The sequence below is a fragment of the Rummeliibacillus stabekisii genome (genome assembly GCF_007988965.1).
GTDB lineage: Bacteria > Bacillota > Bacilli > Bacillales_A > Planococcaceae > Rummeliibacillus > Rummeliibacillus stabekisii.
In genome coordinates this window covers 1-57671 of sequence record NZ_BJVD01000004.1, presented here as the reverse complement: position 1 = coordinate 57671, position 57671 = coordinate 1, and the positions used below count along the sequence as shown (strand labels likewise).

The window sequence follows — 57671 nt, the reverse complement described above, 5'->3', positions numbered from 1 at the left end:
TGAATAAAAGCTGTTCCCGATTTCTAGCATTCGATTACAATTTGCACTAAAAAGCCCCTAACAATAAAAAAATCGACAAAATCTACTAAATATAATATTCGCATTTAATCTATGTAATTCCTGCTAATTAATAGGATTTTTTTCCAAATTATATTCCTTTCATTGAAATTCTGACATTAAGGATATTAAAACACTACAATTATATCTATAAATACGATATAATCTGTATAAACGATATAAAAGGAGTGCATTTTATATGATTCAAGATATAAATAAATATTTTACTAATATTTATTTCTATTTACACCCTAACCAAGAGGAAGCTATTTCCCACCGAAGTGTTCGTATTTTGCAAATTGTAGAGAAAAAACAATTTGTTACAATCCGTGATATTGCAGATCATCTGACAATTTCACATAATACCGCTTCGGAGCATGTGAAAAAGTTAGTAGATAATGGATGGATCCATAAAGAAAGATCCATTGAGGATCAACGAAAAGTCTATCTCCATTTAACTGATAAAGGTAAAGCTATTTTGAAAAAAAACACGGAGCTAGACGAAGAAAAATTGCAAGAAGCACTAAATAAATTAACAAACGATGAGAGAAATAAGATAGTTGAAGCGTTTCAACTATTAAGTGAGGTATCCAAATAAATGTACTTACTTCTAAAAATTTTAAGTTCAGCAGTCATTATTGGCGTTGTTACAGAATTGGCAAGACGATTCCCTTTATACGGGGGTATAGTAGCTGCATTACCATTGATCAGTATATTAAGTATTATTTGGCTAACGATTCAAGGAGAAGCTACGCATACAATCAATAAATTTACACTCGGTGTTCTGGCAGGTTTTCCGGCAACTGCGATTATGCTGTTTGTCATATATATTTCCTTAAAACACTCTTTACATCTTGCATTGGCATTATCATTAGGCTTAGCTGTTTGGGGCGTATTTTTAATCGGGCAAAAATTTATCATAGGCGCTTTTATTTCATAGTGTGCATATGAAAAGGTTAACACTATGAAGACCTGATTCTTTTTTCTCTACCTAGCAGTCCAAAAAAATAACAATTTATTTTTCTAAAAACATGTTTTAATATAGTATATAAAGGAAATGAATATAATAATGAAAGGAGACTGAATACTATGAAAATCTCTAATTTCTTACTTGGCATGACTACTGGCCTATTAGGAGGAGCAGCAGCTATGCTATTCACAACACCTCAATCTGGGAAGGACTTTCGCAAATCTCTTTCAGATACAAAAGATTCAATGAATGCACAACTACAAGACCTAAAAACTCAGGTTCAAAATATGACAGACTCTATTAAAACAATTAAAGAAGAATCAAAATCAACTATTCCACACTTTGTGGATGATGTGAAATCTTCCGTTAATGAATGGAAACAAGAAACAACGCCTGTTCAAAACAAATTGCAAAGCGATATCAAATCGTTGCAAAGCTCTGTGGAAGAAATTCAACAACAAGTGGAAGAATTTAAAAATCGCAAAAAGAAATAATTTACTTGGGCAATATAGTATTACAAAAAAATTTCCTTCTTTAATATTTTCGAATTTCATTCTATACTACTTATGAAAATGCTATAATATGAAGAAATGACGAAAGTGGTGATCGCTATGTCTGAAGAAATGATCGCGGCTAAAGAAGCCATGCTTTATTCACAACGTATTGCCCAATTATCCAAGGCTCTTTGGAAAGCCGTGGAAAAGGATTGGCAAGCATGGATTAAGCCCTACCGGTTAAATATTAACGAGCATCATGTATTGCTTATTGCAAACAATCTAAAAGGCGCTTCTATCTCGGATATTGCTAAGTTCGGCGTTATGCATGTTTCGACAGCTTTTAATTTTTCAAAAAATTTAGAAGAGCGCGGCTTGCTGTCATTTTCAAAACGCGATAATGACAAACGAAATACATATGTTGAACTAACCGAGAAAGGCCACGAATTACTTTTAGAACTGTATGGAAATTTTAATCATTCGAGACATACTGTGATCGATGGTTCTATCCCTCTAAGAGAGTTGTATGGCGAATTTCCACAATTTTTCGAATTAATCGCCCTCATTCGTAATATCTACGGCGATGATTTCATGGAGATTTTTGAAGTTTCATTAAAGAAGATGGAAGATTGACTTTATATCCAATATCATGCCTTTTACTGGGATGATATTGGATTTATTTTTTTCGAATTACATGGTGGAATTTTGTAGATTTATGTACTTTTTCTAATGCCAAATTCCTGTGCATTGTAGACGATGTTGAGACGTAAAAAATTCATCTTGATTTTCTATATAAAAAGCTTTACTGTATGTATCTAAGCTTTTTATTCGTATAGAAAAGGAGATGCTAAGAGGTGCACTGCTGGAAACACATTAATGTCAAAAAACAATACGGCCATCATCGACTATTTCTTTTCTCAGCTATTTTTATGTTACTGGCCTTTTCTTTCTTTTATATTACGATGACTGCCTATCGGGACAGTCCAGTGACAGATCGATTATTCCCATTATTTTTGGCTGGTTTTTTAATGGTTTATCCGGCACATAAGTTACTGCACTTTTTACCATTGGCTCGTTGTCACAATCGGTTGCGTTTTAAGCTTGAAAAGCAATTTGGTGTTATTCCTTTGCTTTCCATTCGTATTACAGAACCAATTATTAAACTACGCTATATGATTGCTTTGACGATTCCTTTTGTCGTGCTCAATAGCATACTCATTATGGGTGGCTTGATTTATTCGACTTACCGTCATTATTTCGCCATTTTATTGGCCTATCACTGTGGTTTGTGCGTAATCGATTTGCTGTATGTAAAACATTTAATCCATTCACCTAAAAAAGCATTTATAGAAGAGACAGATAAAGGCTTTGAAATTTTGATTTCCTATGACAATGAGAGTGAAACTGTCCTAAGCAGAAACTTTACTCATCTCCCATGATTTTTGCTTGTTTCTTTTTTCTACTTTTTTGTGGGGCATAAAAAGAGAACTGGCTTGTCATATTTATCTCTCTTTTGTTATGCTTAAGGGGTATTAATAGAGGGGAGGAAAAGACTTGATCATCGCTATTGTCGTCCTATTCTCGGTATTCTATCTGTTCCAAATTAACCGCATGACTTTTACACTTTGCGCACAGAAAGAAATCCCCGAGGAGAAACAACCTAAAATTTATCGCACTATTAATGTACTGATCACAATCTTACTTGTATCATTTTACTTAGAAATGATGTTTACAGTTTAAAATAGACTATGCATGGTCATGAGTCTTTTCGTGCCTATAGTGTATAAGAAGAAAGCCGCTTACAAGTCAATGTAAGCGGCTTTTCCTTCTTCAATTAGTAGATGTAAGCTGCACCTACAATGATCAACAAAATGAAAAGAACTACCAATAAAGCGAAACCGGAACCGTAGTTACCGCCGTAGCCGCCGTGTCCTCCACCACTCATTCTTAGCACCTCCTTTGCTCATTTCTTTTATATCTTATTCAGTACTTTAAAACTTCTTTAGGCGATTTCCCCTGCAACCTTTTCCTTTTCTCATCGTTCTATGGTATAGTTACATGTGCATAAGTAGTAGGAACTCAAGTTGGGAGAGATTAGAAAGATGAAAAAAACTGTACTATCATTAACACTTGCAGCATCTGTACTCGCGTTATCAGCATGCGGAAATGCCGGAGATGAAAAAGTCGCAACTTCAAAAGTCGGCGATGTGACAAAAGATCAGCTTTACAGTGAAATGAAGGATTCCGTTGGTGAATCAGCATTGCAATTGATTGTCATTGAAAAAGTATTGAACGATAAATATAAAGTGTCTGATAAAGAAGTTAATAAAGAATACGAAAAACAAAAGAAAGAAATGGGCGAAAACTACGAACAAACGTTGGCAGCTCAAAATCTAAATGACAAATCATTCAAACGCAGCATTAAATTGAACCTTTTACAAGAAGCTGCTATGGCTGATGGCGTAAAAGTCTCAGAAGCAGATATGAAATCTTATTATGATGAGATGTCAAAAGAGTTGAAAGCAAGCCACATTCTTGTAGCTGATGAAAAAACAGCTAAAGACATCAAAGCAAAATTAGATAAAGGTGAAGAATTTGCTAAGCTTGCTAAGAAAAACTCTACAGATACTGGCTCAGCAGAAGCTGGCGGCGAACTTGGTTGGTTCGGTCCAGACAAAATGGTCCCTGAATTTACTAAAGCTGCCTATGCTCTTAAAAAAGGTGAAATCAGTGAACCTGTTAAAACATCATATGGCTATCACATCATTAAATTAGAAGATGAGCGCGATGCAAAAGTGAAAGGCTCTTATGAAGATAACAAAGCTGAAATCAAGAAAAAACTTCAACTTCAAAAAGCTGACCAATCACAACTGTTGTCAAAAGTATCTAAACTTGTAAAAGATGCAGACGTGAAAATTAAAGACAAAGACTTAAAAGACGCATTAGCTCAATTTAAAAGCTCAGCAGCTACAAAATAATGCATAAAAAGCCCTGGATCCATGATCCAGGGCTTTTTTTATTCTATTGTTGGTTTATAGAATGAACGATTATCCAATGGGAAAAGTCGTTCTGTGAATTCTCCAGGCTTCGTTTTACCAAGTGCACGTTTTAATGTATTCATCTTGGCATCAATATTATCGATGTAATGGAGGATTTCAGCTTCTTGAAGCATAGGCTTCTTCGGACTGCCCCACTCTTCTTTGCCATGATGGGATAGAACCATATGCTGCAATAGCATAACCTCTTCCCCATCCACATTTAATTCTTTGGCTGCAATCGCTATTTCAGTTACCATTATTGAAATATGGCCAAGCATATTACCTTCTACCGTATAGCTTGTTGAAATAGGTCCAGAAAGCTCTATTACCTTACCAATATCATGCAAGATAATGCCCGCATACAAAAGATCCCGGTTTAGCACTGGATATAAGTCTGCTATTGCTTTTCCAAGCTTCAGCATAGAAACAACATGATCGAGCAATCCAGATGCATAATCGTGATGATTTTTCGTAGCTGCTGGATATGTCATCAATGATTGTTGATTTTCCATGATTAAATATCTTGTAATACGAGATATCGTTGGATTTTGAATTTCAAAGAAGAATTCCATTAATTGATTGAATAGCTCTTCTTTCGGTATTTCTGCAGACTGGACTAAATCTGTAACAGATATGTTCTCATCCGCTTTTACCGGGCGTATAGCCTTTATCCTCAATTGAAGTTTTCCACGGTAATCATGAATTTCGCCACCGATGCGAACAATGCCGCCAGCTTGATACAACTTCTCTTGCTCTTCTCCTGTATCCCAAAGCTTGGCCTCGATACTCCCGCTTTTGTCCTGCAAAATGAGTGTCATAAAAGGCTTACCCACTGTGGTTACGCCTTTTGTCGCTTGTTTAATGAGCAAATATTGATCGACTGGTGCTCCTGCTTGTAATGTTGCAACCCCATTCATACCGAAGTCAATCCCCTTTCATTTTTTAATTCTTCTACATGGATAATTTTCGCATTACTCCACTTATCTAGCATTCTTTCATGGCAAGTAAAATAAAGTATTTGATGGCCATTCATCATGCGCTCAATTAATTGTACCATGTTCTGAATCCGCAAAGTATCAAAATGGACAAACGGGTCATCCATAACAAGCGGAAACGACGCAGAATTTTTCAAGGATTTTGCTAATGCAAAGCGAAGTGCAATATATGCTTGTTCCTTCGTTGCTTGCGATAGTTCAGACATTGAATAGTGCATGCCATCTGTAGCCCCTGTTTCAAAATAACCGTCGGAATTGATATAAAGTGAATCATAGCGTCCGTTCGTTAAAAGACCGAAAAATCGAGAGGCTTCCTCTAATACAGCAGGCAGCTTTTTATCTTTTAAACTCGTGACTGTTTGGACAATCGCATGAGAGATCAATTTTGATACAATCCAGTCTTTTGCCTCTTGGTTTAACTTTGCTTTTTGCTGCTCAAATAACTGTAGCTGATTTCTGTATTGATCGTCTTCTAACAGATGTTCTGTTTTAGCAATCAACTCTGCTCTTTCTTTTAACAGGGCATTTTTCTCTTCACGTATACTTTTTTCATGCTCCATCTCGTCATTTAAACGAGCCGTTGCTTCTTCATCTGACAAGTCTAGATCCAGAAGATCTGTGTCGTAGGAAGACAATTGATCATTAATCTGTGATAATTCAGTGGTTAGATTAGCATTCAAAACAGATTGTTCCCCAGCTTTATAGAATTCTTCTTTCGTGTCGACCCCTGCTTCAGCATATAACTTTTTCATTTCATCCATATAAGATTGCCGGAGAAGCGTTAATTCATCCCACTTAGAAAGAAGTTGTTGCTTTGTAGCGATCGCATTTTCATAGGTATTTTTTTGCTGCATTAATTGTTGGTGCGTGCTGTTCAATACAGCCGCAAAGTTTTCAGCTGTACAAGCGATGCCACAGATTTCATAGCCTTCCTGGAGCCTGTCAGCGCTAAGACGTTCAAGTGTTTGTAATTGCTCAAGATTCATTTCAAGCTGCTTATTTGCTTGTTGTAGTTGACGAATCAGACGGAAAAGTTCATTGTACAACTCATACTGGAATTGGCCGCCTATTCGATAAGCGTGCAGAAATTCAGTGAGCTTTCTTTTACTCTCATTCATTTTAATTGTTAGATCATTAAACTCTTGCAAAGCAGCTTTTTGATCCTTTTCTTTGTCTTCTAATTGCTGTTCAATGAATAGCACTCGCTGATCGTATTGAAGAATATGCCCCTCAATTTCTCTCATCTCAGCGTCATTAGCGGCATGTGGCCCATTCTGTCTCTGTGTTGTTTTCTTTCGATCAAACGCTATAAAGATAAAGATAGCAGCCACCAATCCAATAAAGCCAAGCTCAGTTCTGTTGAATACAAAAACTACAGCAAGTGAAACTACTGCTAATCCAAAGGCCAATAGTTTTGCCGGTTGCTGTTTGCCTCTTTTAATCGACTGCCTATTTTCTTGCTGTGATTGAGAGGAGCGTTCTTCTTGCCAACGTTTTAAACGTGTGTACTCTTGTTCTGTCGGTGCATTTTGATAGGCTTCATCAAGCTTGTAGCTTAGTGAGTGTATTTCTTTTTGAATTTGATCAAGAATATTTTGCTGCATGTCCAATTGGTCTTCATGGTGTTTCAACTCTTTCAAGTGATGATAGAATTGATTTTCCTGCTGTATGGAAACCTCCGCTTCCAACAATGAGCGCTGTTCATCTTTCTGAATGACACCTACTAATTGAAATTGCTCATCCATACTTTGTCTTTGTTTTTCTATCTCTCTATTCAATTGGCGAATTTGTGCTTGCCATTCCCGCCATTCACTATCTCTATTCAACAGTTTCTGCACTTTTAAGAAATGATCTTCATCCCATTCTTTTTGTAGCACATCTTCTAAACGATTAAGCTCTTTCCTTATACTTCCTAATGACGCTTCATTGGCTAAATGCCTTTCTTCCAATTGTTCTAACCGACTAAGACCTTTGACTGGAAAAGTAGTATAGCGAATAGATGAAAGCTCTTCTTGAGCTTTTTTTCTTCTTTTTAACAATGGATAAATCTGTTTGTATTTGGTTAACTCTTGTATCTTTTGTCGATGTCTTTCTTCATCATTTTCTAATTGAGCTAAATTATTTTCAAGGATATCAATTCTTTCGATGGCAGGTTCATATTCCTCTAATGTTCTTTTATATTCTTTCAAGGCTGCTTCTTGTGCGGCTATCTCATTTATTTGTTTGTTGATGATTGGAAGCTTCCCAGATTTTTTGAAAAGTTCGTTTTGTATTTTATCGTGTTTTTGCTCAAGGGCTGATAGCTGGTCAATACCAGTAGTCCCTGATGCTAAAAGCACACGGCTCAGTTCCTCCTCAGAGAGCTTTTCTATATGCTGGAGGGGATGCACCGAAAAAGCAAATATAGCTTCAAAGCTCTGTCTATTATAGTTATGCAGAATTTTTGATAATAGTTCATCACTACCCGATTCACCATTTTCAAGGTGGACAGTTACTTCGCCTCCAGCCTTTCCTCGGATTCGTTCTATTGTACAAACACCAAATTCCTCATCTTCCAGAACAATCAGCCCACCATATTTGCCTCCTTTTTTAGGCTCATAACGTGGGAGCTGTTGATTCTTTTGTGGAAAGCCAAACAGTATTTGAAGGATAAATTGTTGGATTGTTGTTTTCCCGGCTTCATTCATCCCATAAAACACGTTGATCCCTTCCTGAAGCTTTATATTGATTTCTTCATGTTGGCCAAAACCATAAATAGCCAGTCGACGAATACGCATATGATGCCCCCTATCCTTCTATTTATTGAAAGCCTAATTTAAACAGATGCTCAGCATCAAACCTAAGATTCTTTAAATCTTCAGAGGTCAGTTCATCTAAATAGCGCCCAGCCTTTGGATGTTGGTAAAGTTCTTTAAGAATTTCTCTCATCTCATCATCAGACCATTCATTGATCGCCTGCAAAACTGATTCTGATGCAAATGTAGGTTTATAGTGAGAAATGCTAGACAGGTCGACAGCAATAGCTTGTATCCAAACTAATGGCGTTTCATTCTCTTGTTCTTCTCGCATAATATCAACCCACTCTGCAAGCTGTGTATCTTCAAACAACGTGCGGGCTCGTTCATCGATATTTTTTAAATGGAGCCATACGAGGCCAGCACCGTATTCTTTACGAAATCCTTCGATTGCTTCAGCACAGACTTTCAGCAAATCATTTGCATGTAGAATCTTTTCACAGTCCACTTCTATTTCTTCAAAGACTACGGCGGAAGCAGGCCTGAAATTGTAGGTGGCTTGCCCCTTAGATAGTTCGATATCATAAAAACCCTTTACTCCTAGTTCCTTACGGTGCCTGCTTTGAATGTTACCAGGGTATACAATCATCGGATTCTCATGCAAAATCTGGCGTTTATGGATATGGCCAAGTGCCCAGTAGTCATATTGTTTTGATAATAAATCCTCTATTGTAAAAGGCGCATAGACATCATGCGTAGCATCCCCACGAATACTGCCATGCAGCATGCCGATATGTATTGCTTCTCGATCTGTTGCAACTGGATAACTCTGTACCATCGCTTGTGGAATATGTCTTTCGCGATAACTGAACCCCGTTATATTGACGTTCATTCCTCTTATATGAAGAGTGATGGTTTTGGTTTCTGCTGGCATAGCTTGGACATTGGACGGCAACGAGAAACGTGTCCACTTGCCGCTTAGATGATCATGGTTTCCGTAACTAATTATGACAGGGATATTATACAACGCCAGCTGCTCCATCCCTTTTTGAAAAATTTGTTGGGCTCTAAGACTTCTTTCCTCTCCATCATACAAGTCGCCTACTATTAAAATAAAATCTGGTCTTTCTTGTATGGCATCATTTATCAATTGTTGAAAAGCATCGAATGTGCTATTTCTAAGCCGTTTGAAAGCATGGGAAGGTAAATCAGACATTCCTTTAAAAGGGCTATCCAGATGCAAATCAGCACAGTGGAAAAATCGTATAGATGACATTGTATCCCTCATTCCTTATACGAATATTTGTTCTTACTTTATCATACTATTCTAACATTTTGTATCGATATATTGTACAGCTATTTCAATTTTTTTGTATAATGAATACATATTCATATAAGGGGTGATTAGAATGCAAACATACCGTTTTACAGCATTCGAGAAATCGGGAGAAATTTTAAAAGATGAAGCTTGGGATTTTCCAGATCAAGCAACAGCAAAATCACAAGGGGCAGAAAAAATTGAAGAATTAGGCTATAGCGAAAAAACTCATCGTCTTGTAGATCCTCAAGGCAAGCTAATTCTATTTCATGTATAGTTGAAGTTTTAGAAAGAATAAATGAAAAGAGAGACATTTCAAGTCGAAATGTCTCTTTTTACTTTCCTTCAAAATGTGGGTCACGCTTCTCTATAAATGCTTGTATACCTTCTAAATGGTCACTAGTTTGTCTCATTAGCTGTTGGCCTTTTGCTTCTAACGCTAATATTTCATCTAATTCTTTTTGTTTATGGCCATTTAAAATCCTTTTTGTTTCAATCATGGCTGCTAGAGGTGAATGTAGTAAGTTTTGTGCCAATTGTACAGCTTGTTCAACAGCTGTCCCTTTTTCCGCTACTTGATCAATCAGCCCCAGACTTTTTGCTGAAGGACCATCCAACGTCTTGCCTTCCCATATCAGCTGTTTCGCTTTTGGTACACCGACTCTTTCTTTCATAAAGAAATGGCCGCCTCCATCTGGAATCAAACCTATGCCGATAAAATTCATGGCAAGTTTGCTATTCTCTTCAGCGATAATAATATCACTTGCTAATGCAAGACTAAATCCAAGCCCAGCTGCAGCCCCATGGACAGCCGCGATTGTAATCATCGGAAGCGTATAATAAGCTCTAATCATGCGAGAGATTGTATCCATAGCTTGTAGCATATCAATTGAATCGTCTCCTGTTCCGAGCATCGTTTTAATATCGCCGCCAGCAGAGAATACTTTGCCACTCCCTTTTAGCATCAGCACTTGAATACTTCCATCATTTTTAAGCAATTCAAAGCACTCTGCCAATTCCTGGAGCATCGTATCATCCATAGCATTCATCGCATTGGGACGATTCAAGCTTATAATCGCTAATCTCCCATTCTTTTCAAACGTTATACTTTGAAATCTCATATTCTCCCCCCATTCTATGCTTAATGAATAAATTCGATTTTTTTATGTAAAAACCTCTTTATTTTGCTGTCATAATAAAATTAATTTTTAATATACAATTTCTACTATCTATCCTAATAGACTCATTATAAAAAAAAGACTGCGTTCCATCGATTTGATTCGATGGAAGCAGTCTTAACTTTTGCGATAATCAAAATTATTTTTGAATATCTACAGCTTTTAAATCAATTTCGCCGATTTTGTTAGGTGCCATGTTTTTCACATAATCTTTTGCTACGTAGTTGTTAACGTAGAAGTAGATTGGTGCAATTGGCATTTGTTCAGCTAGTAATGTGTTAGCTTGTTTTAACAAATCAAGACGTTTGTTTTCATCCGTTTCTTTTGTAGCAGAAACTAGTAAAGATTTGTACTTCGGATCTTCCCAGCCTGTATCGTTGTTACCATTTTTAGCTGTATCATAACGCTCTAAGAATGTGTAAGCATCGTTATAGTCAGCGATCCAGCCCATACGAGCAACGTCGAAGTCTAAAGCAGTTACTTTATCAAGATATACTTGCCATTCAGAGTTATCGATTTTAATTTCGATACCTAGGTTTTTGTGCCAGCCTTCTTGAATGTATTGTGCGATAGCAGCGTGTGCTTCACTTGTGTTGATAGAAATACCGATTTTGATATCGCTTGCTTTCTTAATGCCTAATTCTTTCATACCATCTGCAAGCGCTTTTTTCGCTGCTTCGATATCGTTGTCTTTGAATTTGTTGTTTTCTTCTTCAAAGCCTTCAATTGCAACTGGTACATTGCTCATTGCTGGTTTTTGTCCGCCTTTTAGTACATTATCAGCTAAGCCTTGACGATCGATTGCATAAGATAATGCTTTACGGATATTAGCATTTTTAGTGAATTTACCTTTTGTATTGAATTTGTATTCATAGATTGCTGCATATGGAACTGATTTTAAAGATTTGTCTTTTTTGTAAGCGTCCATTGCATCAAGTGGTACTGTTTGATATGGAGAACCTAAGTAATCGATATCGCCGCTTTTGAACATACGGTTAGCAGTTGTTTCAGATTCAACCATTTTGATGTTAACAGTAGATAAAGCTACGTTGTCTTTATCCCAGTAGTCAGCATACTTTTTAAGAGTGATTGAGTCGTTGTGTTTCCATTCGCTTAATGTGAAAGGACCGTTTGTTACATAAGTATCGCCAGCTTCAGCGAACCATTTTTTGTTGTCTTTTACTACTTTCTCATTAACAGGCATGTATGTATAGAATGCTGTTAATTCTAAGAAGTAAGGTGTTGGATTTTCAAGTGTTACTTCTAATGTTTTGTCATCTACTACTTTAATACCTAAATCATCAGCAGAACCTTTTCCGCTGTTGTATGCTTCTGCACCTTTAATTGGGTACAAAATTGAAGCGTATTCAGAAGCGTTCTTTGGATCTAATGCCCATTTCCAAGCGTAAGCGAAATCGCCAGCTACTACAGAATCGCCATTTGACCATTTTGTATCACGCAACTTGAATGTATACGTTAATTTATCGTCACTTACTTTTACATCTTCTGCTGCTGCATTTTGAACATTACCGTCTTTGTCTACACGAGTAAGACCTTCAAATGCTGCACGAATAACCGCACCAGAAGTACTGTCATTAGCAAGTTGTGGATTTAAACTTGGTGGCTCTGAAGTGATTGATAGATTCAATGTTTTGTCTCCGCCTTTAGAGCCTGAGCCAGATGATTCATCTTTGTCTTTAGAACCGCCAAAGTTACATGCCGCAAGCACTAGCATTAATGCTGATAATAGCACTAGCGATAAAAACTTTTTCTTCATAAATATCCCCCTCTATGGTGTACATTTTAGCTACTAGCAAAGAGTAACTATTATAACTATATCAGAGGAAACTATATAAAAAAAGAAAATTATTTAATTTTTCAGTGATAATTTAATTTTCTTATATTTTAATTATATAGCTTATTTACATACTTTTATTATAATTTTCTGTATTTTTAGTTATATAACTATAGCTTCTCTCTGATTTATATAGTAAATCTTTCATTATTAAATAAAAGACAAAACTATTTATACCATTTTGCAATTTGTTGATCTGTACCGTATACAAAATGTCCCGGAAATACTTCATGCATTGTTGCTTCAGCATCAGTGTCTTCGTGTTCATACGGTATTCTTACACGTGTACTTTCAGAAATAGGATCTGGCAATGGAATTGCTGAAAGCAATGACTTCGTGTAAGGGTGTATCGGATTCTGATAGATTTCCTCTGAAGTCCCAAGCTCCAAGATTTTTCCGCGTCTCATTACTGCAATACGGTCACTAATATATTTCACCATTGATAAATCGTGAGCGATGAACAGATAAGTAAGACCATGTTTTCTTTGCAGTTCTTTCAATAAGTTCACGACTTGCGCTTGAATGGATACGTCTAGTGCTGAAATCGGCTCATCCGCAATAATGAAACTTGGATTTAAGCTTAGCGCTCTAGCAATACCAATACGTTGGCGTTGTCCGCCTGAGAATTCATGCGCATAGCGGTTCGCATGTTCACGATTTAGACCTACTACTTCTAGTAAAGAACCTATTTTTTCTTTGCGTTCTTTCCTATTTTTATAGAGGCCATGTATTTCGAAGCCTTCTTCAATAATTTCACCCGCTGTCATACGAGGATTTAATGAAGCATAGGGATCTTGGAAAATCATCTGCATTTCACGATTAAATTCTTTTAAATCCCTTTTTGATTTTTTCCCATTAATATCTTCACCTTTGAATCTGATTTCACCGTCTGTCATATCATACAAACGGATAATGGAACGGCCTGTTGTCGATTTACCACAGCCTGATTCCCCTACAAGACCCAATGTTTCACCTTTATAAACATCAAAACTAATACCATCAACAGCCTTAATAGAACCAAATTGCTGCGTTAAGTTTTTGACTTCTAGAATTTTCTCAGACATGTTTAACACCGTCCTTTGCTAAGTAACCATCAATACGTTTTTGCACAGCCTCCGGTATTGGAACTTGCGGTGCATCAGGATGTAAGAGCCATGTTTTCGCAAAGTGTGTTTCACTAACTTGGAACATTGGCGGTTCTTCTTCATAATCAATTTGCATAGCAAACTCATTTCTTGGTGCAAATGCATCCCCTTTTGGAGGATTAGTTAAATCAGGCGGTGAACCTGGAATTGTGCGCAATAATTCATCTTCACTGTTTTCTAAATCCGGCATAGAGCCAAGCAATCCCCATGTATAAGGATGTCTTGGATTATAGAAGATTTCATTTACTGAACCATATTCGACTATTTGGCCAGCATACATAACAGCTACACGATCCGCGATATTCGCTACAACACCTAAATCATGGGTAATGAAAATGATGGATGTATTACTGTTCTTTTGAATTTTCTTCATTAGTTCTATAATTTGCGCTTGGATTGTTACATCAAGTGCTGTTGTCGGTTCATCGGCGATTAATAGTTTTGGCTCTGCTGCAAGCGCAATCGCAATAACTACACGTTGACGCATACCACCTGAAAATTCATGTGGATATTGTTTAAACCGTTTTTCAGGGAAAGGAATCCCTACTTCATCCAACAATTCAATCGCTCTCTTTTTAGCTGAGTCGCGAGTGGCTTTTTTATTATGCTTTAAAATCACTTCCATAATCTGCTTACCAACCTTCATTGTTGGGTTTAATGCAGTCATAGGATCTTGGAAGATCATCGCAATTTCATTACCACGGATTTTTGTCATTTCTTTTTCTGTCAAGGGGATCAAATCTCTTCCTTCGAAGAGAATTTGTCCCTGATCATATATGCCAGGTGGTTGTGGAATGAGTTTCATCAACGCATTGCTTGTAACGGATTTCCCGGAGCCTGACTCCCCAACGATGGCTAATGTCTCGCCTTGTTTCAAATCAAAGTTTACACCGCGTACCGCTTGGACAATCCCTGCATAAGTTTTAAAGTTTATTTTCAAATCTTTTACTTCTAATAATGTTTCACTCATACTCTCACCTACTTCTTTAAAAGATTATTATTTACGTAATTTTGGATCAAGCGCATCACGAAGACCGTCACCTACTGCGTTGAACGCAAAGATTGTTAATGAAATAAATACTGCTGGGAAGATTAGGCGCCATGGTGCCGTATCAAGCGCTTTGTTCCCTTCTGAGGCCATTGTTCCCCAACTTGCCATTGGTTCAGAAACACCCAATCCTAAGTAACTTAGGAATGACTCTGTGAAAATAGCACTTGGGATCGTTAATGTCATAGTAACTAAGATTGCACCTAGAGCATTAGGTACAAGGTGTTTTAGGATAATATGCTTCGTGCCAGCACCTAGAGTTCTTGCTGCAAGTACATACTCCTGATTTTTAATAGATAATACTTCACCACGTACAATACGAGCCATCTTTACCCAACCTGTGATAGATAAAGCAACAATTAAAGGAATTAAACCTGGTTTCATTACTACTAGCAAGATGATAACTACTAATAGATAAGGAACCGCTGTAAGAACGTCGGCAATACGCATCATAATATCATCTACACGTCCGCCCAATAAACCTGAAACTGCACCCCATGTCACGCCAATAATTAAGTCAATTATCGCTGCTGACAGACCAATAAATAAGGAGATACGAGCTCCAACCCAAACACGTACAAACACATCTCGTCCAAGGTCATCTGTACCAAACCAATGTTTTGAAGAAGGTGGTGCATTATAGAGACCTAGTTGTTCGCGATAGCTATATGGAGAAAGCAAAGGAACGAAAATAGCAAGCAATGCAACGATTACTAAAACGACTAAACCAAACACAGCTAGCTTATTATGAGAAAATCGCAGCCTTACTTCTTTCCAGAAGGATACGGATTTATCTGCTAATTTTTCTGTATCTTTATCATTTCGTCCGATAATTTTAAACTTATCTTTTGAAATTTTCGGAATTTCTTTAAATGATTGCGTCATTATTTTTTCGCTCCTTTCAACTTAATACGTGGATCGATAATTACATATAGAATATCTACGAGTAATACCGCAAATAAAAGAATAATTGAATAGAATACTGTTGTACCCATGATTACAGTGTAATCACGATTCGAAATACTTGTAACGAAGTATTTACCTAAACCAGGAATCGCAAAGATTTGTTCGACAATGAAACTACCTGTAATAACACCAGCAGCTAGTGGTCCTAAATAAGTTACAACCGGCATTAAAGCATTACGCAATGAATGCTTGAAAAGAGTTGTCCACTTGCCAATCCCTTTGGCACGGGCCATTTTTACATATTCACTATGATTCTGTTCAAGCATACTTGAACGCGTTAGTTTTGCGATAAAGCCCATATCCATAATGGCAATAGATATAGCTGGTAAAACGCTATACATGAAGCCATTCCAGCCGGCTATCGGCAGTAACTCCCACTTTAAGCCGACAAAATACTGCAATAAACCTGCTAAGATAAAGGACGGGACAGATATGCCTAAGACGGCAAACGTGGTTCCGAGATAATCGGGCCATTTATTATGATAAAGCGCGGATGCCGCACCAATTAATATACCGAAGCCAACAGCTAATAGCATTGCTTCAATCCCTAAAGTAAGTGAAATTGGGAAACTTTCAGAAATCATATCGTTTGTTGAACGACCTTTATATTTCATTGATTCACCAAAATCAAATTTTGCAGTGGAAACCAAATAATCTTTATATTGGATATACCATGGATTATTCAATCCATATTCCTCATTTAATGCCTTCTGAATTTCAGGCGGTACACTTTTCTCACTAGCGAAAGGACTACCTGGAGCAATTCTCATTAAGAAAAACGTTGCTGTAACAATTACAAACAATGCAACTAATATATAGGCAAGCCTTTTTAAGATATACTTAACCATTCTCATATCCTCCTCAATCTAATAGTTAGAAGTAGTTGTCGTCACCAAAAACAGCTTTTCGACAACCTTGCTTGTTAATACTATATCAAACTAATAACAAGAAAAAAAGAAGTTGATAGAATATTTTTAAATGAGATACAATTAGCCTAATTCTAAAATGTCATCGTTTTCCCAATTTATTAGTTGATTTTGTATTTTTATTTATAGATAATCATCTAAATAGTTAATTAACTTAATAAAAATAAATAAAATAGCATAAATATTAGTTCCAGTATATTCAGTCTATTGTCACATTTATATTATTTTTTTACGTATTTTGCGATAGAAAGTGAAAATCGTCATTTTTCATGTCGGATATTATAGGATAGGTAACTTAGAAATTAATATTAAATTCTCTTTTTAATCTATTTATTGTCGTAATAGCACTTTTTTCATGCATTTTGCTTTAATTAGCCTAATAAGATCTAATAAAAAAGACCTTCTCTTTCATTTAATGAATGAGAAGGTCTTGGAGTATTAAATTTTTCCAATATAGTTTCTTTGAGGGTGCAGCTGATTAATATTAGTCAAACATACATTAATCTTTGAGTGGATAGGAAGCCATTCTTCCTTTTCTTCGGTCGCAATATAAATGCTCTTTAAAAAATTTTTGCTATTCTTATAGAGTCTTACGTATTTTTCCTCTTCCATCTTTTCTTTTTGGAGTTCCAAAAAGACTGGTACTTTCTGAGATAGGCCGCTAACCGTTTCAACACATAATCCTATTCCAAGCATTGTTAGGATCGGTGCCAATAAGTGTTCTTCCTCGTCATCTACATATACAATGGTTGCTGTAAATACTTTATTCACAAGAGCTTCATATATAGAAGGGAATTGCTCTACATCCAATTTTGGATTCTTTACTAAGACATCAATTGCATCTGCTGTATGAGCAATCGTACATGCCCATCCCTTTTCGGGGATATAGCCTCTTAAATCTTGTTCTAAATCTAGATATAAGACTAATTCGTTCCTCGCTTTATCGAGGAGCGGCAACGAAAGGAATGCGCGTTCTAGATCCTTCGTGAGAATCCACTTAATTAATAAGACAGCAGACGCTCTTTTGAAAATATGATCTGTTCCTACATCCCCAATTTCGTAAAATAAATAATCATCACTTAAAGCTAGCTTTAAGAGATCTGTCAGCATCTCATCTGACAAACGATTGTCTTCAATATAGCGAGAGAGTGTTTGGTAGATAAGATTTTCTCTAAGGTCGCTATCTGGAGAACCTATATGTTCAATCATCGCTGTTATGATTTCAGATAGATTTTGTTCTTCTTCGGCTTCTCCTTGATGGATTGCCGTTAGTTGTGTTTTGAGTGCATATTCGTCCATAATTAAACCTCCAATACGAATAGTCCGCCGACTAAAGACTATGAATCTGTCGAATAATGTCGTTTACTCTGTATTGTACTAATTATTATACCATTATTGCTCTAGGTTGTCCGTTGCCTAACATGATTTATCCTATGCTAAATATGTGTTATTTATGTATAGCCTGATTATCTACAAGATATGTCTGTATTTGGAAATAAAAAAGCAATTTCTATACAGAATCCGTATAGAAATTGCATGGGTGCTTATTTCTTCACAATATCATATAGTTCGTTAAGTGCGTCGATTTTTTTATCGAAGGCATCTTGATACGTTAAAATATATTGGGCAGGTTCTTTGGGATTGTGATACTGATTAATTTTTCCTGTGGCATTATTAACAAGCTTTGTAGAAGCACCACATCCTAAGCCAATGATGGTTTGAGCTTCTTCCATGATTGCTATATTATAGATGCTTTCTTCGCCTGGTAGCGAATAGCCGACATTTTCTAAATTCCCCAAAATATTTTTTTGTCTATATAAATAATACGGTGTATAGCCATGCTCCTCTGTCCAGCTATGTGCACGGTGCATCATGGCTTCCGCTGTTTTACGATCCGCCACTTTATATTTTTCCTTGTTATGCGTCATTTCGGAAGCACGTTTGAAACTTAGTGTATGGACTGTCAAAGATTCCGGCATCATTTTTTCTGTTTCTTCTATTGAATGTTCAAATTCATCCAGCCCTTCATTTGGAAGACCGATGATCAAGTCCATATTAATATTATTCATGCCAGACTTTCTAGCCATCCAAAATTTATCTATGGTCTCTTGAACGCTATGGTGTCGTCCAATCGCTTTCAACGTTTCGTCTGTATACGATTGAGGATTTACGCTGATGCGATCAATTCCCCACTTTTTCAGCACTTCTAACTTTTCTTCTGTAATGGTATCCGGTCTTCCTGCTTCTACTGTAATTTCGCGGACTTCCTCCATATATGGGAATGAATCAAACATCGTTTTGTATAGCGCATCCATTTCATCTGCTTCTATTGAAGTGGGCGTACCTCCTCCAAAGTAAACAGAAGTGATTTTTATATTATTCTCTTTAAGCCACTTGCCCATTTCTTCTATTTCATAATGTAAGCCATCTAGGAATGTCGCAACACGTCCTTGTTTTCTGTTACTTTGGATCGCATATGCAGGAAACGTACAGTACGCACATTTCGTTGGACAGAAAGGAATACCTATATAGATGCTGACTTCTTGGTGAATCTGATCTAAATCAGGTATCGTCTTTAATTGTGTTTGAACAATTTTCTTCAGCATGTGTATCTTTTCATCTGACAAGCTAAATTCAGATACCAATTTTTGATGAATCTCTTCGTCTGTTAAGCCTGCTTTACGAAATTTATGGTAAAGCTTTGTCGGACGAATACCCGTTAGGATTCCCCACTGCTGCTTAATTTCTGTCATTTGCTCTAAGGTATCGAGCAAAACATGTGATAAAGCTCTTTTCAAACGAATCTTCTGTTCTCTTTCCGTGCCTTCGTTTTCATATTGTTGTTCATAATGGCTTCGGTAAATTTCATCCTCTGCATGTAGTTCTGCCTCTGTTTTAATTAGATGGTCATCACTGATTGAATGTGTAAAATGCACCTCTAAATCAGGCACCATCTCTTTTTTCGCTATCTTTGTATCTTCAAAAAATAAGTTTGTAATATCATGAAAAACACGCATAAAGTCTTGCGGATATGCGGGATTTATTTTTAATACTTTCATTCCAGTCACTTCTTTCTACCATGTGTTTCAATCCCTCTGATTTCAAACCATCTCACCTATTGTAGCAAATTTTATCGTTCAAAGCGTAATTAGTTATAGGTGCATTCTCTTAAAAAAAAAACGCAGACAACGTATTTTCACGTTGCCTGCAGTACAAAACTAATTTAATTCATTATACAATCCTTCAATTGGTTTGACTAATGTACGATTAATTTCTTCAATCAATCCGCTTAAAGCCATTTCTGCTTGCAGCATGTTGGCAATTTTTTTATTTTGCTGAGCTAGCTGTGCAGTTTTTTGAGCATATTGTAACTCATCTTCGCCAATTTGCTCGCCTTGCATTTGTTTTTTCTGAAGTTTCATTTGTACCTCTCTGAAACTCTTAAAAATAGCCTTTGCCTCTTTATCGCCCTTTACTGTTTCAATCGCTTTTTTCAAGGCTGAATATTCATTAGTTTTACGGAAAGTTCCTTCTAATGCATTGATTTCATTATAAATGTTAACCATATGATCCCCTGCTTTCTTTTTGTTTTCGTCATTTACTCTCTAGTAGATATATTCAAAAGGCTCTTCAATTAGAAGATAGTCACCACAATTCCTTGAATAATCCCAATAAGTCCTCCAAGTACAAAACCTAATACAGTGATCATCTTGAATTCTTTTTTCGAGATGCCTAGCACCAAATCCTCCAGTACAGATACTGGGAAGGAGTCTACCTGTTCCTTAACGATTTGTTCTAGATTTAAGCGTTTGATGGCATCTTCAAGCTGACTTTCAGCAAGAACAAAACCTTTTTCAGTCATTTGCGGAACTATATTGCTAGCAAACCATTCTGGTCCTTCTTGCCAGTAATGCACAAGTGGCTTGTCCAAACGGCTTTGCAACGCAAGTTCCTTTTTCGCATAGCTTTGGATCCTGTATGTCGTTGATGTGAAATCTAAATCTCCAAATAAATTCGTAACAGATTGGACTTTTACTTTTTGCCATTCATTAGACAAGAGATTAGTTAATAAAACCATCGTTCCAGGCGCATGAATGAATTTGTTGATTTCTTTTTGGACACGGCCTACAAGCGATTTGGAATCGCCTAAAAACATTTGAATCATGCCGCCAACTGTTCCCTTTGATTCTAAGAAGTCATCAATCAAACGTTTGATTGTTTGTGTTCCTTCAGGCGATTCAAAATAGCCGCCTGCTTTTTCTAAAATGTAACGAGACATTTCTGGAATCTTTTTATTCGCTTTTGCTTCCCATGATTCTGGAAGCAAAGACTCAATCGATTCGTTGGATAGTACGTTCTTTATCTTGTCCAACTGCTCCGCTACAGCCTGATCCATTTTTTGTTCTATTATATCAGGCATATGAGCAGCGCCTATTTGCGTCAGCCAATCGTTGAGTGTTTTTTCATCCGTGAATAAGAGCTTTCGGATTTTGTCATTCAACCAGCCTTCTACTAGTTCCCTGTTTTTTACGGTAAATAGTTTTTTGCGAAACATCTCAGGCGTCAGCAAATAATTCACTACTGTTTTCCCTAGTTGCCTTGCTAAATCTTCTCTTCGTTTCGGAATCAAACCTGGCGTGAATGGAACGCGCCACGAACCGATATATATAGGATTATGCGGTCTAAAAAGCATTTTGATAGCGATATGGTTTGTAAATCCGCCAATCACTGCGCCAATTACCGTCATAAATACGATTGTCAGTATAGTATTCAACCTTTTTCACCCGTTTCTCTGAAGTAGCTATATTATAACAGAGACGTTCATGATAATAAAAATATTAGCAATTTCTTTCAAATAATCCAGTCGCAACTTATACTAAAGTAGGAGAAGGGAGATGGATTTGTGATTCAGCATTTTAGTTATAAGCCATTCTTTGACAATCAGCAATTGCCTGGTTGGACTATACAGTTTTTTTATAAGCAAAATCGCTATGAAGGCATATATGAACAAGATGGCAGTATTAAATGGACTGGTGCCATTCCGCCAGATGAAGAAAAAGTAAAAAAAATGGTACATGAATTAATGCTTTTTCATGTGTATGACTAATACATATTCGCTCGTAGCGTATACAAGCATACGAGCGAATTATTCTTTCTCCAAATACTCTCTCCTAAAATCGAGCAGATCTTTTGCTGCCAGCATATTTTCGAGGTTTTCATCCCATTGATCCGTTAATGTATTCCAAACGCGGACATATAGTAAATCACTGTCACGATTATAGAGGACGTATTGAATACATGGTACATCGTGAATTTGAATCGTTTTTTTGGAGTCAATTGACGTAATGAATGTTTGAACTTTCTCCTCGTCTTGATCTTCCTCTTCCTGCATTTCGCGTGTTTTTTGAAGCGCATCGATGATCTCCATTTCGTCTAGATCAATCGTCTCTTCGCTTGCGTACTTGAATGGTTCCGGTAGTTCATCGATACGGTCTACCTTATCCATATCTCCTGAAAGTAATAGATGATGGGTAGCACTATAGAGAAGCTGCTGTGTTTCTTCTTCCATTTCCTCTTCATAGATACCATTCTCCAGCTGACGCTCCCCTTTAACGGTCAACTGATAATAGACTTCTTTTTCAACCAAACCTTTACGCATAAGCTTTTGCAATAAATCCAACACAAACAGCTCTTCCACTAGCAATAAATCACTAAGTTCTTTTGGATCCTTTATTTCTGCTTTCTGTACGCTTAATAAAATCATTTTCATCAAAATATCCATGGTTTCCCGCTTCACTGGATGGAAGATACACTCAACCGTTTGAACAGGAAAACACCAGCGGGATACGGATAGAATTTTAACTTGCGGGTCTTTGTTTACTTGCTCTGTGAGCTTTTTCTCTAATTCATTTAACATGTTTCTTCTACTTCCTTACAACGGGATTTCCTTCATGATTAAGCCATCCCTTCTGCTCTTTCACCACTTGTAGCAGATGGCTGTACATGTTGCGGGATTCTTTTCGTTTGGCACGCTTTGTAAACATTTCAGTACTGCCGACTAATACGAGTAACTCCCTTGCTCGAGACAGTGCTACATTCAAACGGCGATAGTCATTTGCAAATCCAATGTCTCCGCCTTTATGTGTAGCGTTGCGGACCATACTGACAATGATGACATCCATCTCCATCCCTTGGAAACGGTCAACTGTCCCTGTACGCAAATGAAGGTTCGGCAATTGTAGTTCCTGTTGAATTAAATGGTCGATCTTCTTCACTTGTTCTCCGTAAAAGCTAATCACGCCAACACTCTTCTTCACACCAGCTTCTAGACCACCCTGGCTGATTGCCATTTCTGTCGCATGATCTAAATCCCGCAGCATATCTCGAATGATATCAAGCTCGCCTGGATTATATCGGCTTTTGCCATTCTTCATCTGCTCTTCTAAATATGGTTTTTCATTTGGTGTATCAACCCACAATAAATGATTATGGCGCTTTACAAAGTGGCTTTCTAAGAAATGGTCTCGTGCTGTATCAGAATCTTCGAGCCCACATTGAAGTCGATCGTCTTCATTTTCATAAAATGGAGAAATCGTATCCATAATTTTTTCATGCATACGGTACTGAATTGCCAGCATCTGTTTATTTGTCTTCGGAAGGTTTTTAAACAGGCGTTCAAATAATGACTCTTTCAGCAGTTTCTTTAATTCGTTTGTTTCATCTAGCTCTTTGTTTTCCTCCATCATGGCCTTTAACGTTTCTTCCAATGTATCATCGCCAATAAGCGGAGGAAGCTGGTGATGGTCTCCTACCAAAATAATCTTTTTGCCTTTAAGCATTGGTAGCAACAATTCAGGTGGTGTTGCTTTCGACACTTCATCAATGATCACAACATCAAATGTAGGGTAGTTGTCCATAAATTCTTTCCTACCCGATGCGACACAGGTAGTCCCAATCACATTAGCATGGTTTACATATAGCTTTTTAATTTCATCTAAATCATGTTCGCTAGCTTCAAGCAGAAGCTTGTGCCATTGCTTTTGGAGCTCTTGCTTTATTGGCAATTGCTGCTTCTCATGCTGCAAATCTGCAATTGCGACTTCTACATGTTGAATTGCTTCTTTGACATAATCGAGTTTGCGCGTTACATCTTCTCGGAGCAGCTCTTCCAATGCTTTTAATTTTTTCTCTTGTGCCAAGCCTTCTTCATTCGTTTTTTGGCTTTCTTTCTTTATTTCAGCGAGCTGTGCAGAAATTTCACTTTCTTCTATTAAAGAGTGTTCCAGCTGCCCTTTTATCTCTTCGATTTTTGGCGTGGTAATTTGGATTTTTTGTTTGTGTGCTAGAAGTTCTTGTAGGTCTCTCTCTTGCCCTGCGAGAATTTCTTTTAATTCTTCAAGCGGCAGCAATTCTTTATCTTCTTCAGATGAATCTGGCAATCTTTGCTGTAACTGTTCTACTTCACTTTTCCATCTGTTCCCTGCATTCATCAAGCTGCTTTTATGCTGTAATGAAGCATTCAGAAGATAAGAGACGAGACTCGCTGCTTCTTCCTTCATCATATGGAACAGGCGCATGATCTCCTGCCGTTGGTTTTCAAGCATGCCAAATTGTTCGTCGACAAAGATGCGACGGTTATATAGGCGTTCAAGATATACATACAGTTGGTTAACATAGACTTCTTTTGTATCTACTAAAAACCTTTTGAAATGATCAATCGCTGAATCAATTTCTCTGATAGCGTATGAAGAATAGCCATTTGCGGCTTGAGCTTCTACTTGTTTTTGAATTTCCTCGCTTTTTGAGGGACCAATTTTACCTTCTAAGTAGCCGATTGCAGAAAATAAGCGTTCTCTTACTTCTTTCCACTCGGTGTATCCGAACATCTGCGCTTGAATGCGTTCAAATGATTGCTGTTGCCACTCTATCTTTGCATTCGGCTGAATGCCGTTTTTCTCCATGATTCCCTGCAGTTCTTGAATTTTGCCGCAACTTTCAACATCCTGCTGAGCTTTTTGCAATGCTTGATGTTTTTCATGCCACTCTCCATAGGCAAGCCTTGCGTTTTTCAAAGCGTGCTCTGCTTTTTCTAGCTCACTTTTGTTGTTTAAATATGAAATATCTTTTTGTAGGCTTGCTTTTTCGGATTGTTTTTGGACTTCTAGCTCTTCTAAATGGCTAAGAGAACCATATTGCCCAAGCAACTCCTCGAACTCCCTGATTTGTTGCTCTTCTTGTGTCTTTTGCTTGATGATGGCTTCTAAGCGTTCCTCAGCTTCACGTGATTCTTTTCTTAAAGCGCCCAATTTCTTTTTTAATTCTTTGATTTCTTGTTGTGTTGCTTCAACCTCTACTTCGGCCCGCTTTTGTTCCTCCAATTTCTTTTGAAGGCTTTCAATTTCAGATCTCAGCCCTTGAAGTTCGGTTTCTTTTTTGGCTATTTTTTCATCTAATAATGCTGTATTGTCGGTTTGTCTCGACAGTTCTTCTTCTAGATCATGCAGAGTTTGCTCTCGCCAATATTGCGCTACATTCTCTTCAATAAACCTTTTGCCTTCTTCTTCGATGCTTTCCGTACGTCCATAGCGAAGAATTCGGATATCTTTATTTGAGAGGAGCCTGCTTAGCGCATTGTCGACAGCCAAGTTGGATTGTGACGCTACTAATGTTCTAAGACCAGCCTTGGCATTTTGCTGGCAGATTTCTGATATAACCGTAGTCTTCCCTGTACCAGGCGGACCTTGAATGACGTATAAATCTTCCGCTGAAAGAGCTCCGGCAACAGCTTCTCTCTGAAATTCATTTAGGCGATTATCGAAATCCAATGAAACTTTCTTTTTAGGCTGATTAATTCTCGGCCTCTCTTCGAATAGGATTTTTTCTAGATTTGCATTGGCAGCAAGCCCCTTCTCCAAATCACTGAACCCCTTGCGAAGACGTCTGATTTGGCTAAGTGTCGCAAAGTTGCTAAACACTAATTCTTTCGTTTTCGGATGCCATTTGTCCTTTCGAAGCTGACTTTGAATAAACGGCCGCAGTTCGATTTCGACTGTTTTCTTTTTTGGATTTGATTTAATGACCGTTCCAAGGTCTTCTTTCGCTCCTTGAATTTTAACGCTTAAACCCTTCACTTTTTGCCACTCTTTTTCCTTTATCCCATTGATGGCAATAGTCATATAAGTGAAATTTTCGTTGCATTTATAATCTGTAAATGTAGCACGGAAGTCATCCATCGTTGCATCGCGTTCTTGTATACTTAAGTAGCCTTCCCAGCTGGCGATCCGCTTTTGAACATATTTAGATCGTTCCTCTGCAATAGGCAATTGACGGATCGTATTATGCAGCTCAATCGGCAAACCAACTGTGTTGCTCGCATTGATAGCAAATTCAATGGTAGTCTTTAGCCGCCTATTTGTGTGAACAGGAACACCACTGCTAAGTACGCGAAAGTTTGTTGCTAGCAGCCCGTCATATTTCACGACACAATTCATCACGCCAACACAACCATCTAGCACCTTGGAGAGTGATTGGTTCTCGTCTGGTCCAAAATAAAGTGTAGCTGCCATTTCATCTTTTGCAGTGTTTTGAACGTGTTCAATATGGACTACAAACGACTTTTGAAGATGAAAAAAAGCTTGTTCATCTTTCATGAATGCTAATATGCCTGCACGTGATTTGTTCGTTAATATGATGTTTGTACGCAATGTGCTTGGCTTAGCAATAACTTGTCCCATGAACATAACTTCCTTTCTTTTAAACTCAATATCTTTTTTAAAAAACTAATTTCTATCATACCAGTTTTTTGCCTTATGCGTGGTGTGGAAATTTGCCAAAAAGAAAAAATCCAACGAAGAAAGATTCTTCATCGTTGGATTTTTTGCATGTAAGGCTTAGAAAAAATTTATCTTATTTTTTCTAACTCTACTAAGTGAATTTTACTTTATTTCACCGGACTGCAGTTTATACATTTGATTATACCTTCCGCCATGAAGCAGAAGTTCATCATGCGTTCCTTGTTCCACAATCTCGCCTCTATCTAGTACTAAAATGTGGTCTGCATTTTTAATAGTAGATAGCCTGTGGGCGATGATGAATGTCGTACGTCCTTTTTTCAATACATCCATTGCATGTTGGATGATTTCTTCCGTTTCTGTATCGATATTGGACGTTGCTTCATCTAATATCAAAATCGCTGGATTGAATGCAAGCGCACGAGCGAAAGAAATGAGCTGGCGCTGTCCAGATGACAGAGTGCTTCCTTTTTCAATCACTGGCTCATCCAGTCCACCTGGCAAGTTCTCTAACACGCGATCTCCGCCAACTGCTTTTAGCGCTTCTTCCACAGTCTCTCTTGAGATATGCGGATCATCTAAGCTAACATTCGATGCGATGGTCCCTGTGAATAAATACGGATCCTGTAAAACAATCCCCATATGTTCGCGAAGAGTTTGGCGGGAGCAGTCTCGTATATCTTTGCCGTCAACGGTAATCGACCCTTTCGTTACATCGTAAAAACGAAACAGCAAATTCATAATGGAGCTTTTGCCAGATCCCGTATGACCCACTAGCGCGACTGTCTGCCCTTGCTTTGCTTCAAAATTAATATCTTTTAATACATATTCCTCATCTTTGTATGCAAACCATACATGGTTGAATGCTACATCACCTTTATATCGTGGAATACGGGTATCATCGACTGCTTCCCCTTCTTCATCTAGCAATTCAAATACACGTTCAGAGGCAACATTTGCTCTTTCAAGGCGTGCAAGCTGATTGACGATATTAGTAACAGGGTTGAAAAGCCTAGTGATGTAGTCTACAAATGCATATAGCATCCCGACAGAAATGGCTGTTTGACCATCCAACTCTGCGCTTCCAAAATACCAGATGAACATAATAAATGTCAGTGATCGGATGACATTTACTAAATTGTGAGAAGTCACAGCATCCAAGAAAACTAGTTTGTTTTGATATTTATAATATTCATCATTTAATTCATTGAACTCGCCTTCAATTTGCTTTTCTTGACCAAACGCTTGGATAATCGTCATACCGTTGATTGATTCATTGATCATACCGTTCATATCTGACAGTTTCCCACGAACGATATGGTTGTATTTCGCCGCATATTTACGGTAAAGAATGGCCCATACAATCAGCATCGGAATAACAAGCAATGCGTAGCAGGCCATTTTCCAATCTAAGATGAAAAGCGCAATGTAGACACCGAAGATAGTCATGAAGCTAGCCGCAAATTGCGAGACAACTGTCACGAACAAATCATGAATGGCCTCTGTATCATTCGTTACGCGTGAGACCACCTTACCTGCTGGCAATCGGTCAAAATAGTTGATCGGCAATGTTTGAATATGCTTATAGACATCGTTTCGCATTTTTTGAATAATGCGGTTCGCGCCCACTTGCAGCATGATATATTGGCCATAACGGAAGATAGCTGTTGTCACCGCTAGGCCGAAGAATACCGCCAATAAAACTGCAATAGGCTTGAATTCCAAACCATTTGTTACTGATTTGGCGATATGGTCATCAATAATTTTCTTGGCGACAAACGGTCCTGCCAAATCTGCTGCTACGGCGATAGCCAAGAGGATTAGCCCTATCAGCAATGTTTTTTTATAAAGCAGCGCGTATTGCCAAAGTCTTTGTGTAGTGTTCATTATTTCGCCCCCTCGATCTGCTGGCGATTGTGTTGCTCTTTATACCAACCGTTTTGCTTGAGGAGATCGCTATGCGTTCCTTCTTCTATGATCTTTCCGTTTTCAAGGACGATAATCCAATCTGCATGCATGATAGCAGACAAACGGTGTGTCACAATAATCGTTGTTTTATCCTGTCTTTCCTCTTGGATATTTTTCACGATTCTGCTTTCTGTTTTTGCATCCACAGCTGAAAGAGAATCATCCAAAATAAGAATTTCAGGATCACGGATTAAAGCACGTGCAATAGATATCCGTTGCTTTTGCCCTCCAGAAAGTGAAACGCCTTTCTCTCCTACCATGGTATCTAATCCCATCGGCAGCATCTGTAAATCGTTATCAAAACATGAAACACGGATCGCTTCTTTCAGCTCTTCCTCTGTCGCATCCTGTTTTCCAAATAGAATATTTTCTCTAATCGTACGAGAGAAAAGCACATGATCCTGAGGCACATAGCCAATCCACTTCCGTACTTGTTCTTTACTTTGGGCACCGATTTCTTCTTCAGAAATTTGTAATGCCCCTTCACCTGTCGGATACTCTTTTAGTAGCTGTTTGACAATTGTCGTTTTGCCACTCCCTGTTTTCCCTACAATCCCTAATGTCTGCCCCTTCTTCAATGAAATATCCAAGTGAGCTAAGTTAATAGACTGTGATTGCGGATATTGGAATGTGACGTCTTGGAAATCGATTGAATTTGGACTTTCCACTACGACTGGTGCGGACGGGTCTTTTACATCTTCTGTTTCATTTAACGTTTCTTGCACACGGTCAAGCGATGCATTTCCCCGCTGCATGACATTGATCAGCTCGCCAATTGCAAACATTGGCCAAACGATCATACCAAGATACACGTTAAACGAAATCAGTTTGCCTAGTGTTATATCCCCGATGGAAACCAAATAGGCTCCGTATCCAAGACCGATCATATAGCTTAGGCCTGTTAAGACTCTTGTGATGGGTGTAAACCATGCATCAATCCGTTCTACATCCATATTTTTTTTGTATACATCTTCTGTCATTTCACCGAACTTGTTTTCTGTTTCTCTCTCATGCACATATGCACGAACAACACGCACACCTTCAACTGCCTCTAGTACACTATCATTCATATGGCCAAACGCATCTTGGGCGATTGTATATTTTTCATGAATTTTTTTCCCTAGCATTTGCATGGTAATCGCTAAAATAGGTAGTGGAATAATAGCTGCTAGCGTTAATTTCCAAGATACAGAAAAAGCCATCATCAGCAATATCGTGCCTAGATATAAGGTCGAATCTAAGAGTGTCATAATACCAAAACCCGCTGTCTCAGAAACAGCGCGTAAATCATTGGTCGCTCTTGCCATCAAGTCACCTGTACGGTTACGTTCGTAAAATGGCGGAGACATTCGTAAAAATTGCTGCATTAAGTTTTTACGCAGCCTACGCTCAATCACGTTTGAGCCGCCAAATAGTTGGAATTGCCATACGAAGTTGACAATATAGGCTAAAGTCATGACAATTGCCAATCCTCCAAGGAATTGAAACAGCAAAGTAGTCGTCAGCGTTTCTCTATGGATAGCGTCTATCGACTTGCCGATTAGCCATGGTGGAATAACTTCAAAAGCATTAGCCACTATAAGCAAGGCCACTGCGATTGTATATCTTTTTCTATTTTCTTTAAAAAACCACTGTAATTTCACTAATACATCGAACATTTATCTTTTCCTTCCTCTCTTCTTTCGCTTTCTTAGCTAGCCATCTTCTATCGAATCCTTGTTTAAATGCTTTTTCATTTTTTGATAGTACATACTGCTCTCTCCTTTGTTTGTTTTACACTAATGATTGAATTAGGAACACAAAAAAGCGCATACCCTTATAAGAGCATGCGCCAGCATAAAAGAGTACGGAACCCTCCCGTAACATCTACTAATTCAATTGAAGTTAATAGGAGCAGGAGAAACATTATGATATTGAGTTATAAGATTGTTGCGTATCATTTTCATGTTAATTACCTCCATTTCCCATATATTATTTAGTGTTCCTTAATATTAGCATTGCGTTTTTGTTAGTGTCAATGATTTTTCTAAAAATTTATAAAATTAGTTATTTTATATTTAATCAACCCTTTTTTCTGATTTTTCATGTCTTTTGATAGGTACTTTAATAGAGTTAATACACTACCAATGAATATACTATTTCCCCTATTTGGTGGCAAAAGACCAATTTTATTAGTAAATCATAACAAATAGAAGGTGATGATTTGTTTTTTTTCGCTAAATATTTTATGATTATCTTACTAAAATATTTTTCATTTCACAGGAGGTGTACACTTTGTTCTCCCCCTCATTTGGGTCTTGGAACAAAGGAAGTCTTTGGACATAGCCATACGATTGACAGCGTTTGCTGTCTTGATCGCATGTTCAGCAGTTTTCGTAGCAACAGAGTTTGCTATCGTAAAGGTTAGAACAACTCGTATTGATCAATTAATCGCTGAAGGCAACAAAAAAGCCATTAAAGCGAAAAAAGTAATTTCTAATTTAGATGAATATTTATCCGCGTGCCAGCTGGGTATTACGATTACCTCACTCGGTCTCGGTTGGTTAGGTGAAGGAACAGTAGCCAAATTGTTAGAGCCGCTCTTTAACTTGCTGCAACTTAATAATAGTGTTACAACGGTCCTTTCATTTATCATATCCTTCTCGATTGTGACATTTGTACATGTTGTCGTCGGAGAATTGGCACCAAAAACATTGGCCATTCAAAAAGCAGAAAATGTCGCACTCGGCGTTTCCGGATTTTTAATTGGTTTCCACAATGTGATGTTTATATTCATTAAGATTTTAAATTCGTCCGCAAATGGTTTAGCAAGACTGTTTGGCCTTAAACCTACAAATGAATCTGAGGTTGCCATGACGGAAGAAGAATTAAGGATTATCTTATCCGATAGTTTAAAAGGCGGAGAGATCAACCAATCCGAATACAAATATGTGAATAGCATTTTTGAATTCGATGATCGCACAGCCAAGGAAATCATGGTCCCTCGTACAGAAATCATTGGCATTGAAAAAGAACTGACACTAAAAGAAGTATTTGAAGTAATGGGTGTTGAACAATATACGCGCTACCCTATTATTGAAGGTGACAAGGACCATATTATCGGCCTTGTAAATATGAAGCATTTGCTTACAGCGTATATCAAAAATCCGGCAAAAGGCGCTACATCAGTAACACAATATATGCAGCCGATTATACGGGTATTTGAAACAATGCCAATTAGTGATTTACTTTTAAAATTCCAACGTGAACGTATTCATATGGCTATTTTAATGGATGAATACGGCGGCACATCCGGCCTTGTTACAATTGAAGATATTATTGAGGAAATCGTTGGTGACATCCGCGATGAATTCGACCAAGATGAAGTGCCTGAGATTCGTAAAGTTGACAAGGATCATTTTATTTTCGATGCTAAGATGCTGATTGAAAATGTAAATGACTTCTTAGGCATTCGTATTGAAGAGGATGATATCGATACAATTGGCGGATGGTTTATGACAAAAGATTTTGAAGCGGTTAAAGGTGAGAAAATCACTGAGCAAGGTTATGAATTTATTATTAAAGAATTAGATGGCCACCATATACTATACTTAGAAGTAATCAAACTTCCAAAGAGTTCAGAGACTGCTGCTACTGTAGCAGAACCAATACAGCCTAACTAATTATCTTGTTTAACAAAACATGGAACGACGCACACTATTCTGTAGTGTGCGTCGTTTTCGCTTGTTTGAAACTTTTGCGAGGAGGAAACATTGTGGACTTATATACAAACTTAAGACAAGGGGAAAAAGGAGCCTGGCTCAGTATTCTGACGTACCTAGTCTTAAGCAGCGTAAAGCTAATCATTGGCTTTATCGGCCATTCGACAGCTTTAAAAGCAGATGGACTAAACAATACTACAGATATCATTGCCTCCGCGGCCGTTCTAGTAGGCCTTAGGATTTCACAGAAGCCACCAGATAAAGATCACCAATATGGCCATTTGCGGGCAGAGACCATCTCCTCCCTTATCGCGTCATTTATCATGGCGATTGTTGGTTTGCAGGTACTATTAAATGCTGGGAAAAGCTTTTTTGAGGAACATCATACGGCTCCATCCCTCTTAACAGCTGTTGTAGCCCTTGGCAGTGGCATTGTCATGTTTCTGGTATATATGTTCAATATTCGCCTAGCAAAAAGAATTAACAGTTCTGCTATTAAAGCAGCAGCTTATGATAATCGTTCGGATGCTTGGGTCAGCTTCGGAACTGCCATTGGTATTTTGGGCGCTATCTTTGGGTTTCCAATTATTGATTCCATCACAGCATTTTTAGTAGGTGCTTTAATTATTAAGACGGCCTATGATATTTTCTTTGAAGCTGTCCATGCGTTGACAGATGGCTTTGACGAAGCAGAGCTAGAGGCTTTGTCCGTTCTCATTAAAAATGTAGATGGTGTGATTGAACTAGTCGATTTAAAGGGACGCAATCATGGAAACCTAATATTTGTAGATTTGACCGTAACGGTCGATCCCCAATTAGATGTTTGGCAAAGCCATCAGATTACAGAGGAAATTGAAAACACAATTAAACTAGCGAAGCCTTTTGCTGTTTCACTTGTCCACATCGAACCAGAAGGATTAGAACGAGTTCTGGATCAAAATATATTTAATCCACATAAAAAATAGCCTAAAAATGCTCATATAAAAGTAACCGAGCGGATATGAATTTTATTTTCATATCTGCTCGGTTTTATTTTGTGTATCTATATTACTCGAATCCAAATAAGTTATTCAGTTGATGTTAGTCCATGTTTAACTGCGTACAATGCAGCCTGCGTACGGTCCTGTACTTCAAGCTTTGCAAAAATGTTAGAGATGTGGGTTTTGACTGTTTTTTCTGTTACAAAAAGAGAGGACGCAATTTCTTTATTGCTTTTCCCCTTCGTCAATTCTCCCAAGACATCTTGTTCCCTATTAGTCAACGGATGCAGCATATGTGGCAGTTCGCTGGTCATTTCTTGATTTTGGATAAGCTGAGTGGTTACTTGCGGATGCATAATATTCTCTCCGTCCATCACTCTACGGATGGCCAACACAAGCTCATCTGGTTCAATGTCTTTCAATTGATACCCTGCTGCTCCCGCTTCTATGGCAGGAACTACATGATCGCGATCAGAGAAGCTTGTCAGCATGATAATCTGGATATTTGGATATTTCGCTTTAATGTGCTTGGTTGCCTTGATTCCATCCATTTCAGGCATCACCAAATCCATAAGGATAATATCAGGTTGAAGTGATGCTGTCAGTTCAATCGCTTCCTTACCGTTACTCGCTTCCCCGACAACTTCTATATCCTTTTGTGTTTTCAAGAAAAACAAAAGGCCTCTTCTTACAACATGATGATCATCCACGATTAACACTTTTATCATTTTTTCTTCCCCCCTAGTATGGCAGGCGGATTAAAATCTCCGTCCCCTTTCCAATTTCACTAACCCAATCAATAGTACCGCCTAAAGAAGTTGTTCGGTCTTTCATGCTCCTTAGCCCAAACGATGGTAGATTTACAAGTGAATCCACTTGGAATCCACGACCTTCATCTTTAATAACGAGCAGTACATCTCGATTTGTAATGGTGACAAAAATTTCAGCCTTCTTTACTCCTGCATGTTTACGTATATTATTTAAGGCCTCTTGCGTCAGTCGAAAAAGCGTTTCTTCAATACGAGATGGCAATTGCAGTACCCCCGTCACTTTCACTTTCAACTGTAAACCGAGCATTTCAGCGTACCCTTTCACTGCTTCCATCAGTCCGCTTTCCAAGCCCTTAGGACGTAACTGCCAGATGAGCGCCCGCATTTCTGTTAACGCCTCTTGCGTCAAATTTTGTATCTCCTTAAATGTTTCCTTGATTTCAACCTGATCAGTCATCTCTTCTCCGCCACGAGAAGTCAATGTGACAGAAAATAAGAGTTGATTCACAGAATCATGTAGATCTCTCGCTAATCGATTACGTTCTTGCACCAATGCTAATTCCTGCTCTTGTTTTGTTAACAGAATTCGTTTAATAGCTGAACCCATTTGGAAAGCTACAGATTCAAGTAGTGCCAGTTCATCATTAGTAAAGCGAATCGTATTTGGAGAAGCAACATTTAGTAAACCAAAACGTTCCTTTCCCGATTGAAGCGGTACTGTTGCATGGTGTGTGATACGTGCACAATCGCCTACATTAGCAGAAGCTGCGCTTTCTAGGCGCTGACATTCAATAATATTGGAAGCCTTCTTTAATTCTTGATTGCGATATTTCGATAAACACCAGCAGCCACCCTTTTCTAAAAATTGGCACTTATTATAGGACAAAGCTTCCGGTAAATTATCATGTGCTAAAAGTTCATGCTTTCCTTTACCGTTGATGAAGAAAATCCAGCCTGTCTCAAAGTTGGTCCCCCCTAAAAATTTTCGGAGAGCCCCTTCTAGCATGGGCTTTAATTCAGTTCCTTCATTTAGCAGTTCTGCAATCTCTTTTAATAAGCGTATATTTGAATGATCTGTCGGCTGCATCGGTTACCGCTCCCTCTTCCTTTTACTGATACTATTCATCATATCATTGTTAGCTAATATTGGCATTTATGTTGGCATGTCCAAAAGTTAGCAAGTTAGCAAGTTAGCAAGTAAGTCTGCTTGCACTTTTCACCATTATGCAGGTATGCTAAAATAGCAACAATCAATATCTCAATTTTGAAAGATTAGGAGTTTACTCATGACAAAAAAGTTGGAAAATAGCTTACTATTTATGTGGGTGGTATCACTAATCGCAACGATGGGCTCACTGTTCTTTTCTGAAGTGCAGCATTATGAGCCGTGCAAGTTATGCTGGATTCAGCGCATCTTTATGTACCCGCTCGTCATTATTATTGGCGTAGCCTATATCCAAAAAAATGCGCGCATCGCAGTCACTACAGCTATCTTCTCTTGTATAGGTGCATGTATAGCACTCTATCACTATGGAATCCAAAAGGTTCCTTTCTTACAAGATTCCGCTGTATCATGCGGCCGTGTGTCGTGCATAGGCGATTACATCAATTGGCTCGGTTTTATCACGATACCGTTTCTATCACTCATAGCTTTTATCTTAATTGCTGCTACAAGCATATTTATGCTGAACGTTCTTAAGGGGGAAAAATAATTTGGCTAAAAACACATCGAATACAAAAAAGAATGACAATAAACTAACAGTCCTATTAGTTATCGGTTTAATTGTAGTTATTGCATTTGTAGCACTCTACTTCTTGAATAACCAATCAAACAAAGATAAACTAGCTGACAATCCGTATAAAAAAGACTCGCTTCAACAATCAACTATTAATTTGCTGGATGATAAAAATTATCAAAATATCATCTTGCCTGAAGAGTTGGAAAAGAAAATTGCAAGTGGCAAAAAAGAAATGGTCTATTTCTTCAAATCAGATTGTCCACATTGTAAAAAAGTTTCGCCAATCCTGATGCCTCTCGCAAAAGATATGGGTGTTCACGTAGATCAGTACAACCTTCTTGAATTTGAACAAGGATGGGATCAATATCAAATCGAAGGTACGCCAACCCTTGTTTACTATAAAGATGGCAAGGAACAGCTTCGTGTGGTAGGAGAACAAACAAAAGAGACGTTTAAGCAATTCTTTGAAGCGTCGATTTTGAAAGATAAAGATAAGTAAGAAATAAAGATAGTCCATCCTAAAAAAGGATGGACTATTTTTTAATAATTAAAATGGTCAGGGTGTGAGCCAAAACGTTGGTCTCGGTTCAGCCCATCAATCGCTTTCATATCCTCTTGACTTAATTCAAAATCGAATATTTCAGCATTTTCTTCAATACGGCTTGGTGTAACTGATTTCGGAATAACAATATGATCGCTTTGCAGATGCCATCTGATAATTGTTTGAGCAATTGATTTGTCATATTTTTCGCCGATCGCTCGAATGGTTTCATCCTTCAATACTTCCCCGCGTCCAAGTGGTGACCATGCAGTAATCGCAATATCATGCTTTTGGCAGAATTGGCGAAGCTCTTCTTGGGTAAGATAAGGATGCAGCTCAACTTGATTCACCATTGGCTGGATATTTGCTTGTGCAAATATTTTTTCTAAATGATGAATTTCATGATTCGATACCCCAGACACTTGGATTAGCTTTTCTTCATATAAACGCTCGATTGCTCGATACGTATCCATGAATTTATCCGGTACCGGCCAATGTGTAAGATACAAATCTAAATAATCTGTATCTAATTCTTTCAACGTTTTTTCAAATGCTCTTAATGTTTCATCATATCCCTGATCTGTATTCCAAACTTTCGATGTGATAAAAATTTCTTCTCTTCTTTTGCCCGATGCCCGTACAGCTTCACCTACTTGTTTTTCATTGCCATATAATGCAGCTGTATCTACTGCAATATATCCAGTATCTAACGCCTTCTTGATCGCATTGAATGCCTCTTCCGGTTCTGTCATTTTATAGACACCAAGACCAAAACGCGGCATTTCGATTCCATTATGTAATTTTTTTGTAGAAGTGATTGAATACATATTAACTCCTCCTTATTGTGTTTTTACTCCACATGAATGGGGTAACAGCCTAAAAAGTGTGTTGGCACTTTCTTCAATAGGGCATAATATCGCCATTGAAGTTAAAGTTTCATTCTATTATACACTATTGCCTGAGTATTTAGAGAATATCGGATTTCTGATTTAGGGTTGAAATTTAACGTAAGAACGAATAATATATAATATGTTGTTTTTATCGTTCGTATTTAGAAAGAAGGTTTTCAATTGTTTCGTCTAAAAGAATATAATACTAATGCAAAAACAGAATTAACTGCTGGAATGACAACATTTCTAGCTATGGTATATATCATTGTGGTTAACCCAAAAATCTTGCATGATGCAGGTGTACCTGTTGACCAAGTATTTATGGCAACCATTATCTCCGCCGTGGTTGGTACCTTATGGATGGCGCTTTGTGCTAATTATCCAATCGCTATCGCTCCGGGAATGGGTTTAAATGCCTTTTTCACCTACTCGGTTGTTCTTGGCTCTAACGGAAAAATGGATTATATGACCGCATTTTCTTCGGTGTTCGTCGCAGGGATTGTGTTCATTATTCTATCGCTTACACCACTTCGTGCAAAGCTGATCACAGCTATTCCTGAAAACATTAAGCGCTCCATCACAGCCGGTATCGGTTTATTTATTGCTTTTCTTGGTTTGAAATCAGGTGATGTCATCGTAAAAAGCGATAGTACACTTGTAGCATTAGGCGACTTATCCTCGGCAAATGCACTGCTAACATTAGTTGGTCTTGCAATTACGGTTATTCTAATGGTCCGTAACATCCAAGGTTCCTTGTTTATAGGGATGGTTATAACAGGTATTATCGCAATAGTAACAGGGCAGCTTAAAATCCACCATGTTGTGGCTCTGCCTCACCTACCAAAAGGCATACTCGTTTGGAATCCAATCGAAGCATTCTCCAACGTAATCCATTATGGACTATATGGCGTGGTCTTTTCTTTCATTCTTGTAACGCTGTTTGATACTACAGGTACACTGGTGGGTGTCATGAAACAAGCAGGTTTGATGAAAAACAATGAATTGCCTCGTGCGCGCAAGGCATTATTAGCTGATTCACTAGGAACAATTGTTGGTTCTATGTTTGGGACAAGCCCGACTACTGCCTTTGTAGAATCTTCCGCAGGCGTAGCAGCTGGCGGCCGAACTGGTTTAACATCATTGACAGTTGCAGTATTCTTTATCATTGCCTCTTTCTTCGGTCCTTTAGTGACAGCTGTATCCGGCGTTTCTGCTATTACTTCACCAGCACTTGTTATTGTAGGTACATTGATGATATCTTCTGTAAAAGACATTGACTGGCATAGCTTTGATGAAGCATTCCCGGCATTCTTGATTATTTTGATTATGCCCTTAACATCTAGCATTTCAACAGGTATTGCATTCGGCTTTATTTCTTACCCAATTCTAAAAATAGTGAAAGGCGAGGCGAAAAAGGTGCACCCGCTTCTTTACTTATTTGCCATCCTATTTGCTATCCAGCTGATATTCTTGCAATAACGATAAGAAAGGCTGTCCCGTTCATATAACGGGACAGCCTTTTGTTTATTCATCATCAAATTGTTCTGGATCTGACTGACGACCTGCTTCCTCTAAATCCTCTTCATCTCGGCGTTTTTCCATTTGCTTGCCAAGCTGTTGTACTTCTTCAAATGAAGTGGCCATTGAACCATTCTCTTGTTCAATCTTATACTTATCCATATACAAACCACCCTTCTTATTGGCATTACTTCTTTATCTATACCCTTTTGTTTCGAAAATATGCGCCTCTCAAAATGTAGGAATTTTTTCACATTTGATACTACCAATTCCATAGCGAATTTCATAAAATGAAAATAGAAGGGAGGAATACGATGCTTTCTATTTCAAAAACAAAAAGGTTTTGGTTTCTTTTTCTTCTTACAGCTGTAGTTGGCTCGAATGCACTCGCCTATCGTCTTGATGCCTTGCAGCCTGTTCCAAAAAACATGGTGTTAGGCACTATGTTAGACTTCATGCTGGTTATTCCTTTACTGACCTATCTCTTTATCATTCGTAAAAAGTATTCCTTGAAGTATGTGCTTCCAGTCATAATTATTGGTTTTTACACAGCAAACCTTATAGTCCCAGGCGGTCTTTATTCAAGCTATTCATTTGTTCCTATCATTTTATTTTTAGCTGAAGGGATCTTTATCTCATTAGAACTTTATGTGGTATATAAACTGCTAACTAAGCTCCCTGCCGTAATGAAGCAATTCAAGCTATCACAGGAAGGCATCCCCATATTTCAATACCGATTAAGCTCAGGTCTTGCTAATCATTTAAAACCCTCTAGAACCCTGGATATGTTCAGTACTGAATTATCTATCTGGTATTACAGCTTATTTTCTTGGAAAGCAGAGCCTCCTATTGCATCGACTAAATATAGAACCTTTACATTCCATAAAAAAACAAGCTTTATCGCAGTGTATATCATGCTTATTCATGCTCTCATTTTTGAATCTATTGGATTTCATTGGTTGCTTCATAATTGGAGTCCTACTGTATCCATCATTCTTTTAATTTTGAATCTGTATGGGCTAATAATATTCGTGGCTGAGATTCAGGCAGTTCGATTATGTCCCATTGTGATGACAGATAAAATGCTGCATATGCAAATTGGTGTTATGAAACAACTATCCATTCCCTTATCACAAATAAAAAGTGTACACGTGTATCAAGGGCCAGAAAAAATATCCAAAGCGGAAGCAGATATAACGCTTGATGCCGTTCTTCCCGATTTTATAAAAGAAAAGCCTGCTATTGAAATTGATTGCTACACACCACAGGAAGTAAAATTGATGTATGGCTTTACGAAAAAGGTGACTAAAATTCATCTTAGTCCAGATGAACCTCACCTCTTTTTAGGGGTATGCCAAGAACTACTATCAAAGGACGGAGAAAGAGAATGATCATTTTACATTGCTTAACACAACAAGAATGGGAAACTGTTAAGAAAGACAAATATTATGGTAAGGAATTGCTTGGTTCAAGTAATTTTATCCATTGCGCCTCTATCGAAGACTTTTGGCGTGTAGCTCCATACTTTAAGGAAATAAAAGATCCATTACTGTTGTGCATAGACACCGATAAAGTCGAAGCAGAAATCAAATGGGAGGACGACGGCAATTATGGAAGAGAATATCCACATATCTATGGTGAATTAAACCTTGACGCCATTGTCGATGTCCTTCCCTTCTTAAGAGATGCACATGGGGATTTTCTTTTGAGTGAGGAATTGAGGAGTTATCAGGAATAATATGAGAGGTAAATAAAAACCCCTCTTTAACACGAACAAGACAGTGGTATATAAAGTGGGGTTTCAATTTACTTAAAAATCTCCTGTTTCGAGCTTTAAATTCAAATTTAAATAATCTTCTTTTTTAAATACTATTACAAATTCGTCTAGCCCTTTTTTATGTGGATATAAAGTGTAATAGTGCCTAAAATCTATTTTCAAAGGAACTAAAATGTGAAGTAAGTTACTTAAGATTTCTATAACATCTAACTCTACGTCTCCTTTTATATTATTCCTAATACTGATATACACATTATTATCAGTACGAGTATATTTTACTTTTTGCAATGGTAAATTTTCATCTTCACAGACGATTTTCAATAAGTTTTTAAAGTAATCTTTTGTACCCAATTGAACCCCTCACTATAGCCTGATTGATTTTCATTTCCATTTTACTACATATACAGAATTATTAAAGTTAGGAATATATTGCTTGAAATCTACTCACTCAAAATCATAGGAGAATAAACATATGTACACAGGAATCCTTTTATATCCCAGATTTAGCGAATATGAATTATCGGTACTCTTATCTGTACTTATGCAAGGACAGAAGCAAACCATATATATTGGTTTAGAGCATGAAGTAGTTAAAGGAGAAGCTGGTCTTCCATGTATCCCTGAAACCACTATAAAGGATATTGATATACATCAATTAGATAGTATCGTACTTCCAGGAGTCGATGATTTCGAACACTTAGTTAATCACACTGAATTAAAATCATTTCTAAATCTTTTTAAGCAGAGAGATATCGTCATAGGAGCCATTTCAAGCGCTCCCTATCTTTTATCTATGAGTGGATTATTAAATGGGCGAAAATATACAACTGGATTAACGGAAGACCAGCGTGCCTTTTTAGGAACTTTCAACGAAGGTATATTTGTAGATTCTCCAGTTGTAGTTGATCGCAATCTGTTAACTGCTAAAGGATCCTCTTTTATAGATTTTGCAATACAGTTTGGTGAGTTATTACATTTAGAGTTTGATAAGAGTTGGTATAACAAGTACCTATTCGAACCATCGTTTAATCGCCACAATTCTTAAACAAATAGCGTTTCATTTTCACAAAAATTAGGCTATACTTGTAAGAGAACTTTTCATTTTTTCATTCAATTAGGAGGGTACAACCATGAGATTAATCTTAATTCTTGGTGTGATTTTGTCATTCTTAGTGGCTATCTTTACTGCTGGTTATGAGGACAAACCTGTAAAATAATATGTTAATAAAAAGGGACAGCCTATTATGGCTGTCCTTTTTTACTTTTACTGTAATCCTTTAAATCCTTGCTGGCGGAGTGCTTCAAATATCACGATAGCTGCTGTATTCGATAAATTCATCGAACGAACATGATCACTTTGTGGAATACGCAAGCACTGCTCTTCTGGGTTATGGATAACCTCTCTTGGAATACCCGTTGTTTCTTTCCCAAACATAAAGTAGATTTCTTCGTCTGAGTTACTATAATCAAAATCTGAATACGTCTTCGTGCCGAATGTCTCTATATAGTAAACAGTCCCATCTTGTACGGCCTCATAGAATTCATCAATCGAATCATAGTATGTGATGTTTACGCTATGCCAATAATCTAGGCCTGCTCTTTTCAGCATTTTATCATCTGTTGAAAAACCTAAAGGTCGGATGAGATGCAAATGCGTATTAGTCGCTGCGCATGTCCTTGCAATATTGCCGGTATTTGCCGGTATTTCTGGTTGATATAACACAATGTGTAATGACACACTGAACACTTCCTTTATGTTTTGCTATTTAAAGACTACTTAGGTCGAGCCGGTGAGTCCCCTCGTCCGCAGTAGTTTATTTTTGTGCTAGTAATAAATCTAAGCCTTTTTGAATTTCAAATTGGACCTCTTCATCTTCTTCAATGAGTGCCCCTTTTTCTAGCACTTCTTTTGCACCGTCTCCGCCAATTTTACCGATTGCCCAAGCGGCTGTTCCTCTGATCACTGGGCGTTCGTCTTGCTGGAACACTTTAATCAAAGTTGGTAGAGCAGCTTCTTCTTTAAAATGAGCAAGTGCAATAATCGCGTTGCGCTGGATTGGTTTTTTCCCGCGCCAAGACCCGGAGATATGGCCAAATCTCTCTTTGAACTCTCGGTTCGAAATCGTTAATAACGGCTCAAGCAGTGGTTTAGCAATTTCCGGATCCGGTTGGAATGCATCGTGCAGCCAATTGATTTTCCCTTTATTTTTCGGACAAACCGTTTGGCATGTATCACAGCCATAAATACGATTGCCAATTTTCCCGCGGTACTCATCAGGCAAGAAACCTTTCGTTTGCGTTAAGAAAGCTACGCATTTTTGTGCGTTGAGTTGGCCTCCTTGAACTAGAGCGCCAGTCGGACACACATCGAGGCATAGAGTGCAATCTCCGCATTGGTCCTCTATCGGTTCGTCTGGCATAAATGGTAAGTCTGTAATTAATTCTCCCAAGTAGACGTAAGAGCCAAATTCAGGCGTAATTATGGCGCAGTTTTTTCCGCTCCAGCCTATACCTGCACGTTCAGCAACAGCGCGATCTGATAACTCTCCTGTATCGACCATTGAACGGATTCGGCAGCCTGGCGCCTTTTCTTTTAAGAACGCTTCGATTAGTGCTAGCTTTTCGCGCAGTACTGTATGGTAATCCGTTCCCCACGATGCTCGACAGAAGATGCCTCTTCTTGCTCCTCTTTTTCCTTGCGGGGCGTTTTTCATTTTAGAAGGATACGCCACAGCAATCGCAATAATGCTTGCAGCATCCTCTAAAAGAAGCTTCGGCTCTGTACGCTTTTCAATATCCGATTCTTCAAAACCCGATTGGTAGCCCAGTTCTTGTTGTATGCGTAACTTGTTTTTTAAATCGCTGAATGGCGCTGCAGATGTAAAGCCTATTTTATCCACACCGATGCTCTTCGCATAGGCGATTAATTCTTGCTGTAATTGCAATGGTTTCATTTATTTGTTATGTCACTCACTCTCTATGTTAAACTAAAGAAAATGATAAGTTAGGTGATGTATATGGCGAAAATAAGATTAGACTCATCCATTACTACGATAGTGCCTGATTTTAAAATCGGCATGATCCATTATACCAAAATAATCGTCTCCGAATCTCCTCAAATGATTAAAGGACGGACACAATTGTATCAAGAAAACCTTTATTTAGAATTACAGGAATCACCTGTCACGGAAAGACCCGGCATATCAGAATGGCGTAAAACCTGGAAGGCGCTTGGTGCTGACCCCAATCGCTATAGACTCTCAGCGGAAAGTCTTTTACGACGAATTGCAAAGCAAAACTATTTGCAACCCTTCCACTCTGCAGTAGATCTGAACAATTTCTTTTCGCTTCAATATGAGATTCCAGTAGGAATTTATGATGCAGACCTTATTCAAGGTGACATTGAGATTGCCCTTGGTGATGAAAATACAGGGTACGAGGGTTTGAACGGACGTTATAATTCTTTAAAAGGAATAGCCTATTCAAAAGATTACGAAGGACCATTTGGGAGTCCATTCGTTGATTCTAAACGAACAGCAGTCACAGAACAAACGACTAATGCCATCCAGTTATTCTACCTTCGCCCTTCTTTATCGGAGGAAGAAAGCATGAAGCTACTTGGCGCTGCTGGGAATATGTTTTCTCAAATACATGGAGGAGATTATACAATAGATCTTCTTTCAACAACTCAACCAGAAATTGAACTATAAAAAAGCACATATAAAAGCACGAATCAATCCAATGATTCGTGCTTTTCCTCCCCTTTGAAAATTCAGCATATACCTTCTATCCCGTCGATTCCTAAACCAGGAGTATTCGAAAATGTAATGTGAGCCCCGTTGTATTGAATCCCTCCACGTAATAAATCCTTGGTTAACATCAGTGGCGCATCAAAATCATAATACTCAACATTAGGCTGGCTTGCTGCAAAATGGGCGGCCGCTCCAACCCCAAGCTTTGTTTCAATCATGCTTCCCACCATGCAAATCATATCTTGGCTTTGTGCTAATGCAGCAAGCTTCAAAGCTTGATAGATACCGCCTGTTTTCATTAATTTAATATTCATCATATCTGCGGCACGCATTTCGACAATCTCTTTTGCATCATAAATCGAAAAGACACTTTCATCCGCCATGATAGGTGTGAGTGTGTGATCCGTCACGTATTTCAGTGATGCCAAATCATGTGCTGGCACAGGCTGTTCGACAAACTCAATGCCAAGTCCCCTCTGTTCCATCTCAAGGATTGCTTTTACCGCTTCTTTCGCAGACCAGCCTTGATTGGCATCAATTCGGATCTTGGGATTGGGTCCAATAGCTTGCCGGATCGCTTCAAGCCTCTCTATATCCTCTTTGATTTCTCCAATTCCAACTTTAACTTTTAAAGTATGGAAGCCATCCTGAACATATTTTTTGGCATCCAATGCCATCATCTCAGGAGCATTAACGCTCACTGTATAATCTGTCGTAACAGAATTCTTGGCGCCACCTAAATACTGATATAACGGCAAGCTAGCGCTTTGTGCCAGCAAATCATAAATAGCCATATCAACAGCTGCTTTGGCGCTCGTATTGCCAACCATAGAACGGTGCAGTGTATGGAAAAGTCTTTCATAACTGTGCAAATCACTGCCAATAATTAATGGTACAAATACTTCTTCTACAGCAAATTGGATACTTGAAAGAGACTCGCCCGTAATAACATGCGTTGGCGGTGCTTCTCCTACACCATACAAACCATTTTCCAGTGTGATTTTTATATAGATTGCCTCTGCTACATTGACTGTACGGAGGGCTGTTTTGAATGGATTTTTTAATGGAATGGCAACTTTATACGTATCGACCGACTGAATCTTCAAGGTGGCTTTCCTCCTATCGAACGCCTCGTTGAATTGAAAATGTTCTCTCATCCGCATCCAAAAAGGCATGCGCTCCAAGCGGGACTGCAAAATGCGGTTGGCAATGCCCTATTTTCACATCTTTCACTATGGGTACATGCAAATCATCAAAGTAATGTCCAAATACCTCATCTAATGTCTGTGACTCTTTTCTTTTCGGCTCAGCATGCGAGAAATCACCAATAATAATACCCACTACTCCCTGCAGTTTCCCCGCCAAGCGCAGCTGGTTCAGCATACCGTCTACTCGGTATGGTTCCTCATCTATATCTTCAATCAATAAAATTTTGCCGAATGTTTCCACCTCAAAAGGTGTTCCTATACTACTGGCCAACAAGCTCAGATTGCCGCCTGTGAGTTCGCCTTGGCATTGACCAGGCATAAATGTTTGGATAGGCCCGAATGTGTCATCATAGTGAAGTATACTCGGAGCAAATAATTGCTGAAACATTTCCGCAGATTTCTCTTGAAATGTACCTTTGCCTACATCAGATGCAAGCATAGGGCCATGGAATGTCATTATATCAGCATATTTTCCGATAGCAGTATGTAAGTATGTAATATCAGAATAGCCCCAAAAAACTTTAGGATTTTGCGCTATCAAGTCAAAATCAATTCGGTCGGCATACCGTGCAGTACCGTAACCGCCACAAGCACAAAAAATACCGGCAATATCAGGTGCCGCAAACATTTGGTGCAAGTCGTTCAAGCGCTCGTCATCTGTCCCCGCCAAATAGCCGTCTACATTCAAGAGTGAATCCCCAAATCTATAATCCAAACCAAGTTCTTGCAGGAACTCTAATGATTTATTCAAGAACTTTTCATTTGGCGGGCTTGCTGGCGCGATAATGCCAATTGTATCGCCCCGCTGCAATCTCTTCACCTGTCTCTTCATTCGCTTTATTTCCCCTTCCTAAAAATGGATGCTCATGATGATGGGTAAAATTAATATCATCTATAAAAAAATCGGGCTTCCTTCAATAGAAAGTCCGATCTTTTTCTGCCTATTCCACCCCTGGCAAAATAGCCAACTCTTTATTGTCCGCATCCAATATTGCATCTATTCCTAAAGGTATGCCGACATTTAGCTCATCATGACCTATTTTAAAACCACTTACAACAGGAATATTCATATGGCCAAAATAACTATCCAATAACTCATGAAGAGTCGGTGAATCTTCATATTCCCGCTGATTTGTTTCGACAAAGTCGCCAACTACAATACCGGCAACTCTTTCAAACTTCCTCGCTTGTTTCAGCTGATTTAAAAGTGAGTCAATTTGTGCTGGCTCCAACCCGATATCTTCAATCAACAATATTTTACCATCAGTATTGATTTCAAATTTTGTTGCCAAACTATTTACAAGCAAGGTCAGATTACCGCCTGTCAATTCACCTCGCGCACGTCCACCTGAAATGGTCGTAAGTTTCGATATACGTTCATCATAGTAAATCTCAGCAGGCTCAAACAGTTGGTTGAACATGAGCTTTGTACGCTCTGCTACTTGTTCGCGTCCAATGCTAGACAGTGTCGGACCATGGAAAGTAACCAGATCAGCATACATACCAATTGCTGTATGTAAAAATGTAATATCTGAAAAGCCCCAAAAAATCTTAGGGTTCTCTTCCAATAGTAAGTAATCAATTCGATCTGCAATTCTAGCTGCACCATAACCGCCACTCGCACAGAATATGGCCTTGATTGTTGGATCCTCTATCATCTCTTGCAAATCAGCTGCACGTTCGCGGTCTGTGCCTGCCAAATAATGCTCCCTGCGTTGAATTGTATTACCTAGCACATAGCGTAAGCCTAGTTCTTCGAGGAATTCTAGTGCTTTAGTTAGTCTTTCAATATTCGGTGGACTAGATGGCGCAATAATACCAACTGTATCACCCTTTTGTAAACGTTTTGGACGTATTTTCATCATTGCAGCTCCTAAACAAGTAATTTCTTCTTTACTTTAGCAATAAACAGGCAAATTGGCTACAAAACCACTCGCTTCACAAAATAAAAAAGCAGGACATCGCCTGCTCCTACACGCTCTTTCGCTCCCATTCTCCTGTTTTAGGAATATCCACTATTTCGATGCCAATACCTTGTTCTTTATTATATAAAATCCATTTATCTTTCTCGCGCTCTACCGCTCTATTTTGCCATTCTAGCCAACCGCAATTGGCACAATGACTTTCAACATAGCTGTGTCGATGCAGGTCTTGATGATGAAAAATCGTTTTTGTTTCGCAATTATAGCAAAAAAGAATTTTAGAATCAGTACTCCCTTGCATAGAATCCCTCCATCGCTTTTTCCTATGCTCGGCAAATAGAGGAAAAATTATACACATAAATCTCACTGTTTTGTGCACATTAAAACGAGGAGGTGACTAGTTATGAGCAAAAACAACAAAGCAACAATCAATACGAGAACTCATAATCCTTTTGATGTCTATCAAAGCACAGACCACAATGTCAGCAACAGCAATAACAATAATCCAGATGACAATATTAATGAAGAGTTCGGTCCTGAGTTTGATTCTAAAGCAAAAAATAAAAACAATAGTATCAACCACAACAAAACTCAACAAACGAATAAAAAGTAATACAAAAGAGCCTGCAATGGGCTCTTTTTAGATTATTACTATCTCCATAGAGAAAATACATTGCACTTATCATACATCTGCGAAATAATTGAGTATGATAGTGCTGAGGAATTACTACATATAGGAGGATGGTGGGCAATTTGCCGTGTAAAAGCTGTATTATAAATGAGTTAGAATATGAATTTAAGCTTGAAGGCACCCGTAATATTGCGATGCGTGAAGAAGTCATCAATCATTTGAAAAGAAGAAAAATAAAATTAAATGCTTCTGAAAATGCATTGCTAGTAGGTGAAAGTGGCGTGAAAGAGTTAATGGACTTCTTCTATCACCATATGGTACCAGAGGAGGTTACCTTTCGAGTAGATCAACAAGCATGGCAAGCTCTTTCTGCTATCGATCAATATTTAAATAGTGATTGGGTCGATAATGTGATAAAAGGTGAAAGAGTATCATGCCACTTCCAGCCAATTGTTGATAGAAATGAAGAAACATATGCCTATGAAATTCTTTCGAGATTTCTAGATGAAAATGATCAGATGATTTTTCCAAATGAACTATTTGATGCAGCCAAAAAAAGAGGCAGGCTTTATGCACTGGACCGCTTATGCAGAATGAACGCAGTTAAAAACTCTGCCGCCATAAATAAGAAAGTATTCATCAATTTTATTCCAACTTCTATTTACTCGCCTGAACACTGTTTAGCAACAACTGTGGCCCTTGCAAAAAAACTAGGCATAGAACCACACCAATTTGTATTTGAAGTAGTGGAATCTGAGCAAGTAGAAGACCTAGACCATCTAAAAAGAATACTTACTTATTATAAAGAAAGAGGCTTTGAATATGCACTGGATGATGTAGGTGCAGGCTTTAACACCATCGATTCAGTAGCTGCCCTCAAACCGCATTATATAAAGCTGGATATGAAATATGTACAAGGCGTAGCGGCTGATCCATTAAAACAAAAAACAGCCCTGGCCTTTTTACATAAGGCAATTGAAGTAGGTGCTACTCCTCTTGCAGAAGGTGTAGAAGAACGAGAAGACTTTGAATGGCTAAAACAACAAGGTTACCAGTTATTCCAAGGATATCTATTTGGAAAGCCTTCTCCTGTGCCTCAATAAGAAAAAGCTAGCCTGTTAATAAGGCTAGCTTTTCTTTTAATTATTGTTGGCCATTCTTAACCCATTGTGCAACGTTCACAGTACGTTTGGCCTGATATTTAACTGATGCTTCAACATCTTCTACCATTTTGTCATCTTGTCCGACCGTCACACTTGTTCCATATGGATTGCCGCCTGCTTTAAATAACACAGGATCACTGTAGCCAGGTGCTGCAATAATAGCTCCCCAATGCATCATTGATGTATAAAGTGATAACAGTGTCGCTTCTTGGCCACCATGGGGGTTTTGTGCAGATGTCATAGCACTGACAACCTTGTTAACAGTTTTACCTGAAGCCCATAAACCGCCTTGTGTGTCTAAAAATTGCTTCAGCTGAGAAGCCATTGTCCCAAAACGTGTCGGCACACTAAAGATAATACCATCCGCCCACTCAATATCCTCAGACTTAGCAACTGGAATATCCTTAATCATTTCAGTGGTTTTTTTCCACTTTTCATTGTTCTCAACCACGGATTGAGGTGCAAGCTCTTCAACCTTCAAAATCCTAACCTCTGCCCCTGCTTCTTCTGCCCCTTCTTTTGCCCATTTGGCAAGCTGATAATTCGTACCACCCATTGTGTAGAAAATCACTGCTAACTTTACTTTAGACATTTCTTCCTCTCCTTTTTTGTAGATAGTATATTTATACCCAAATAAAAGGAGTTTCAATATTTAAAACAACAGGTTATTAAAGACAGAATACATTCAAATCCGTTTATCACTTTATGTAACTCAATAATCTATCCAAAGAATCTATTTCAACGTATGGTATTATTTCGGTATCATTTTCAAGCATATAAGGATTGAACCAGATGCCTTTTATATTTGCGCTTTGACAACCACCAACATCCTTTTCGATATCATCTCCGACAAATAATGCTTCTTCCGGTTGCACACTCAGCTTATTTAATGCTATTTCAAATATCCGCTTGTCTGGTTTACTAAAGCCTGCTTCTTCAGAAATAACTACTATTTCAAAGCAACTATTCAAATTGGTATTCATTATTTTAGCTTTTTGTCTCACAGTCAAGCCGTTCGTGATAATGGCAACTTTCATATGTCTCTTAATATTATTTACAATATCAATTGTATGTTGGTCTATAGAAAAACAATGCGGAAAATCCTTGTTCCAAAACTCTTGAATGTTGCTGCGTGGCAATCTATATTTTGGTGGGAAATCATCAAAAAATGATTCTAGAACCTTTGTTTTATCGCTATAACCATAATCTCTTTTGTCATAGACCTTAAATTTCTTTAACATCTGCTGTTGTACTGAATGTTCAACATCCTCATAACACTTTTCTAAAACTAAGCAGAACATTTTATCTACTGCTCTATTCCGATTAAGCAACGTATCATCTAAATCAAAGAGCATTGCCTTATAACCGCTCAATTAACCACACTGCCTTTCTATACAATACATACTATAAACTTACCTATGCCCATCTTTCCTTGCCTTTATATAGCCGTAATACGCGCATGTACCATTTTGGGTTAGATCTTTTACCTCAAAACCACATTTTTCATAAAAGCTAAAATTGTTTGCAGAAGTATGGGCAAACCAATCACCATGGGGAAGTTTTTGAACATAAAGCTCCACAAGTTTTTTAGCTATATCTTTTCCCCCGATACTCTGATAAAACGACTAAGTCCATTATGTTAGCTTCCATAATTTGATCTGAAAGGACTCTGACCATACCAATCATTTGATTATGATCCCAAACAGTAAATGCCCAGGTAGAGTTTTTGAAAATAAGTGAATATTTCTCTTTTTGCCAAGTTGGAGTATTCCTTGCCCATCCCGCATCTTCAAACAAGGCCTCAACACTTTCAGCAGGAATCCCATTAGTTCCCTCTCTTATGACTAACCCATTAAAATATTGATACACGCTACCCCCTCCCATTTAATAGTTATATATACGACTTATTGGTGTAATCTCCTTTATTGTTCTACTTAAGTTATTCCAAAAGAAAAAAGCATTACCCTGTTGTTAGAGTAATGCACCGATAGCTTAATAGGATTCGATAATTTGCTTACTCAGATTTGAGATAATTGAAGGTAATTCCGCTAAATCATCAATGATTAAATTCCCTTCGAAACTGTTCCACTGAACATTCTCTTTCCAACTTCCTTTCACATTCAGATCTAAAATGGTGTCTATCTATTAATAGATCAATTATTATTCTGTTCTAAAATAAATTATTTCTGGGTCGCCTTCGTCTAAATTTTCAATGAATCCACTTTGTTTAAAACCATTTGTTTTAAAAACTTTTTGCATTCTTTTATATGATTGATTAGTAGAAGAGAATATTTTCTTAGTTGGAGCAATGCTTATAAAGTACTCAATAAGCGATGTAGCATACCTTTTTCGCCTTTCAGTTGGTTTAACGATGACTAAAGAAATAAAGCTACATTCAAAGAAATGAGTATCATAAATTAAAAAACCAACAATGGAATTATTATCTTTAACTACTATACATCTCCCTTCATCGATAGCTTTTTTAATGGACTGACGTCTACTATCTTTTCCGATTACCTCTATATCGATGTTTACAATCTCATCTAACTTAATGAGGTTAGGTTTACTTATATGCAAAATTTTCTCCTCCACAAGTCAATTTCTATTCAGTTCCTTTTATACAGGTAAAATTCAACATAAAGATCAGATTTCCTTTAACTATTAAACAAATTAGTAATGGTAAATTCGTTTGCCTTACCGTTTTAAATTCTCCTTCATTAAAATCAGGTAGACATACTTTTAAGACAAATAAAAAAACGTTTCTTACAAAATGTAAGAAACGCCTATTCATCGCTTATTTATAAATGATTTCCCTTAACGTCATTGGGAGCTCTTCAAAGTAAATAACTCTGACATTTTCGCATAATACGGTCCCGCTAGGCGCCCTACCGGCTTAAGTTTAGACAAATCTACTTTTCCATCCTTGTATAGTGTATCTTCAATGTGTATTTTAACGACACGACCAATAACAAGGTTTGATGATCCAGGACCTTCTCCAAATTTTAGCATATTCTCTAACACACATTCCATTTGTATAGGACTTTCTTTAACTCGATACGGCAACACTTTCGAGCTGGGTATAGGTGTTAGACCGGTCTCTTGAAACTCATCTATGTCAGGCGCAAATTCTATGGATGTATCATGTACTTTCGTTACAATATCCTCCGTAACCATATTAATCACAAATTGTCCCGTCTCTTCAATGTTAAGTGTCGTATCTTTCTTCGTACCATCTTCGGGCCGAATCAATGGGGCAAAGGCTACCATAAATGGCGAAGGACATACTCCGCAAAAATTACTGAACGGCGCAAGATTAGGAATACCTCCCTTTGAAATAGTAGAGACCAAAGCAATCGGTCTAGGCAAGATAGAGCCTGTATATAATTTGTATCTGTCTTTCCACGTAAGGTTTTCTGGAATAATTTCCACGTTAATTTCATCCTCTCTTGATTATCTCTTATCTAAAAAAGATTGATTAATGATACATTCAGAAGTCATACAATTCCTCCTAAATTATTATGGCTACAGTATACAAATTAGAGTCGACTCGAAGTCAAGAAGGTATTTTAAAAACTATAAATACTTGACTTAGAGTTAGCTCTAAGGTGTATGATAACTTCAATTCAGTATTACATAGGAGGATGCATCACATGCTCACCATTAGCCAAGTGTCAGAAAGAACAGGTTTAACCCCATATACATTGCGTTATTACGAGAAAATCGGAGTTCTGAAAGGTCCGAGTCGAAGAGAAGGAGGAGCCCGGGCCTACTCCGAGAGCGAAGTATCATATATACAGTGTCTGACTAATCTAAAGAAGATAGGCCTATCACTTGAAGAGATTACAGAATTCACTCGTGAGGGTTGTGTGATGGAAAAAATACAATTAGGGGAAGACCCTACAAAATATACTCAGACGTTAAATAAACGAACAGAAATACTTTCGAAATATCTGATGGACCTAGAAGCTAAGCAGCAGGAATTAGAGCACATGATTTCACTTACAAAAGAAAAATTATCCGGTTACTTCGAGCTTTCTAAAGAGAGCAACGAAGTACTGATTTAAGTAGGATCTTGAGTATTACTTGAAAATATGTCGATACTGCATATTCATAAGAAAAGCCACGAAACGTTGATTTTCAACATTCGTGGCTTTTAATTTACTCCAGTGATTCTCCATTCTTACAGAATTAAAAGTGTACGATGTCCGCACAAATAGTTTGGATTGCTCTTGGCCTTTTCAAAGTAAAACATTACCATTTGCTCTGATCAGTAGTTTTGATTAGTCTGATTTCATATAGATTAAAAATACGTTTATTGGATTAACTCTATACTTCTAGGAAGAACGAATACCTTCAAAAGCATTTAATATTAATTGTCGTACATATGATTCATCTAATCTTTCGCCAGTCACAAGTAATCGATAGAAAATCGGACCGTAAATTAAATCAATACATATATCAATATCGATACTTTTTTTCAATTCACCACGTTGAATTCCTTTTTCCAAGAGACTCTTTGCTTCAAGTCGGCGGGGCTGGAAATATCGAGCACGATAGGCATCTGCTAATCCGGAATCAAATTGGCCTTCACCTAATAATTGCGTAATTATCGTCCCCTCACGACTCGTCAAAAATATAGTTAAATTTGTAGCGTGAGTTAAAATATCATTGTATGCCGAACCAGTATCAGGCACAGGCAATCTTTCAGAGGCAGCATAAAGGAAACCATCCATCACTACTGCAGCCTTGTTTGGCCACCATTTATAAATAGTTGCTTTGCTAACCTGAGCATATTTGGCGATTTTATCAACTGTGAGAGCTTGAAACCCATTTTCCAACAATAATTCATAAGAAGCTGACAGAATTGACTTTTGTGCTTCTAAGTTACGTGGTCTGCCTCTTTTTCCATTCATCATAATTACCAACTTTCTTTGGAATTAATAAACTGTATGTTCAGTATAACAATTTAACATTAAAACAGAAAGTTTGAAATCCCTATTTACAAAACTAAACGTTCAGTATATTGTATGGTTAATCATTTTATAAACTAAACGTTTAGTATTATAAAATGAAAACAATAAAATCTAATATGGAGGGAATCTAACCCCCGGTATTGTTTATTGTTAAGCAATATATATTCCATAGAAGGAGTTGTACTAAATGATTGATTTAAAGAAACAAACAATTGAAAAGAAGATACCAACTTGGTTAACCATTCTTATTGCTACCGCATGTGGTATCATTGTAGCTAATTTATATTACGCACAGCCTCTTGTTGGGATAATTAGCTCATCAGTCGGTTTGCCAGCAAACACTTCTGGCTTAATTGTTACGTTAACCCAAATTGGATACGTTGTCGGTTTATTGTTTATCGTGCCTTTAGGAGATATTCTTGAAAACCGAAAGCTGATAGTCTCCTCTTTACTTATCACGGCAGTAGCCCTTGTAATTACAGCAATGATGAAACAAATATTTCTATTCTTATTTGCTTTGTTTGTCATAGGTTTAGGTTCGGTTGCTGCGCAAGTACTTGTTCCCTTTGCATCATATCTATCATCCGATTCGTCACGCGGTCGTGTTGTCGGCAATGTCATGAGCGGTCTGTTACTCGGAATCATGCTATCACGCCCCTTGTCGAGCCTAGTTGCTGATTTTTTTGGTTGGCATGCTATATTTATTTTATCTGCCATAGCTATTATGGTTTTGGCTATTGTACTTTCAAAGGTATTACCTAGAAGAAAGCCTTCAACGGACACTCACTATATAGCCCTCCTCAAATCTATGTGGTATTTGTTACGAACAACACCAATATTACGTCGCCGGGCTGCATATCATGCAGGTGTGTTTGCATCTTTTAGTTTATTTTGGACAACAGTTCCTCAACTGTTAACTAGCCAATCATTTCATTTTTCTCAGAAAGAAGTTGCATTATTTGCCCTTGTCGGAGTTGCTGGTGCAGTAGCCGCGCCTATTACAGGACGAATTGCAGATCGTGGAGTGACGAAACTTGCAACTGGGATAGCACTTCTTACGGTTGTCATTTCTCTTTTATTACCAATTATTATCCATACTAACTCACCTATTGGTATAGCTATACTAGTAATTTCATCTTTATTGTTAGACGCCGGTGTATCCGCAAATCTTGTACTCAGTCAACGTGCGCTTTTCTCGTTGAGTCCAGAAGTTCGTAACCGTCTGAATGGTCTATTCATGGCAATGTTCTTTTTTGGTGGTGCAATTGGATCGGCAATTGGCGGCTGGGCCTACTCAATGGGTGGATGGAGCACTGCATTATGGATTGGAATAATTCCTTCTATACTTTCCTTATTATATTTTGCTACTGAAAAAAATAATGCTAAGTAGTTTTAATACTAAATAAAATAAGCGAGTTTGGAATTACCAAATTCCAAATTCGCTTTATTCTTAATTACGTCAAACTATATATTTATATACAATATAATGCACATATACGCAGTAAACACTGGCATTATGTGTTCTTATTATTTACTTTTATTAATATTCTCTTTTCGCTGACCAACCTTCATACTTTTCGTTATACTTCTTTGAATATAAAGACATCAATTCAGCCTGATAATCAATCATGGCAAGTGCTTCAGTCTTTATGGCTTTAAGAACAATACAATCAAGTTGATTTTTGTCAATTTCTATTTTAAATCCTGTTTGTTTCATCTCATATACACATTTCTCTGCATCTTCGTGTGGTATTTAAAGTTGATGAGTAATTATGCATGTATTGCCTCCATATAAATTAATCTCTGTTTCATTTTCTCTAAATGTATTGGTTATAAGTCTATCTTCCATTTCAGTAGATGATTCAGAGTAATTAAATAACCCTTCCTCAAAAATATGGTCAATTTGTATACGATTATAGTCCAAGATCCATTTTCTAAATTTATGATATAAAGGCAATAGATTTTCTTTATTTAAACCATAAACATCACATCCACGATCATCATACATGTGCAATAATGTATTCTGTGATAAATTCAGCAAATAAACATTTCCCATTATGCTAGGCTTTCTCGCAAAATCCTGATTACTAATTGCTTGAAAAAGATAATCTCTACGGATAGACTCCTTTTTAACCTTTAAACTGTATAGAGTTGTCCTCATTTCAATATCCTCTTCATCAAACTCATAAGGTACTGTTTTGCAACTTAATCCATATATTAATCTTTTGTCTTTAAGGAAACGTTTTATATTAGGCAGATCTTTTCCTTTATGTTCAACAGATTCATTAATAGCTGTAATAAACATAATCGTATCATTCCTATCAAAAAGAAAGTCAAAAATAGAAAATATACGATGATAAATTTCTTTAAAATATTCTTTGCCTTCTAGTTCGACGAGCCCTAGTTCAAAACGAAGCCAATATTTTGAGTTATTCTTCAATTGGTTAAATAGCTCCATCTTTAAACTCCCTTAATTATTACTTCACTACTTTAATACCCTGATTATACCAGAACCCGAAGATGTGAAAATTTATCATCAAAAAAATGTAAGGACTGTATTGAAGAAAAGTAAAAATACGTTTCTTACATATGTAAGAAACATTTATTCATTATTTGGGAAACGTCTACTGAATTTTTTCTAAGATTGTTTTAACAAAATGAGTTTTATCCTCTGCATATTTTTGTTTATTACTTTTATTTAATTCTGATAATTTGAGTTTAAGTTGTTCATATTCAATTCTTGCTTCGTCATTGTTTCTCAAATAATCTCTGAATTTCAATTGTTCGTGTAAATATTTGTTTTCACTTTGATACATATGGATTTGATGAGTTCTTGGTTCACCTTTACTGAAATAGTGTCTGTCAGGTAAAATGTTTGTCCCTTTATATGAATAACCTATCTTTTCTAAGGAAGAAACGTAATTCTCCCCTTCGTTAAAATCATTGATTTCCACTGCAATATCAATAATTGGTTTCGCACTTAGTTTTTTTACAGCCGTGCTACCAATATGATGAATTTCCACAATGTTATCACCAATTTCTTGTTGAATTTTCTCTTTTTCTAATAAAAATTCTCTTTCCCATTCTTGTGTCCATGGAGTTAGAAAAACTTCTCCTTTGGGTAATCCTAACACTATATCACTCCTTATTTATCCTGATTGCTTTTTCCACATTAGAATGTAATATCACAAATATATTCGGAATATTTTTTGCTTGTATTCTCTAACATTTATTTCACGCTAATTCAGTAAATCAATGATAGTCAGTGTTTCAATAATTAATTCAATTATACACACATTGCTATTTTTTTATTTCTCTTTATTTGATAACAGGGTACGGAAACAATTTTATGTATACAAAAAAAAGTTCCTTACAAATGTAAGGAACTTTTAGTCATCGCTTGGCAAACGATGTTATGATACCGGTGGTCGGGGTCGAACCGACACTCCAAAGGAACACGATTTTGAGTCGTGCGCGTCTGCCAATTCCGCCACACCGGCATGATGTGTTTATATAGTGTAATTAACTATATGGAGGCGGCAACCGGATTTGAACCGGTGAATAAAGGTTTTGCAGACCTTTGCCTTACCACTTGGCTATGCCGCCTTGGCATTATAAAATA

59 protein-coding genes, 2 tRNA genes and 1 pseudogene are annotated in these 57671 nt (G+C 37.6%); 22 read left to right on the top strand and 40 right to left on the bottom strand.

Annotation, left to right across the window (positions count from 1 at the left end; genetic code table 11):
- Positions 1–256: 256 nt before the first annotated feature.
- The 6 genes from RST01_RS09390 to RST01_RS09365 all read left to right on the top strand — a co-directional run bounded on the left by RST01_RS09390 (position 257) and on the right by RST01_RS09365 (position 3261).
- The gene (locus RST01_RS09390; RefSeq protein WP_147196229.1) at positions 257–655 is read left to right on the top strand and encodes a MarR family winged helix-turn-helix transcriptional regulator; all 399 of its coding nucleotides are present in this window, start codon (positions 257–259) and stop codon (positions 653–655) included.
- Positions 656–997: a DUF3147 family protein gene (locus RST01_RS09385; protein ID WP_147196227.1), complete on the top strand. Its 342-nt coding sequence runs from the start codon at positions 656–658 to the stop codon at positions 995–997. It abuts the gene before it with no gap.
- Positions 998–1146: 149 nt separating this feature from the next.
- Positions 1147–1521 (top strand): YtxH domain-containing protein, encoded by a 375-nt coding sequence (locus RST01_RS09380; protein ID WP_066789583.1) that lies wholly within the window; start codon positions 1147–1149, stop codon positions 1519–1521.
- Positions 1522–1638: 117 nt separating this feature from the next.
- A complete protein-coding gene (locus RST01_RS09375) occupies positions 1639–2154 on the top strand; it encodes an HTH-type transcriptional regulator Hpr (RefSeq protein WP_066789585.1) in 516 nt (171 codons plus the stop codon).
- A gap of 221 nt (positions 2155–2375) precedes the next feature.
- On the top strand, positions 2376–2960 hold the full coding sequence (locus RST01_RS09370; protein ID WP_066789587.1) for a DUF3267 domain-containing protein: 585 nt from the start codon (positions 2376–2378) through the stop codon (positions 2958–2960).
- Positions 2961–3075: 115 nt separating this feature from the next.
- Positions 3076–3261 carry a hypothetical protein gene (locus RST01_RS09365; protein ID WP_066789589.1) on the top strand — a complete coding sequence of 62 codons (186 nt, stop codon included), beginning with the start codon at positions 3076–3078 and terminating at the stop codon, positions 3259–3261.
- 94 nt (positions 3262–3355) lie between these two features.
- Here the strand turns inward: RST01_RS09365 and RST01_RS09360 are convergent, their stop codons facing one another.
- Entirely contained in the window at positions 3356–3466 is a 111-nt protein-coding gene (locus RST01_RS09360) for a YjcZ family sporulation protein (RefSeq protein ID WP_147196225.1), read from the bottom strand.
- Positions 3467–3623: 157 nt separating this feature from the next.
- On the opposite strand from RST01_RS09360, the gene RST01_RS09355 reads away from it, so the two are divergent.
- Positions 3624–4499, top strand: a complete 876-nt coding sequence (locus RST01_RS09355) for a peptidylprolyl isomerase (RefSeq protein WP_147196223.1) — start codon at positions 3624–3626, stop codon at positions 4497–4499.
- A gap of 38 nt (positions 4500–4537) precedes the next feature.
- Here the strand turns inward: RST01_RS09355 and yhaM are convergent, their stop codons facing one another.
- From yhaM to RST01_RS09340, 3 genes are read right to left on the bottom strand one after another with little or no spacing between them, the layout of a single operon-like run.
- Positions 4538–5476, bottom strand: a complete 939-nt coding sequence (gene yhaM, locus RST01_RS09350; protein WP_147196222.1) for a 3'-5' exoribonuclease YhaM — start codon at positions 5474–5476, stop codon at positions 4538–4540.
- A complete protein-coding gene (locus tag RST01_RS09345; RefSeq protein WP_147196220.1) occupies positions 5473–8331 on the bottom strand; it encodes an AAA family ATPase in 2859 nt (952 codons plus the stop codon). The genes yhaM and RST01_RS09345 overlap by 4 nt, the downstream gene beginning before the upstream one ends.
- A 22-nt stretch (positions 8332–8353) precedes the next feature.
- On the bottom strand, positions 8354–9565 hold the full coding sequence (locus RST01_RS09340; protein ID WP_147196218.1) for a metallophosphoesterase family protein: 1212 nt from the start codon (positions 9563–9565) through the stop codon (positions 8354–8356).
- Between the two features lie 133 nt (positions 9566–9698).
- Between RST01_RS09340 and RST01_RS09335 the strand changes: the two genes are divergently transcribed.
- Positions 9699–9884, top strand: coding sequence for a YhzD family protein (locus tag RST01_RS09335; protein WP_066789599.1), 186 nt, complete (start codon positions 9699–9701; stop codon positions 9882–9884).
- Between the two features lie 58 nt (positions 9885–9942).
- Here RST01_RS09335 and RST01_RS09330 read toward each other — a convergent pair whose 3' ends face one another.
- The 10 genes from RST01_RS09330 to RST01_RS09285 all read right to left on the bottom strand — a co-directional run bounded on the left by RST01_RS09330 (position 9943) and on the right by RST01_RS09285 (position 21499).
- Positions 9943–10728: an enoyl-CoA hydratase gene (locus tag RST01_RS09330; RefSeq protein WP_066789601.1), complete on the bottom strand. Its 786-nt coding sequence runs from the start codon at positions 10726–10728 to the stop codon at positions 9943–9945.
- A gap of 196 nt (positions 10729–10924) precedes the next feature.
- Positions 10925–12562 (bottom strand): peptide ABC transporter substrate-binding protein, encoded by a 1638-nt coding sequence (locus RST01_RS09325; RefSeq protein WP_147196216.1) that lies wholly within the window; start codon positions 12560–12562, stop codon positions 10925–10927.
- Positions 12563–12807: 245 nt separating this feature from the next.
- A complete protein-coding gene (locus RST01_RS09320; RefSeq protein ID WP_066789605.1) occupies positions 12808–13704 on the bottom strand; it encodes an ABC transporter ATP-binding protein in 897 nt (298 codons plus the stop codon).
- Positions 13697–14755, bottom strand: coding sequence for an ABC transporter ATP-binding protein (locus RST01_RS09315; protein ID WP_147196214.1), 1059 nt, complete (start codon positions 14753–14755; stop codon positions 13697–13699). The genes RST01_RS09320 and RST01_RS09315 overlap by 8 nt, the downstream gene beginning before the upstream one ends.
- A gap of 27 nt (positions 14756–14782) precedes the next feature.
- Positions 14783–15718 carry an ABC transporter permease gene (locus tag RST01_RS09310; protein ID WP_147196212.1) on the bottom strand — a complete coding sequence of 312 codons (936 nt, stop codon included), beginning with the start codon at positions 15716–15718 and terminating at the stop codon, positions 14783–14785.
- Positions 15718–16647, bottom strand: a complete 930-nt coding sequence (locus tag RST01_RS09305) for an ABC transporter permease (RefSeq protein ID WP_147196210.1) — start codon at positions 16645–16647, stop codon at positions 15718–15720. Before RST01_RS09305 ends, RST01_RS09310 begins: the two co-directional genes overlap by 1 nt.
- A gap of 516 nt (positions 16648–17163) precedes the next feature.
- Complete coding sequence (locus RST01_RS09300) at positions 17164–18024, bottom strand: DUF2785 domain-containing protein (RefSeq protein ID WP_147196209.1); 861 nt, start codon at positions 18022–18024, stop codon at positions 17164–17166.
- Between the two features lie 245 nt (positions 18025–18269).
- The gene (locus RST01_RS09295) at positions 18270–19784 is read right to left on the bottom strand and encodes a coproporphyrinogen III oxidase (RefSeq protein ID WP_147196207.1); all 1515 of its coding nucleotides are present in this window, start codon (positions 19782–19784) and stop codon (positions 18270–18272) included.
- A gap of 159 nt (positions 19785–19943) precedes the next feature.
- Complete coding sequence (locus tag RST01_RS09290; protein WP_066789619.1) at positions 19944–20291, bottom strand: YlbF family regulator; 348 nt, start codon at positions 20289–20291, stop codon at positions 19944–19946.
- Positions 20292–20359: 68 nt separating this feature from the next.
- A complete protein-coding gene (locus tag RST01_RS09285; RefSeq protein WP_244946691.1) occupies positions 20360–21499 on the bottom strand; it encodes a DUF445 domain-containing protein in 1140 nt (379 codons plus the stop codon).
- Between the two features lie 129 nt (positions 21500–21628).
- On the opposite strand from RST01_RS09285, the gene RST01_RS09280 reads away from it, so the two are divergent.
- Positions 21629–21832: a YheE family protein gene (locus tag RST01_RS09280; protein WP_066789620.1), complete on the top strand. Its 204-nt coding sequence runs from the start codon at positions 21629–21631 to the stop codon at positions 21830–21832.
- 39 nt (positions 21833–21871) lie between these two features.
- Here RST01_RS09280 and RST01_RS09275 read toward each other — a convergent pair whose 3' ends face one another.
- The 4 genes from RST01_RS09275 to RST01_RS09260 form a co-directional block, all read right to left on the bottom strand.
- Positions 21872–22642 carry a hypothetical protein gene (locus RST01_RS09275; RefSeq protein WP_147196205.1) on the bottom strand — a complete coding sequence of 257 codons (771 nt, stop codon included), beginning with the start codon at positions 22640–22642 and terminating at the stop codon, positions 21872–21874.
- Positions 22643–22649: 7 nt separating this feature from the next.
- Positions 22650–26459 carry a DEAD/DEAH box helicase gene (locus RST01_RS09270; protein WP_184117585.1) on the bottom strand — a complete coding sequence of 1270 codons (3810 nt, stop codon included), beginning with the start codon at positions 26457–26459 and terminating at the stop codon, positions 22650–22652.
- A 201-nt stretch (positions 26460–26660) separates the two neighbouring features.
- The gene (locus RST01_RS09265; RefSeq protein WP_147196201.1) at positions 26661–28403 is read right to left on the bottom strand and encodes an ABC transporter ATP-binding protein; all 1743 of its coding nucleotides are present in this window, start codon (positions 28401–28403) and stop codon (positions 26661–26663) included.
- On the bottom strand, positions 28403–30142 hold the full coding sequence (locus RST01_RS09260; RefSeq protein ID WP_147196199.1) for an ABC transporter ATP-binding protein: 1740 nt from the start codon (positions 30140–30142) through the stop codon (positions 28403–28405). Before RST01_RS09260 ends, RST01_RS09265 begins: the two co-directional genes overlap by 1 nt.
- A 657-nt stretch (positions 30143–30799) precedes the next feature.
- Here RST01_RS09260 and RST01_RS09255 point away from each other — a divergent pair.
- Both RST01_RS09255 and RST01_RS09250 read left to right on the top strand, forming a co-directional pair.
- The gene (locus tag RST01_RS09255; RefSeq protein ID WP_244946690.1) at positions 30800–32146 is read left to right on the top strand and encodes a hemolysin family protein; all 1347 of its coding nucleotides are present in this window, start codon (positions 30800–30802) and stop codon (positions 32144–32146) included.
- Positions 32147–32238: 92 nt separating this feature from the next.
- On the top strand, positions 32239–33150 hold the full coding sequence (locus RST01_RS09250) for a cation diffusion facilitator family transporter (protein ID WP_066789630.1): 912 nt from the start codon (positions 32239–32241) through the stop codon (positions 33148–33150).
- A 101-nt stretch (positions 33151–33251) separates the two neighbouring features.
- Here the strand turns inward: RST01_RS09250 and RST01_RS09245 are convergent, their stop codons facing one another.
- Together RST01_RS09245 and RST01_RS09240 are read right to left on the bottom strand one after the other, a co-directional pair.
- Complete coding sequence (locus tag RST01_RS09245) at positions 33252–33893, bottom strand: response regulator (protein ID WP_147196197.1); 642 nt, start codon at positions 33891–33893, stop codon at positions 33252–33254.
- Between the two features lie 13 nt (positions 33894–33906).
- Positions 33907–35022 carry a GAF domain-containing sensor histidine kinase gene (locus RST01_RS09240; RefSeq protein WP_066789634.1) on the bottom strand — a complete coding sequence of 372 codons (1116 nt, stop codon included), beginning with the start codon at positions 35020–35022 and terminating at the stop codon, positions 33907–33909.
- A gap of 199 nt (positions 35023–35221) precedes the next feature.
- On the opposite strand from RST01_RS09240, the gene RST01_RS09235 reads away from it, so the two are divergent.
- Both RST01_RS09235 and RST01_RS09230 read left to right on the top strand, forming a co-directional pair.
- Positions 35222–35647 (top strand): disulfide oxidoreductase, encoded by a 426-nt coding sequence (locus tag RST01_RS09235; RefSeq protein WP_066789636.1) that lies wholly within the window; start codon positions 35222–35224, stop codon positions 35645–35647.
- A gap of 1 nt (position 35648) precedes the next feature.
- A complete protein-coding gene (locus RST01_RS09230) occupies positions 35649–36173 on the top strand; it encodes a thioredoxin family protein (protein ID WP_147196195.1) in 525 nt (174 codons plus the stop codon).
- Positions 36174–36214: 41 nt separating this feature from the next.
- Here the strand turns inward: RST01_RS09230 and RST01_RS09225 are convergent, their stop codons facing one another.
- A complete protein-coding gene (locus RST01_RS09225) occupies positions 36215–37042 on the bottom strand; it encodes an aldo/keto reductase (protein WP_147196193.1) in 828 nt (275 codons plus the stop codon).
- Positions 37043–37285: 243 nt separating this feature from the next.
- Between RST01_RS09225 and RST01_RS09220 the strand changes: the two genes are divergently transcribed.
- Positions 37286–38584, top strand: coding sequence for an NCS2 family permease (locus RST01_RS09220; protein WP_147196192.1), 1299 nt, complete (start codon positions 37286–37288; stop codon positions 38582–38584).
- Positions 38585–38629: 45 nt separating this feature from the next.
- Here the strand turns inward: RST01_RS09220 and RST01_RS09215 are convergent, their stop codons facing one another.
- Positions 38630–38785 (bottom strand): hypothetical protein, encoded by a 156-nt coding sequence (locus RST01_RS09215; protein ID WP_147196190.1) that lies wholly within the window; start codon positions 38783–38785, stop codon positions 38630–38632.
- 152 nt (positions 38786–38937) lie between these two features.
- Between RST01_RS09215 and RST01_RS09210 the strand changes: the two genes are divergently transcribed.
- Positions 38938–40014 (top strand): hypothetical protein, encoded by a 1077-nt coding sequence (locus RST01_RS09210; RefSeq protein ID WP_147196188.1) that lies wholly within the window; start codon positions 38938–38940, stop codon positions 40012–40014.
- The gene (locus tag RST01_RS09205; RefSeq protein WP_147196469.1) at positions 40011–40361 is read left to right on the top strand and encodes a DUF952 domain-containing protein; all 351 of its coding nucleotides are present in this window, start codon (positions 40011–40013) and stop codon (positions 40359–40361) included. The genes RST01_RS09210 and RST01_RS09205 overlap by 4 nt, the downstream gene beginning before the upstream one ends.
- 72 nt (positions 40362–40433) lie before the next feature.
- Here the strand turns inward: RST01_RS09205 and RST01_RS09200 are convergent, their stop codons facing one another.
- Positions 40434–40751 (bottom strand): hypothetical protein, encoded by a 318-nt coding sequence (locus tag RST01_RS09200; protein ID WP_147196186.1) that lies wholly within the window; start codon positions 40749–40751, stop codon positions 40434–40436.
- 121 nt (positions 40752–40872) lie between these two features.
- On the opposite strand from RST01_RS09200, the gene RST01_RS09195 reads away from it, so the two are divergent.
- Positions 40873–41445: a DJ-1/PfpI family protein gene (locus RST01_RS09195; RefSeq protein WP_147196184.1), complete on the top strand. Its 573-nt coding sequence runs from the start codon at positions 40873–40875 to the stop codon at positions 41443–41445.
- 219 nt (positions 41446–41664) lie between these two features.
- Here RST01_RS09195 and trmL read toward each other — a convergent pair whose 3' ends face one another.
- Entirely contained in the window at positions 41665–42138 is a 474-nt protein-coding gene (gene trmL, locus RST01_RS09190) for a tRNA (uridine(34)/cytosine(34)/5-carboxymethylaminomethyluridine(34)-2'-O)-methyltransferase TrmL (protein ID WP_147196182.1), read from the bottom strand.
- Between the two features lie 76 nt (positions 42139–42214).
- On the bottom strand, positions 42215–43354 hold the full coding sequence (gene queG, locus RST01_RS09185; protein ID WP_147196180.1) for a tRNA epoxyqueuosine(34) reductase QueG: 1140 nt from the start codon (positions 43352–43354) through the stop codon (positions 42215–42217).
- Positions 43355–43417: 63 nt separating this feature from the next.
- On the opposite strand from queG, the gene RST01_RS09180 reads away from it, so the two are divergent.
- Entirely contained in the window at positions 43418–44110 is a 693-nt protein-coding gene (locus RST01_RS09180; RefSeq protein WP_147196178.1) for a B3/B4 domain-containing protein, read from the top strand.
- Between the two features lie 62 nt (positions 44111–44172).
- On the opposite strand, the gene RST01_RS09175 is transcribed toward RST01_RS09180, so the two are convergent.
- The 4 genes from RST01_RS09175 to RST01_RS09160 form a co-directional block, all read right to left on the bottom strand.
- Complete coding sequence (locus RST01_RS09175) at positions 44173–45258, bottom strand: dipeptide epimerase (RefSeq protein ID WP_147196176.1); 1086 nt, start codon at positions 45256–45258, stop codon at positions 44173–44175.
- Between the two features lie 13 nt (positions 45259–45271).
- A complete protein-coding gene (locus RST01_RS09170) occupies positions 45272–46192 on the bottom strand; it encodes a S66 peptidase family protein (protein WP_147196174.1) in 921 nt (306 codons plus the stop codon).
- Between the two features lie 109 nt (positions 46193–46301).
- A complete protein-coding gene (locus RST01_RS09165; RefSeq protein ID WP_147196172.1) occupies positions 46302–47222 on the bottom strand; it encodes a S66 peptidase family protein in 921 nt (306 codons plus the stop codon).
- A gap of 109 nt (positions 47223–47331) precedes the next feature.
- The gene (locus tag RST01_RS09160) at positions 47332–47583 is read right to left on the bottom strand and encodes a hypothetical protein (RefSeq protein ID WP_147196170.1); all 252 of its coding nucleotides are present in this window, start codon (positions 47581–47583) and stop codon (positions 47332–47334) included.
- A gap of 102 nt (positions 47584–47685) precedes the next feature.
- On the opposite strand from RST01_RS09160, the gene RST01_RS09155 reads away from it, so the two are divergent.
- Both RST01_RS09155 and RST01_RS09150 read left to right on the top strand, forming a co-directional pair.
- Positions 47686–47895: a hypothetical protein gene (locus RST01_RS09155; RefSeq protein ID WP_147196168.1), complete on the top strand. Its 210-nt coding sequence runs from the start codon at positions 47686–47688 to the stop codon at positions 47893–47895.
- Positions 47896–48026: 131 nt separating this feature from the next.
- Complete coding sequence (locus tag RST01_RS09150; protein WP_307723583.1) at positions 48027–49016, top strand: EAL domain-containing protein; 990 nt, start codon at positions 48027–48029, stop codon at positions 49014–49016.
- Positions 49017–49056: 40 nt separating this feature from the next.
- Here RST01_RS09150 and wrbA read toward each other — a convergent pair whose 3' ends face one another.
- The 5 genes and pseudogenes from wrbA to RST01_RS09125 form a co-directional block, all read right to left on the bottom strand.
- Entirely contained in the window at positions 49057–49668 is a 612-nt protein-coding gene (gene wrbA / locus RST01_RS09145) for an NAD(P)H:quinone oxidoreductase (protein WP_147196164.1), read from the bottom strand.
- 106 nt (positions 49669–49774) lie between these two features.
- Positions 49775–50431 (bottom strand): HAD family hydrolase, encoded by a 657-nt coding sequence (locus RST01_RS09140; RefSeq protein WP_147196468.1) that lies wholly within the window; start codon positions 50429–50431, stop codon positions 49775–49777.
- Positions 50432–50488: 57 nt separating this feature from the next.
- Positions 50489–50945: pseudogene (locus tag RST01_RS09135) on the bottom strand (GNAT family N-acetyltransferase).
- A gap of 291 nt (positions 50946–51236) precedes the next feature.
- Positions 51237–51653, bottom strand: a complete 417-nt coding sequence (locus RST01_RS09130; protein ID WP_221298001.1) for a GNAT family N-acetyltransferase — start codon at positions 51651–51653, stop codon at positions 51237–51239.
- Positions 51654–51896: 243 nt separating this feature from the next.
- Positions 51897–52505, bottom strand: a complete 609-nt coding sequence (locus tag RST01_RS09125; RefSeq protein WP_147196162.1) for a flavin reductase family protein — start codon at positions 52503–52505, stop codon at positions 51897–51899.
- A gap of 221 nt (positions 52506–52726) precedes the next feature.
- Between RST01_RS09125 and RST01_RS09120 the strand changes: the two genes are divergently transcribed.
- Positions 52727–53140, top strand: coding sequence for a MerR family transcriptional regulator (locus RST01_RS09120; protein ID WP_147196160.1), 414 nt, complete (start codon positions 52727–52729; stop codon positions 53138–53140).
- A gap of 270 nt (positions 53141–53410) precedes the next feature.
- On the opposite strand, the gene RST01_RS09115 is transcribed toward RST01_RS09120, so the two are convergent.
- Complete coding sequence (locus RST01_RS09115; RefSeq protein ID WP_147196464.1) at positions 53411–53989, bottom strand: TetR/AcrR family transcriptional regulator; 579 nt, start codon at positions 53987–53989, stop codon at positions 53411–53413.
- A gap of 247 nt (positions 53990–54236) precedes the next feature.
- Between RST01_RS09115 and RST01_RS09110 the strand changes: the two genes are divergently transcribed.
- Entirely contained in the window at positions 54237–55439 is a 1203-nt protein-coding gene (locus RST01_RS09110; RefSeq protein WP_147196158.1) for an MFS transporter, read from the top strand.
- Between the two features lie 150 nt (positions 55440–55589).
- Here the strand turns inward: RST01_RS09110 and RST01_RS15990 are convergent, their stop codons facing one another.
- The 5 genes from RST01_RS15990 to RST01_RS09090 all read right to left on the bottom strand — a co-directional run bounded on the left by RST01_RS15990 (position 55590) and on the right by RST01_RS09090 (position 57655).
- Positions 55590–55766 (bottom strand): hypothetical protein, encoded by a 177-nt coding sequence (locus tag RST01_RS15990; protein WP_184117586.1) that lies wholly within the window; start codon positions 55764–55766, stop codon positions 55590–55592.
- 36 nt (positions 55767–55802) lie between these two features.
- Complete coding sequence (locus RST01_RS09105; RefSeq protein WP_147196156.1) at positions 55803–56507, bottom strand: DUF3885 domain-containing protein; 705 nt, start codon at positions 56505–56507, stop codon at positions 55803–55805.
- A gap of 166 nt (positions 56508–56673) precedes the next feature.
- The gene (locus RST01_RS09100; RefSeq protein WP_147196154.1) at positions 56674–57183 is read right to left on the bottom strand and encodes a GrpB family protein; all 510 of its coding nucleotides are present in this window, start codon (positions 57181–57183) and stop codon (positions 56674–56676) included.
- 285 nt (positions 57184–57468) lie between these two features.
- Positions 57469–57549, bottom strand: a tRNA-Leu gene (locus RST01_RS09095).
- A 31-nt stretch (positions 57550–57580) separates the two neighbouring features.
- Positions 57581–57655 (bottom strand) — tRNA-Cys (locus RST01_RS09090).
- Positions 57656–57671: the final 16 nt, after the last annotated feature.

Coding starts and splice junctions, on each gene's coding strand:
- RST01_RS09320 (WP_066789605.1), bottom strand. CDS start 13,704: ATGTCTGAGAAAATTCTAGAAGTCAAAAACTTAACGCAGCAATTTGGT.
- RST01_RS15990 (WP_184117586.1), bottom strand. CDS start 55,766: ATGAAACAAACAGGATTTAAAATAGAAATTGACAAAAATCAACTTGAT.
- RST01_RS09205 (WP_147196469.1), top strand. CDS start 40,011: ATGATCATTTTACATTGCTTAACACAACAAGAATGGGAAACTGTTAAG.
- RST01_RS09290 (WP_066789619.1), bottom strand. CDS start 20,291: ATGGTTAACATTTATAATGAAATCAATGCATTAGAAGGAACTTTCCGT.
- RST01_RS09240 (WP_066789634.1), bottom strand. CDS start 35,022: ATGCAGCCGACAGATCATTCAAATATACGCTTATTAAAAGAGATTGCA.
- queG (WP_147196180.1), bottom strand. CDS start 43,354: ATGAAACCATTGCAATTACAGCAAGAATTAATCGCCTATGCGAAGAGC.
- RST01_RS09265 (WP_147196201.1), bottom strand. CDS start 28,403: ATGAACACTACACAAAGACTTTGGCAATACGCGCTGCTTTATAAAAAA.
- RST01_RS09335 (WP_066789599.1), top strand. CDS start 9,699: ATGCAAACATACCGTTTTACAGCATTCGAGAAATCGGGAGAAATTTTA.
- RST01_RS09340 (WP_147196218.1), bottom strand. CDS start 9,565: ATGTCATCTATACGATTTTTCCACTGTGCTGATTTGCATCTGGATAGC.
- RST01_RS09115 (WP_147196464.1), bottom strand. CDS start 53,989: ATGAATGGAAAAAGAGGCAGACCACGTAACTTAGAAGCACAAAAGTCA.
- RST01_RS09305 (WP_147196210.1), bottom strand. CDS start 16,647: ATGGTTAAGTATATCTTAAAAAGGCTTGCCTATATATTAGTTGCATTG.
- RST01_RS09310 (WP_147196212.1), bottom strand. CDS start 15,718: ATGACGCAATCATTTAAAGAAATTCCGAAAATTTCAAAAGATAAGTTT.
- RST01_RS09360 (WP_147196225.1), bottom strand. CDS start 3,466: ATGAGTGGTGGAGGACACGGCGGCTACGGCGGTAACTACGGTTCCGGT.
- RST01_RS09225 (WP_147196193.1), bottom strand. CDS start 37,042: ATGTATTCAATCACTTCTACAAAAAAATTACATAATGGAATCGAAATG.
- RST01_RS09210 (WP_147196188.1), top strand. CDS start 38,938: ATGCTTTCTATTTCAAAAACAAAAAGGTTTTGGTTTCTTTTTCTTCTT.
- RST01_RS09345 (WP_147196220.1), bottom strand. CDS start 8,331: ATGCGTATTCGTCGACTGGCTATTTATGGTTTTGGCCAACATGAAGAA.
- RST01_RS09245 (WP_147196197.1), bottom strand. CDS start 33,893: ATGATAAAAGTGTTAATCGTGGATGATCATCATGTTGTAAGAAGAGGC.
- RST01_RS09380 (WP_066789583.1), top strand. CDS start 1,147: ATGAAAATCTCTAATTTCTTACTTGGCATGACTACTGGCCTATTAGGA.
- RST01_RS09315 (WP_147196214.1), bottom strand. CDS start 14,755: ATGAGTGAAACATTATTAGAAGTAAAAGATTTGAAAATAAACTTTAAA.
- RST01_RS09355 (WP_147196223.1), top strand. CDS start 3,624: ATGAAAAAAACTGTACTATCATTAACACTTGCAGCATCTGTACTCGCG.
- yhaM (WP_147196222.1), bottom strand. CDS start 5,476: ATGAATGGGGTTGCAACATTACAAGCAGGAGCACCAGTCGATCAATAT.
- RST01_RS09140 (WP_147196468.1), bottom strand. CDS start 50,431: ATGCTCTTTGATTTAGATGATACGTTGCTTAATCGGAATAGAGCAGTA.
- RST01_RS09385 (WP_147196227.1), top strand. CDS start 656: ATGTACTTACTTCTAAAAATTTTAAGTTCAGCAGTCATTATTGGCGTT.
- RST01_RS09110 (WP_147196158.1), top strand. CDS start 54,237: ATGATTGATTTAAAGAAACAAACAATTGAAAAGAAGATACCAACTTGG.
- RST01_RS09165 (WP_147196172.1), bottom strand. CDS start 47,222: ATGAAAATACGTCCAAAACGTTTACAAAAGGGTGATACAGTTGGTATT.
- RST01_RS09170 (WP_147196174.1), bottom strand. CDS start 46,192: ATGAAGAGACAGGTGAAGAGATTGCAGCGGGGCGATACAATTGGCATT.
- RST01_RS09235 (WP_066789636.1), top strand. CDS start 35,222: ATGACAAAAAAGTTGGAAAATAGCTTACTATTTATGTGGGTGGTATCA.
- RST01_RS09155 (WP_147196168.1), top strand. CDS start 47,686: ATGAGCAAAAACAACAAAGCAACAATCAATACGAGAACTCATAATCCT.
- RST01_RS09120 (WP_147196160.1), top strand. CDS start 52,727: ATGCTCACCATTAGCCAAGTGTCAGAAAGAACAGGTTTAACCCCATAT.
- RST01_RS09195 (WP_147196184.1), top strand. CDS start 40,873: ATGTACACAGGAATCCTTTTATATCCCAGATTTAGCGAATATGAATTA.
- RST01_RS09160 (WP_147196170.1), bottom strand. CDS start 47,583: ATGCAAGGGAGTACTGATTCTAAAATTCTTTTTTGCTATAATTGCGAA.
- RST01_RS09275 (WP_147196205.1), bottom strand. CDS start 22,642: ATGTTAAATGAATTAGAGAAAAAGCTCACAGAGCAAGTAAACAAAGAC.
- RST01_RS09105 (WP_147196156.1), bottom strand. CDS start 56,507: ATGGAGCTATTTAACCAATTGAAGAATAACTCAAAATATTGGCTTCGT.
- RST01_RS09260 (WP_147196199.1), bottom strand. CDS start 30,142: ATGTTCGATGTATTAGTGAAATTACAGTGGTTTTTTAAAGAAAATAGA.
- RST01_RS09375 (WP_066789585.1), top strand. CDS start 1,639: ATGTCTGAAGAAATGATCGCGGCTAAAGAAGCCATGCTTTATTCACAA.
- RST01_RS09270 (WP_184117585.1), bottom strand. CDS start 26,459: ATGGGACAAGTTATTGCTAAGCCAAGCACATTGCGTACAAACATCATA.
- wrbA (WP_147196164.1), bottom strand. CDS start 49,668: ATGTCTAAAGTAAAGTTAGCAGTGATTTTCTACACAATGGGTGGTACG.
- RST01_RS09215 (WP_147196190.1), bottom strand. CDS start 38,785: ATGGATAAGTATAAGATTGAACAAGAGAATGGTTCAATGGCCACTTCA.
- RST01_RS09295 (WP_147196207.1), bottom strand. CDS start 19,784: ATGAAAGTATTAAAAATAAATCCCGCATATCCGCAAGACTTTATGCGT.
- RST01_RS09390 (WP_147196229.1), top strand. CDS start 257: ATGATTCAAGATATAAATAAATATTTTACTAATATTTATTTCTATTTA.
- RST01_RS09300 (WP_147196209.1), bottom strand. CDS start 18,024: ATGGACGAATATGCACTCAAAACACAACTAACGGCAATCCATCAAGGA.
- RST01_RS09330 (WP_066789601.1), bottom strand. CDS start 10,728: ATGAGATTTCAAAGTATAACGTTTGAAAAGAATGGGAGATTAGCGATT.
- RST01_RS09180 (WP_147196178.1), top strand. CDS start 43,418: ATGGCGAAAATAAGATTAGACTCATCCATTACTACGATAGTGCCTGAT.
- RST01_RS09325 (WP_147196216.1), bottom strand. CDS start 12,562: ATGAAGAAAAAGTTTTTATCGCTAGTGCTATTATCAGCATTAATGCTA.